The organism is Luteolibacter arcticus (assembly GCF_025950235.1).
Lineage (GTDB): Bacteria > Verrucomicrobiota > Verrucomicrobiia > Verrucomicrobiales > Akkermansiaceae > Haloferula > Haloferula arctica.
In genome coordinates, this window is the sequence record NZ_JAPDDT010000018.1 from 57672 (window position 1) to 114848 (window position 57177).

Annotated in this window: 43 protein-coding genes (1 of these 43 cut by a window edge); 17 read left to right on the forward strand and 26 right to left on the reverse strand. The window is 63.0% G+C overall.

Going from position 1 to position 57177, the window contains the following annotated elements; translation table 11 throughout:
• Both OKA05_RS25160 and OKA05_RS25165 read right to left on the reverse strand, forming a co-directional pair.
• On the reverse strand, nt 1-319 hold the 5' portion of the coding sequence (locus OKA05_RS25160; RefSeq protein ID WP_343226998.1) for a peroxiredoxin. Its footprint begins 314 nt before the window's first position; only the first 319 of its 633 coding nucleotides appear in the window; the start codon lies at nt 317-319; the stop codon falls past the left edge of the window.
• A 157-nt stretch (nt 320-476) separates the two neighbouring features.
• Entirely contained in the window at nt 477-812 is a 336-nt protein-coding gene (locus tag OKA05_RS25165) for a hypothetical protein (RefSeq protein ID WP_264489977.1), read from the reverse strand.
• Between the two features lie 78 nt (nt 813-890).
• Here OKA05_RS25165 and OKA05_RS25170 point away from each other — a divergent pair, with 78 nt between their 5' ends.
• The 5 genes from OKA05_RS25170 (at nt 891) to OKA05_RS25190 (ending at nt 7298) form a co-directional block, all read left to right on the forward strand.
• Nucleotides 891-1208, forward strand: a complete 318-nt coding sequence (locus tag OKA05_RS25170) for a hypothetical protein (RefSeq protein WP_264489978.1) — start codon at nt 891-893, stop codon at nt 1206-1208.
• Nucleotides 1209-1259: 51 nt separating this feature from the next.
• Nucleotides 1260-1448 (forward strand): hypothetical protein, encoded by a 189-nt coding sequence (locus OKA05_RS25175; protein ID WP_264489979.1) that lies wholly within the window; start codon nt 1260-1262, stop codon nt 1446-1448.
• Nucleotides 1449-1559: 111 nt separating this feature from the next.
• Nucleotides 1560-3449 carry an ABC-F family ATP-binding cassette domain-containing protein gene (locus tag OKA05_RS25180; protein WP_264489980.1) on the forward strand — a complete coding sequence of 630 codons (1890 nt, stop codon included), beginning with the start codon at nt 1560-1562 and terminating at the stop codon, nt 3447-3449.
• Nucleotides 3450-3653: 204 nt separating this feature from the next.
• Entirely contained in the window at nt 3654-6674 is a 3021-nt protein-coding gene (locus OKA05_RS25185) for a serine/threonine-protein kinase (protein WP_264489981.1), read from the forward strand.
• Between the two features lie 66 nt (nt 6675-6740).
• Nucleotides 6741-7298: a sigma-70 family RNA polymerase sigma factor gene (locus OKA05_RS25190; protein ID WP_264489982.1), complete on the forward strand. Its 558-nt coding sequence runs from the start codon at nt 6741-6743 to the stop codon at nt 7296-7298.
• 113 nt (nt 7299-7411) lie between these two features.
• On the opposite strand, the gene OKA05_RS25195 is transcribed toward OKA05_RS25190, so the two are convergent.
• From OKA05_RS25195 to OKA05_RS25275, 17 genes are all read right to left on the reverse strand, one after another.
• Nucleotides 7412-8011 carry a pyridoxamine 5'-phosphate oxidase family protein gene (locus OKA05_RS25195; RefSeq protein ID WP_264489983.1) on the reverse strand — a complete coding sequence of 200 codons (600 nt, stop codon included), beginning with the start codon at nt 8009-8011 and terminating at the stop codon, nt 7412-7414.
• Between the two features lie 19 nt (nt 8012-8030).
• Nucleotides 8031-8984, reverse strand: coding sequence for an alpha/beta fold hydrolase (locus OKA05_RS25200; RefSeq protein WP_264489984.1), 954 nt, complete (start codon nt 8982-8984; stop codon nt 8031-8033).
• Between the two features lie 35 nt (nt 8985-9019).
• Complete coding sequence (locus OKA05_RS25205; protein ID WP_264489985.1) at nt 9020-9691, reverse strand: type 1 glutamine amidotransferase domain-containing protein; 672 nt, start codon at nt 9689-9691, stop codon at nt 9020-9022.
• A 38-nt stretch (nt 9692-9729) separates the two neighbouring features.
• A complete protein-coding gene (locus OKA05_RS25210) occupies nt 9730-10020 on the reverse strand; it encodes a putative quinol monooxygenase (RefSeq protein ID WP_264489986.1) in 291 nt (96 codons plus the stop codon).
• Between the two features lie 252 nt (nt 10021-10272).
• A complete protein-coding gene (locus OKA05_RS25215; RefSeq protein WP_264489987.1) occupies nt 10273-11739 on the reverse strand; it encodes an antibiotic biosynthesis monooxygenase in 1467 nt (488 codons plus the stop codon).
• Between the two features lie 48 nt (nt 11740-11787).
• Complete coding sequence (locus tag OKA05_RS25220; protein WP_264489988.1) at nt 11788-12591, reverse strand: DJ-1/PfpI/YhbO family deglycase/protease; 804 nt, start codon at nt 12589-12591, stop codon at nt 11788-11790.
• Between the two features lie 224 nt (nt 12592-12815).
• The gene (locus OKA05_RS25225; RefSeq protein ID WP_264489989.1) at nt 12816-14465 is read right to left on the reverse strand and encodes a glycoside hydrolase family 5 protein; all 1650 of its coding nucleotides are present in this window, start codon (nt 14463-14465) and stop codon (nt 12816-12818) included.
• A 215-nt stretch (nt 14466-14680) separates the two neighbouring features.
• On the reverse strand, nt 14681-15253 hold the full coding sequence (locus OKA05_RS25230; protein ID WP_264489990.1) for an NADPH-dependent FMN reductase: 573 nt from the start codon (nt 15251-15253) through the stop codon (nt 14681-14683).
• A 62-nt stretch (nt 15254-15315) separates the two neighbouring features.
• Complete coding sequence (locus tag OKA05_RS25235; protein WP_264489991.1) at nt 15316-15891, reverse strand: hypothetical protein; 576 nt, start codon at nt 15889-15891, stop codon at nt 15316-15318.
• 14 nt (nt 15892-15905) lie between these two features.
• Nucleotides 15906-17192, reverse strand: a complete 1287-nt coding sequence (locus OKA05_RS25240; protein ID WP_264489992.1) for a putative porin — start codon at nt 17190-17192, stop codon at nt 15906-15908.
• A gap of 71 nt (nt 17193-17263) precedes the next feature.
• A complete protein-coding gene (locus OKA05_RS25245; RefSeq protein WP_264489993.1) occupies nt 17264-18712 on the reverse strand; it encodes a tetratricopeptide repeat protein in 1449 nt (482 codons plus the stop codon).
• A gap of 63 nt (nt 18713-18775) precedes the next feature.
• On the reverse strand, nt 18776-19477 hold the full coding sequence (locus tag OKA05_RS25250) for an energy transducer TonB (protein WP_264489994.1): 702 nt from the start codon (nt 19475-19477) through the stop codon (nt 18776-18778).
• Nucleotides 19478-19882: an ExbD/TolR family protein gene (locus OKA05_RS25255; protein ID WP_264489995.1), complete on the reverse strand. Its 405-nt coding sequence runs from the start codon at nt 19880-19882 to the stop codon at nt 19478-19480.
• A gap of 6 nt (nt 19883-19888) precedes the next feature.
• A complete protein-coding gene (locus OKA05_RS25260; RefSeq protein WP_264489996.1) occupies nt 19889-21439 on the reverse strand; it encodes a MotA/TolQ/ExbB proton channel family protein in 1551 nt (516 codons plus the stop codon).
• Nucleotides 21436-22224, reverse strand: coding sequence for a DUF3450 family protein (locus OKA05_RS25265; protein ID WP_264489997.1), 789 nt, complete (start codon nt 22222-22224; stop codon nt 21436-21438). Before OKA05_RS25265 ends, OKA05_RS25260 begins: the two co-directional genes overlap by 4 nt.
• Before the next feature lie 86 nt (nt 22225-22310).
• Nucleotides 22311-24656 carry a beta-helix domain-containing protein gene (locus tag OKA05_RS25270; protein ID WP_264489998.1) on the reverse strand — a complete coding sequence of 782 codons (2346 nt, stop codon included), beginning with the start codon at nt 24654-24656 and terminating at the stop codon, nt 22311-22313.
• A 98-nt stretch (nt 24657-24754) separates the two neighbouring features.
• Nucleotides 24755-28357: a carboxypeptidase regulatory-like domain-containing protein gene (locus OKA05_RS25275; RefSeq protein WP_264489999.1), complete on the reverse strand. Its 3603-nt coding sequence runs from the start codon at nt 28355-28357 to the stop codon at nt 24755-24757.
• Nucleotides 28358-28507: 150 nt separating this feature from the next.
• Between OKA05_RS25275 and OKA05_RS25280 the strand changes: the two genes are divergently transcribed.
• Nucleotides 28508-29014 carry a fasciclin domain-containing protein gene (locus tag OKA05_RS25280; RefSeq protein ID WP_264490000.1) on the forward strand — a complete coding sequence of 169 codons (507 nt, stop codon included), beginning with the start codon at nt 28508-28510 and terminating at the stop codon, nt 29012-29014.
• Between the two features lie 566 nt (nt 29015-29580).
• Nucleotides 29581-30201 carry a hypothetical protein gene (locus tag OKA05_RS25285; protein WP_264490001.1) on the forward strand — a complete coding sequence of 207 codons (621 nt, stop codon included), beginning with the start codon at nt 29581-29583 and terminating at the stop codon, nt 30199-30201.
• Nucleotides 30202-30331: 130 nt separating this feature from the next.
• Here OKA05_RS25285 and OKA05_RS25290 read toward each other — a convergent pair whose 3' ends face one another.
• The 3 genes from OKA05_RS25290 to OKA05_RS25300 form a co-directional block, all read right to left on the reverse strand.
• Nucleotides 30332-31204, reverse strand: a complete 873-nt coding sequence (locus tag OKA05_RS25290; RefSeq protein ID WP_264490002.1) for a hypothetical protein — start codon at nt 31202-31204, stop codon at nt 30332-30334.
• Between the two features lie 429 nt (nt 31205-31633).
• Nucleotides 31634-32491 (reverse strand): MYG1 family protein, encoded by an 858-nt coding sequence (locus OKA05_RS25295; protein ID WP_264490003.1) that lies wholly within the window; start codon nt 32489-32491, stop codon nt 31634-31636.
• A gap of 51 nt (nt 32492-32542) precedes the next feature.
• Nucleotides 32543-32962 carry a hypothetical protein gene (locus OKA05_RS25300; RefSeq protein ID WP_264490004.1) on the reverse strand — a complete coding sequence of 140 codons (420 nt, stop codon included), beginning with the start codon at nt 32960-32962 and terminating at the stop codon, nt 32543-32545.
• Nucleotides 32963-33564: 602 nt separating this feature from the next.
• Between OKA05_RS25300 and OKA05_RS25305 the strand changes: the two genes are divergently transcribed.
• Nucleotides 33565-39060: an Ig-like domain-containing protein gene (locus OKA05_RS25305; protein WP_264490005.1), complete on the forward strand. Its 5496-nt coding sequence runs from the start codon at nt 33565-33567 to the stop codon at nt 39058-39060.
• A 441-nt stretch (nt 39061-39501) separates the two neighbouring features.
• On the opposite strand, the gene OKA05_RS25310 is transcribed toward OKA05_RS25305, so the two are convergent.
• Nucleotides 39502-40938 (reverse strand): phospholipase D-like domain-containing protein, encoded by a 1437-nt coding sequence (locus tag OKA05_RS25310; RefSeq protein WP_264490006.1) that lies wholly within the window; start codon nt 40936-40938, stop codon nt 39502-39504.
• A gap of 312 nt (nt 40939-41250) precedes the next feature.
• On the opposite strand from OKA05_RS25310, the gene OKA05_RS25315 reads away from it, so the two are divergent.
• The 5 genes from OKA05_RS25315 to OKA05_RS25335 all read left to right on the forward strand — a co-directional run bounded on the left by OKA05_RS25315 (nt 41251) and on the right by OKA05_RS25335 (nt 49962).
• Nucleotides 41251-41571, forward strand: a complete 321-nt coding sequence (locus tag OKA05_RS25315) for a hypothetical protein (RefSeq protein WP_264490007.1) — start codon at nt 41251-41253, stop codon at nt 41569-41571.
• Nucleotides 41572-41974: 403 nt separating this feature from the next.
• Nucleotides 41975-42463: a hypothetical protein gene (locus tag OKA05_RS25320; RefSeq protein WP_264490008.1), complete on the forward strand. Its 489-nt coding sequence runs from the start codon at nt 41975-41977 to the stop codon at nt 42461-42463.
• A 478-nt stretch (nt 42464-42941) separates the two neighbouring features.
• Complete coding sequence (locus OKA05_RS25325; protein WP_264490009.1) at nt 42942-48698, forward strand: InlB B-repeat-containing protein; 5757 nt, start codon at nt 42942-42944, stop codon at nt 48696-48698.
• Nucleotides 48699-48801: 103 nt separating this feature from the next.
• Nucleotides 48802-49245, forward strand: a complete 444-nt coding sequence (locus tag OKA05_RS25330) for a hypothetical protein (protein WP_264490010.1) — start codon at nt 48802-48804, stop codon at nt 49243-49245.
• 117 nt (nt 49246-49362) lie between these two features.
• A complete protein-coding gene (locus OKA05_RS25335; protein ID WP_264490011.1) occupies nt 49363-49962 on the forward strand; it encodes a hypothetical protein in 600 nt (199 codons plus the stop codon).
• A 121-nt stretch (nt 49963-50083) separates the two neighbouring features.
• Here the strand turns inward: OKA05_RS25335 and OKA05_RS25340 are convergent, their stop codons facing one another.
• The 3 genes from OKA05_RS25340 to OKA05_RS25350 form a co-directional block, all read right to left on the reverse strand.
• Nucleotides 50084-51868, reverse strand: coding sequence for a hypothetical protein (locus OKA05_RS25340; protein ID WP_264490012.1), 1785 nt, complete (start codon nt 51866-51868; stop codon nt 50084-50086).
• A 176-nt stretch (nt 51869-52044) separates the two neighbouring features.
• Nucleotides 52045-52521: a helix-turn-helix domain-containing protein gene (locus OKA05_RS25345; protein WP_264490013.1), complete on the reverse strand. Its 477-nt coding sequence runs from the start codon at nt 52519-52521 to the stop codon at nt 52045-52047.
• 202 nt (nt 52522-52723) lie between these two features.
• Nucleotides 52724-53617: a hypothetical protein gene (locus tag OKA05_RS25350; protein ID WP_264490014.1), complete on the reverse strand. Its 894-nt coding sequence runs from the start codon at nt 53615-53617 to the stop codon at nt 52724-52726.
• A 271-nt stretch (nt 53618-53888) separates the two neighbouring features.
• Between OKA05_RS25350 and ruvB the strand changes: the two genes are divergently transcribed.
• From ruvB to OKA05_RS25370, 4 genes are all read left to right on the forward strand, one after another.
• Nucleotides 53889-54914: a Holliday junction branch migration DNA helicase RuvB gene (ruvB, locus tag OKA05_RS25355; protein WP_264490015.1), complete on the forward strand. Its 1026-nt coding sequence runs from the start codon at nt 53889-53891 to the stop codon at nt 54912-54914.
• 331 nt (nt 54915-55245) lie between these two features.
• Nucleotides 55246-55725, forward strand: a complete 480-nt coding sequence (locus tag OKA05_RS25360) for a Fur family transcriptional regulator (protein ID WP_264490016.1) — start codon at nt 55246-55248, stop codon at nt 55723-55725.
• Nucleotides 55722-55973 carry a hypothetical protein gene (locus OKA05_RS25365; RefSeq protein ID WP_264490017.1) on the forward strand — a complete coding sequence of 84 codons (252 nt, stop codon included), beginning with the start codon at nt 55722-55724 and terminating at the stop codon, nt 55971-55973. Before OKA05_RS25360 ends, OKA05_RS25365 begins: the two co-directional genes overlap by 4 nt.
• Nucleotides 55966-56859 carry a tyrosine recombinase XerC gene (locus tag OKA05_RS25370; RefSeq protein ID WP_319800668.1) on the forward strand — a complete coding sequence of 298 codons (894 nt, stop codon included), beginning with the start codon at nt 55966-55968 and terminating at the stop codon, nt 56857-56859. The genes OKA05_RS25365 and OKA05_RS25370 overlap by 8 nt, the downstream gene beginning before the upstream one ends.
• Nucleotides 56860-57177 lie beyond the last annotated feature (318 nt).

Sequence of the window (57177 nt, forward strand, 5' to 3'; positions counted from 1 at the left end):
TCACATCGGCGACGAGCGGGTAGGTCACGCCCTCGATGCCACCCTTGGCCTTCGGCGTCTGGAGCCATGCCCAGTGGGAAAATTCGGAGTCGGTCGAGCAACCGACGACCGCGACGTTGCGGGACTCGAACTCGGCGAGTTCTTCCTGGAAGCGATGGAGCTCGGTCGGGCAGACGAAGGTGAAGTCCTTCGGGTAGAAGAAGAAGACCACGTACTTTTTGCCGAGGAATTGATCGAGGGAGAAGTCCTCGATGATGGCGTTTCCGGCGACGGCCTTGGCGGTGAATGACGGGGCTTTCTTACCTACGAGAACGGGCATGGTGGTGGGCGATTGGTTGGAGAGATTGAAATCCGGCGGGCCGGTAGCTGCCACCCGCACGGCGGGCAACCCTTTTTCAGGGAGCATCCGACGGACCAACCTTGATGCTAGAAGGAAATCCGCTGTCGGGCAATGCGTTGCAAACGCTCAGGGAACATCACTCTGCCTCGTCGTGGCCCCATCCACGAAACTCACCAAAAATCACGTCGCCCGTGGCCCTTGCTTCATCACTCAATTTGATGCCCGTCGGGTCATCCGGGTTCTCCCACTCAACTGACTCCTCATCGACAAAGAAGTCGATTTTCACCAACTCCATGAACTCCTCGGCTAGACCTTCATTCATCCGAATCATCGCCTCCTCAAGGGAAAGCGCGTGGATGTAACACCTGACTGCCGCACCTGCATATTCCTGCGGGGCGAGCTGGCATCCATCCAACGGCCTCACCTCGATGCATCCAACGAATGACCTGTTGTCTTTTGAGGCAGGCGACATGATATTTTCTATCATCTGATGAAGCGGAATGCCACCAAATCAATTCCGACCGCATCCTGGATGCGACTCGTCGGGAAAATGCCCCTTGAAGAACTTTGGACGATCGCGGGCCGGACCGGGCATGTCCGCCTCCGCCACCTGACGGGCAGTGAGGTGGAGTCCTTGTTGAAGACCTTTCCCGACCTGCGACTCGTGGAAGCCCAGCTCGCGGCGGAATTGAGATGGTATCCGCGGGGCGACTACGGGTTCTGGCGTCAGCACGCTCGCATTCATGCCGCGGAACCGGGCAACCAGCGTCCGCTGCATGATTTCCCGGACTCGATGTGCTATATCGTTTCCGAATGGGTCGAGACCGCGACGCAGGACCAGGTCTTACTGTTTGAACAATACCATTAGAGCCCTCCGACTCAGCCTTGCCCGGATTTTCGGAGATACTATGGTGCGGACGTGAGTAGCGTTCACGAAATCGAGGCCGCGGTGGAAAAGCTCTCCCGTTCCGAGCTTGCCGCTTTTCGCGACTGGTTCGACGGGTTCGACGCGGAGGCCTGGGACAAACAAATCGAGGCCGATGTGGCCGCAGGGCGGCTTGACGACTTGGCAGACGAAGCCATCCGCGACCTTCGGGAGGGCCGCTGATGGTGTCCCGTCCGCGTTTCAGGCCCAATTTCCGCCGCCGTGGTTTCGCGTGGCAAGCCCGCCGCTTCCCCCTTGCCTTTCTGGCGGGGATGGACCGTCATCCCCGCGGTCATGTCCGCACTGCTTTCCGCCAATGAACTCCGCCTTTCCTACGGCTACCAGACGCTGCTGGATGGCGTGACGCTTGCCGTTTCCGCCGGGGAGAAAGTCGGGCTGGTGGGGCGGAATGGCTGTGGCAAGACTTCCCTTCTGAAGATCCTGACCCGCTCGCAGCAGGCGGACTCCGGGGAGATCTCGCTGCGGCGGTCGTTGCGGATCGGCTATTTGCCGCAGGAGTTCGAGCTCGATCTGGAGTTGAGCGTGCAGGAAAACATCGCTGCCGGGGCCGCGGATGTGGTCGAGGCGATCCGCCGCTACGAGGAGGGCGATGGCTCGGAGGCGGAGCTGTCCGACTTGCTCCACCTGATCGATCACGCGGATGGCTGGAATCTCGATGCGCGGATCAAGGCGATGGCGACCGCACTGGGCACGCCGCCGCTGGAGGCGACCGTGGGTCCGCTGTCCGGGGGTGAGAAGCGCCGCGTGGCATTGTGCCGGTCGCTGGCATCGCAGCCTGACTTGCTTTTGTTAGACGAGCCGACGAACCACCTGGATGCCGACTCGATCCGCTGGCTGGAAGACTTCCTCAGGACCTATGCGGGCGCGGTGATCTTCGTGACGCACGATCGCTATTTCCTCGATGTGATCGCGACGCGCATCATCGAGATCGACAACGGCAAGGCGTATTCGCATCCGGGCAACTACACGGCGTATCTGGAATCGAAGGCGGTGCGCCAGCAGATCGCGGAGCAGACGGAGCGCCGCCGCCAGCGCTTCCTGCGCGAGGAGCTGGACTGGGTGCGCTCGGGAGTGAAGGCGCGCGGCACGAAGTCGCGGCATCGGATGGATCAATTCTACGAGATCGAGGGCATGGAGGCTCCGCCGGAGGAGCGCGAGATGGATCTTCTCATCCCACCGCCGCCGGAGCTGGGCAATACCGTGGTAGATCTGGAAAGCGCGGGCGTGAACGTGGGCACGGAGGCCTCCCCGCGCTGGCTCTTCCGCCATCTGAATCTCAAGCTGGAGGCTGGCCAGTGCACCGGCATCGTGGGTCGCAACGGCGTGGGCAAGACGACCCTGCTCAAGGTCTGCCTCGGCCAGATGGACCCGAGCGAGGGCACGGCGACCATCGGCAAGAAGGTGCGGATCAACTACATCGACCAGACCCGGATGGCGCTCGATGCCAAGGGTTCCCTGTTAGACGAGATTTCGGATGGGAATGAGAAGCTGCAATTCGGCGACCAGATGCTGGGCGCACGGGCTTACCTGCGGCGCTTCTTGTTCGATGACCGGCGGATCAATGAGCGTGTCGATTTGCTGTCCGGTGGCGAGCGCGCGCGACTGATGTTGGCGAAGGTGCTCAAGACCGGCGGCAATCTGCTGGTGCTGGACGAACCGACGAACGACCTCGATCTCCCATCGCTTCGGATGCTTGAGGAAGCGCTGGCGGACTTCGATGGCTCGGTGCTGGTGGTTTCGCACGATCGCTATTTCCTCGACCGCATCTGCGACCAGGTCATCGCGTTTGAGGATGGCGGCGTGAGGGTGCAGCCGGGGAACTACTCTTACTATCTGGAGAAGCGCCAGGCTCGCGAGCAGGTCGAGCGGATGCACGCACAGGCGGCGGCCCGCGATGCGGCGGCGCGGCAAAAGGCGGCGACGGCCCCTGCGACGACCAAGGCGCGCAAGCTGACCTTGGCAGAGCGAAACGAATTGGAAGGGATGGAAGAGACGCTTCTCAATGCGGAGGAGAAGGTCGCGCAATTGGAAGCGAAGCTGAGCGACCCGGAGTTCCAGAAGAACTACGAGGAGATCCCGGGGACCGTGGCGAAGCTGGATGAGGCAAAGGCGAAGGTGGCGCGGCTTTACAAGCGGTGGGAGGAGTTGGAGGCGTTGGGATAAAGTGGTCCGTCCACTCCGTGTGCGGCATCCGAAGCAAGGGGTGCCTCAAGAACACCCCATTTGGCTGGGCCAACGATCACAGCGCAGCGCTCTACGCCGCATCTCCCTGCCCCGCCCGGGCATGCCTGAGGCCTACAAAGGGGAGTCCGCTGCCGTTTTGGATTTGTGATCGAACGCGAAATGGGGGAAGACTTCCCCATTGCGATGAACTTTTCTCCAGATGAAGTCATCGAGCTCTTCAATCAAGCGCTGGAGCGCACCCCCGCCGAGCGCGCGGCGTGCCTGGACCAGGCATGTTCGGGCGACTCCGGCATGCGGCACCGGATGGAAGAGCTTTTGCGGGCACACGACAGCGCTGGCGCTTTCCTGCAGACCCCGGTGAGCCTGCTGCATGCCGCCGAGCCCATCGGCGAAGGCCCAGGCAAACGAGTCGGCCGGTACAAATTGATCCAGCAAATCGGGGAAGGCGGATGCGGCGTGGTCTTCCTCGCCGAGCAGGAGCAGCCGGTGCGCCGGGAGGTCGCCCTCAAGATCGTGAAGCCCGGCATGGATACCCGCAGCGTGATCGCGCGGTTCGAGTCCGAGCGCCAGGCGCTTGCCATGATGGAGCACCCGCACATCGCCCAGGTGTTCGACGCCGGCGCGACGGAAGCGGGCCGTCCCTACTTCGTCATGGAGTTGGTTCGTGGCGAAAGAATTACCGACTACTGCAATCATCGGAAAATGACGCTGAAGGAGCGGCTGAAGCTCTTCGTGCAGGTCTGCCATGCGGTCCAGCATGCGCACCAGAAGGGCATCATCCATCGCGACCTGAAACCGTCGAATATTCTGGTCAGCACGACCCAGGAGGGGGAGCCGTTGCCAAAGGTGATCGACTTCGGGATTGCGAAAGCGACGGCCGGCCAGCAGTTGACGGACAGGACCTTTTTCACGGCATTCGAGATGTTGGTGGGCACGCCGGCATACATGAGCCCCGAGCAGGCGGACCTGAAGAATTTGGACGTGGACACCCGCACCGACATCTACAGCCTGGGCGTGTTGCTCTACGAGCTGCTGACCGGCACGATGCCCTTCGAGGTTCGCGAGATCCAGAAGGCGGGGCTCGATGAAGTCCGCCGCGACATCCTCGACAAGCTGCCCGTGCGGCCCTCGATCCGTCTGAAAAGCCTGACCGCCGGGGGCCTCGGGACGTCGTCGCAGCAGCGGCATGTGGAAGCTCCGCGGCTGCCCCGGCTGATCCGGGGGGATCTCGATTGGATCGTGATGAAAACGCTCGAGAAGGACCGCTCGCGGCGCTATCCCACGGCCAACGCGCTGGCACTGGACGTGCAGCGCCACCTCGCGAACGAACCGGTCACCGCACGACCGCCCAGCAGGCTCTATCAGGTCGGCAAGCTGGTGGCCCGCAACCGGCTGCTGGTCGGGAGTCTCGCGGTGATCGCGCTCCTGCTGGTGACGAGCCTCGCCACCGTGTCGCTCTCGCTGGCGAGGGAACGGACGGCTCGCGAGCAGGCGGAAAGCGAGAGAACCAAGGCCAAGGAGGAAGAAAAGAAGACGAGCCGGGCGAACGAGGTGCTTGGCGAGATGCTGAGCAGCGTGGCCCCTTCGATGGCGCTGGGGAGGGACACCACGATACTGCGCGAGCTTCTCGACCGGACCGACGGGGAGATCTCGAAGAATCTGAAGGACCAGCCCGAGGTGGAGGCCAAGCTGAGGATGCTGCTGGGGAATTCCTATTTCGAGATCCGGGACATCGGGTCTGCCGAACGAATGCTGCGGCGGGCGCTGGAAATCTATGAAGCCTCGGACCGCCCGAAGCGCCTTGAGACCGCAAGCGCGAAAAGTGCCTTGGGTTACATCTCCCTGAGCAACGGCGACCTCGAGGAAGCCGAAGCATATTTCAAGTCGGCGGATGAACTCTGGCGGGAATTCGGTCCGAAGGGTAAAGAGGGAGAGATCCGCACGATGGAGTACCTCGCCATCATGCGGTCGCGCCAAGGTCGGAACGAGGAGGCTGAGTCCCTCATGCGGCGTGTTTACGAATCGCGTCGAACCCGCAATTCCCCGGAGGATCTCGAACTCATCAATACATTGACCAGCTTGGGCCTCGTCCTGCATGGCGCTGGAAAATATGCCGAAGCGGAGAGCAGCTATCGCGAGGCTCTCCAGATGATGCACCGCAAGCATGGCGCCGAACACCCAATCCAATTGGGAACGATGATGAACCTCGCCAAGGTGACCTCCGCACAGGGCAAGGCCGATGAGGAAAAGGGTTTCCTGCGAGAAGCCGTGGCCCTCTACCGGAAGCGCTTCCACCCGGATCATCCCGGCCGCTTGGAGGCGACGCTCAAGCTGGCGGAAGTGCACCGGAAGGCAGGCGACCTCGCCAGCGCGGAGCCCTTGTATCGCGAAGTCATCGAGAACGGCAGCGGCAAGGACGATGCCAGGCCGACATCCGCCAATGCATCGCTTTCCCTGGTCCAAGCGCTGTTAGCGAAGAAAATGACCGGTGAGGCGAAGACCGTGCTCGATCAGGCACTCACCGCGGAGTTCATGGCGACTCCGGCATGCATCCCGCTGCTGGAAACACGGGCGAGCCTGCTGGCTCGAGCCGGGCGCTGGAAGGAAGCCGTGGCGGATGCCGCCAAGCTGGTCGAGATGCAGCCGGATAACCACGAGCGCTATCACAAGCTGGCGCCGCTGCTGGTCGCCGCGGGAGATCACGAAGCCTACCGGCATCTGTGCCCGGAGATCGTTGTTCGATTTGCCGCGACCACGAATGCCCGCATCGCCGACCGCATGGCGAAGGACTGCCTGATCCTGCCAGGCGCGGTGGAGGACCTGGCACCCGTCGGCCGCATGGCGGATCTCGCGCTGAAAGGCGGCGGAAACGATGTCGCGCTGCCCTTCTTCCAAGTGTGCAAGGCCCTGGCGGATCTCCGCCAAGGGAACTTCGCCGCCGCAGCCGATCTCGCCGGGAAGGCAGTGCCATCCTCTTTCAAGGAAGCGGAAGTGGAGGCATTGGCGGTGGGGGCAATGGCCTTGCAGCGGATGAACCAGCCGGAAGAAGCGAAGAGGCTGCTAGCGCAGGGCACCACCACCTTTGAGACGAAGCTGTCGAAGCTGGAATCAGGCGAGTTGCGGGGAAACTGGGAGGACTGGGTGATCGCGCGTGCGCTGCTGGAGGAAGCACGGGCCCTGATCGACGGCGGATCTCCAAAGTAGCGGCCCGGCTCAGCGAGGGATTGCGTTCAACCGCTGGCATGGCTAAAGCAATGACGAGCCGCATCCATGAGCGATTTCACCGTGATGTTAAGCGCCGTCCAGGAAGGACGTCCCCAGGCGGCAGAGGAATTGCTGCGGGCGGTGTATGACGAGCTCCGCAAGCTCGCCGCGTACCGCATGGCACAGCAGCCCCCGGGGCAGACGTTGCAACCGACCGCCCTCGTCCACGAGGCATGGCTGAAACTGGTGGGATCCAATCAGCCCAGCTTCGAAGACCGCGGACACTTCTTCGCGGCCGCGGCCGAGGCGATGCGCCACATCCTGATCGACCGTGCCCGCCGCAAGCTGACCCGGCGGCACGGGGGGAATCTGGAGCGGGTGGATGCGGATGAGTTCGAGCTCGTTGCCCCGATGACAGACCAGCAGTTGCTGGATCTGCACGAGGCCCTGGATCGCTTTACCGGGATGCACCCGGTCCAGGCGCAGGTGGTGAAGCTGCGCTTCTTCGTGGGGATGAATCACGAGGAGATCGCTCAGCTCCTCGGGATCTCGGTTTCCACGGTGAAAAACTACTGGAACTACTCCCGCGCCTGGCTTTACCGGGACCTCGGGGAAGAAATCTGAGCGCCACGCCCGCGGGCGGCGGTTCGTTCGTTCGCTCGCGCATGTCGCGGCTTGAAGTCCTTCCACGGGAAGCAAGCGCGCCGCCGATTCTCCGTGAAGCAATGCGAGGAGGTTCATCGGTCCTGGATTTCGAGCCGGGCCTCCAGCTCCGCGATGCGCGCCTTGAGCACGCTCACGGCCTCCCCGACTTCAGCCGCCGTGAATCTCGGGGTGATGTACTTGGGGCAGTTCCAGTCGAAGCTGACGACCCTGACGCGGACGATGCGCTCGGTGATCTTGTGGACATCCGCATCGGCAATTTCCCCCACGAGAGCCGCATGATCGCGCGCGTCGAGGACTTCGGCATGGCCGTAGATCTTCAGTCGCGTGCGCCGCGGGTAGTCCATGAAGAACAAGCACACGCGATCATTGGCGGCGACGTTCCCCGTCGTGAGCATCTGGCGGTTACCCTTGTAGTCGGCGAAAGCGAGGCTGGCCGGATCCGTAACCTTTACAAAGCCCGCCGCACCGCCGCGGTGCTGCATGTAAGGCCATCCGGTTTCGCTGACGCTTGCCATGTAAAAACTGTCACGCGATTCGATGAACGCCTGCTCCTCCGGCCCGAGCGGATCGTCGGCCGCAGCAGGCGGAAGGATCTGCGAGCGCCCGAAGTAATGCTGCTGGGCGGCCAGCACCGAGGGAGTGAAGGCGAGATCGAGGAAACGGTGAGCCATCGCGATCCTGTGGAGACTTCTACTTCCCGGTGTGTTTGTCGAGAAATCCCCGGATCAATCGGGCAATCTCCGCCCCGTCCTCCTCCAAGGCAAAGTGACCGGTGTCGAAAAGGTGGAAGTCCACGTTCTTCAAGTCGCGCTTGTAGGGATGAGCCCCCGCCGCAGGGAAGATCTGGTCGTTCTTGCCCCACACGATCAGCGTCGGCGGCTGGTGCTTGCGGAAGTACTCCTGCCACTTCGGGTAGAGCGGCGGGTTGCTCCCGTAGCTGTGGAAAAGGGCAAGCTGGATCTCCTGGTTGCCGGGCCGGTCGAGCAGCGGCTGAACGTGGCCCCAGGTATCGGGACTGATTGCTTCGGGATTGCGAACGCCGGTGGTGTATTGCCACTTCGTTCCATCGATCGTCAGCAGCGGTCGCAGCTTGTCACCGTTCTCCTCGCTACGCTCTTTCCAGTAGGCTCTGACGGGCTTCCAGAAATCGTTGTCGATGCCTTCCTCATACGCATTGCCATTCTGGATGATGAGCGTCCGGACGCGCCCCGGATGTTTCGCGGCCAGGCGGAATCCAACCGGCGCGCCATAGTCCATCAGGTAGATGGAGTATTCCTTCAGACCGATCTGCTCCGTGAGCTTCTCGACGACGTTCGCGAGATTGTCGAAGGTGTAGTCGAATTCAGCCACGGATGGAGCCGAGCTGTAGCCGTAGCCCGGATAGTCCGGAGCGACGACGTGGTACTTGTCGGCCAGGGCGGGAATCAGATTCCGGAACATGTGGGAGGATGTCGGAAAGCCGTGCAACAGGAGCACGGCGGGCGCCTCCCTCGGACCGGCCTCGCGGTAGAAGATGTCGAGGCCGTCGATCTTCACCGTGCGATGCAGGACCTGGGACGGATTCGGCTCGGATCCGGAAGATACGGGCGTGGCGATAGCGGCCAGGGCGGCAAAGGCCAGCCTGCACAGAAGTTTGGTTTTCATGGGAATGATTCGTTTCGTACGTTGGATCGCGGTTACTAGGATTGCAGTAGTAAAATCATCTTCTCGGCGACACCCTTGGCGGATGCAGGGTTCTGGCCGGTGACCAGCCTCCCATCGGCGATGCTGAAGTCACCCCACGGTACGGTTTTGTGGAAGATGGCACCCTGGATCCTCAGCGCGGTTTCCAGCTCGAATGGCACGTCGGCTTTCGCGTAGTTCTCCTCCTCCTCGTTGGTGAAGGAAGAGACGTTCTTCCCTTCGAGGAGGAAGGTGCCGTCGCTCAGCTTCACGTTCAGCAACGATACGGGTCCGTGGCAGACGGCGCCCACGACTGCGCCGCGCTCCCAGGTTTCCTTGATCACCTTCTTGAGGAGCGGATCCTCCGGCATATCGACCATCGGCGCGAGGCCGCCGGGCATGAAGATGGCCTCGTAGCCGCTGGCATCCACGTCGGACAGCTTCTTCGCCTTCTGCATGTCGGCCCAGCCCTTCCCGATGAGAAAGGCGAGATTGTCAGGATCGTCGGCCAGATTGAGCGCGTCCAGATACGGGGTGTCGCCGCTCAAGCTGGCGAAGTCGATCTGGTAACCGGCCCCCGCGAGTTCGGCATACGGATGCGCCACTTCGGGCAGGAAATTGCCGGTCCTCCGGTTGTTAGGCCCGATGGAATTGGCGTTGGACACGATGAATAGTATTTTCTTGGACATGGCAGACTGGGTCGTTGGGGGTTGAAAAAAAATGCGGCTTACAGCAGGACCTTGACCGCGATCACCTCGCGGCTCTCGAGGTGGGGGATGATGCCGGCCGCTACGATCCTCTGGTAGTGGTCGGACTTGCGGTGGGCTTCGACGGCGTCAGCGTCGGCGTAGCGCTCGTGAAGGACGAGCTGACCGGGATCACTCTCATTCTGGTAGATCACGTAAGACAGGTTGCCTTCCTCGTTCCGGGTCTTCTCGGCGAGCTCGGGAAGCATGGCGAGGACGCGCGGAATCTCCTGCTCCTTGATCTTCCATTTCACGATGAGTTGCTTGGCCATGGATCGGTCAGATTTGGTGGTTCGGCGGCTCCGGGCGAATGGCCGCTACCAGGTTAAGCGAGATTTCGCGGAAGAATGGCCAAGCGGGACGCGAATAATCTCCGGCGATCCCATGGCACCCGGTGCGGCGGGCTACTTCACACCGCTCTTCGTGGCATCCAGGATGACTTCCACCGAGAGCTTGAGGTCGCTGTTGCCTAGCTTCCTGTATTCCATGGCTCCGGTTTCTTCTTGGTTTGAATCCGCCTCTGATCACTTCCCTCCATCGCGGATGAGCGGGGCGAACTCGATCAGCGTGTGAAGCCCGTCCTGGAAAGGCTGCGTCTTGCTTTTCGCCTGCAGGTATTCGACCACCGGTTTCGTGGCGGGGAATTCCAGATGCGCGGCGAAAGCTTCGTCGCTCCGGAACTTTTCAAAGGTCACGAACTTCGTGTCGTCGTTCCCGATCTGCGATAGCTGGTAGGTGACCACACCCGGTTGCCCCCGGAACGCTGGCATCGCGGCGTGATACGTTGTCTTGAACTCGTCCTGCGTCCCCTCCCTCGAATCGACAAACAGCATGATGGTGATCGGCCTGTCACCGCTCCCCGGCGCGCGTCGCCAGTGCTCCTTCGAGAGAGGCTCCAGGTCTGTCACATGATGCGTCTCGGCCGGTTTTGCCAGGGCCCCGGCTTTCAGAGCTTCGATCGCGATTGCTTGCGGGCTCTGCTGGAAGCGATCCAGTTCGCTCCGGTTCTTCCACCGCTCGATCAGCCACAGCACGTCCCGCTCTTCCCGTTCGTGATAGGCTTCCGCCTGAATGTTGCCTCCATCCTCCAGGGCTTCGGACACATACCCGGACAGCGCTTTTTGAAACGCTTCCCGGGCATCCGGCTTCACGTCATAGCGGACGAGTCTTCCGGCCACATCACGGTGACCAAGCTGCTCTAGCAGCGCTTTCCCGACGCTTCCCGCGGATTGAGGATTCTGCCCGGTCACCACCCGCTGATCGCTGGCCACATGGGGCTGCCAGGGATCGGCTTTCTCGAAGATCGCTCCCCGCTCGATCAGCTTGGACTCTAGCAGGAATGGAACCACCCGGTCCAGCTTGACCGCGGCTTCCTCTTCATTGGTGAAGGCGCTGACCTTCTTGCCATCGACGAGATACTCGCCGCTGCTGAGCTTGACGTTCACCAATCCCGCCGGGCCGTGGCACACCGCGCTGACGACTCCACCGCTCTCGTAGATCTTCGCCGCGATCGCCGCCAGACCAGCGTTGTCGGCGAAATCCCACATCGATCCGTGACCACCGGCATAGTGGATCGCAGCGTAGTCCTCGGGATGCACGTCCGATGGCTTCAGGGTGCTTTCGATCTCGCGCCGGCAAGTGGCATCGCTCCAGAACCGATGGTTCACCGGGTCATCTAGATCAAGACCCTCCACCGGTGCCTTGCCGCCTTTGGGGCTTACGAAGTCGATGTCATATCCGGCATCTTTCAAGATCGCCCACGGGTGGGATACTTCGGACAAATAGAAACCGGTTCTCTCGCCGGTGTTTCCTTTTTGATCGTGGCTCGTGACCACGAATAAAACCTTCCTCTTCACGGTGTCCGCATCCTGGGCTCTCACCGGCAGGCCACCCGACAGAAGCAGGGCCATCACGATCCCGGCGGCCTTCCGCAGCAAGGCCGCAAGGCTGTGGCGCAAGCCGAATCTCCTGAAAAGGAATAGGAGTAGCATCACGGTCATCGGTTTGGGTCCGGTTGGGGTTGAATGTTCCGTGCGCAATCAGCGGGCGATCAGCCAGTCCTTCACCGCGATTGAGAAATCGGCGACGTCGATCGGATGTCGGCTGGTGATCAGGTTGCCATCGGTCACCACCGGCTGCTCCAGCACCTCGCCACCCGCATTCTTGAGATCCACCTGGATGTTCCAGTACCCGGTCAGCTTCTTGCCCTTGAGGATGTCAGCCGAAGCGAGCACCACCGGCGCGTGGCAGATGGCGGCGATGAGCTTGCCGGTCTTGTTGAACTCCCGGATGAAACGAATGACGTCCTTGTCGTAGCGGAGGTTGTCCGGGTTCCACGCCCCGCCGGGGATAAAGATCGCATCGTATTCATCCACTCGGATCTGGTCGGCAGTGCGGTCCACTTTCAGCCAGCCCACCGGATTGAGATACTGGATGGCCATGATGTGGTCCTTCGCCATCTCCGGCGTGCTGAGGCCGTAGCGCGCGGGGGCCGGGGTGAATTTCGGGGCCACGATGTCCACTTGGGCTCCGAGAGCCCGGAAATACCAGGCGGGGCCGGTGAGCTCGATTTCCTCGAAGCCGTCGGAGGCCAGCACGGCGATTCGCTTTCCTTTCAGCAGCGTCGCTTCCTCTTTCTTCACCGGAGTGAGGAAGAAAGCCTTCAACGCCTCGTTGCCCGGAGCACTGAGGAATTGGGCTACCGGCAGCGACGCGACCGCCGGCTTCGTCGTGAGCTGGTTGATGACCTCTAGCTCGTGGGCGCTGTGGGTCTGGGCGTGCGCATGGAACGCGGAGATGATGCTGAGAGTAGCGCTAGCCAGGATTGGGGTAGGAAGTTTCATGGTGTTGCAGGGTTCGCCGCCTCGTTCATGGAAAACGGCAGTTCAGCCCAGCAAACGAGATTCCCGGGAGAAAAGGACAGCCCCCCGAAAAAAAATCGCATGAATGAATTCGGGGCCTTCCTTAGAAAGCCCGCTCGCTCGCGGCATCCGGATCCTGCCGCTCATCGATCATCCTCCGACTTCCATCGGCAGATGGATGAGCCGGCCCCTTGATCGGCTCGACATCACTTCCCGAACAATGCCTCGCGCAGCAGCGGCTTCCCCTGCTCCGCATCCCAGTAGCCGAAGCCGGCTTTCCAGTCCCACATGGCCCATGGGATGCCGCGCTTCTCGGCGGCGAGGCGGAAGTCGCGGATGTAGCGGGTGCGGCTGGCGGCGTCGGCCTCCTTGAAGCAGCCGAACTCGCCGATGTGGATGGCCCGGCCGAAGTGCTTCGACCACGCGGTGGCATCGTCTAACAAAAGTTCAAAGGTGGCGGCGGTGCAGGGATTGTCGGTGCCCTTGCGGGTATTGTAGGCATCGAGCCACGAGACGAGGCCGGCGTTTTCCTTCAGAGAATCCGGCACCGCGACGGGTGTGGCCGGTGGCCCCGGGTACGAGATTCCTCGTAGATCCTGGAAGCCGACCCAGCCGGCACGCTGGTGGGTAAACTGGAAGGGCTCGTAACTGTGGATGCTGGTGATGATGCGGTCATCGCCATCCGGCAGAAAATAGCGATCGAGTCCCGGGACGGACGCCCACTGCGGCGGATTCACCAGGATGATGCGCTGCGGATTGACCGAGCGGATCGCGGCAATGGCTTGGGCGTGGACTCTTGTTAGAGTGTCGTGATCGAGCGCGCCGTTCGGTTCATTGAGCAGTTCCAGGTAGAGTTCCGGGGGCCAGCTTTTGAAGTGGGTGGTGATGGTCTTCCAGCCGGCGGCGAAGGCGGCGCGATTCGCCTCGGGCTCCTTCACCAGTGCCTCGTAGTGGTGCCAGTTAAGGAGGACGATGAGCTTGCGTTCGATGGCGCGCGTCAGCACCGGTTCGAGCTCGGCGAGCAGGGCGGGCTTGATCGCGCCATTCTCCAGATGGAAATGCCACGCGACCGGCACGCGGATGTGATCGAAGCCCTGGTCCGCGACGAGATCGACGTCCTTGCTGTCGTACTTGATGCCCCAGGTGCCGGGCTCGGCTTCCCAGCCATTACCGAAGTTCACGCCGCGCTTGAGCTTGGCAGCCGCGCGATGGGCGGGTGTGTCCGCGGACAAAATCCTCGGAGCCTTGAAGTCCGGCGTGGTCGCGGCACGTGTGTGAATGGTCAGGGTCACCGGCACCCCGGCCTTCACCTCCAGCTTCGTCACCAGCGGACGCCCATGCCATGACGCGGCGACGCGCTTGCCCTTCACGGCTTCGCGGCCGGCAAGCGGCCATGCGGAGGCAGCGGGATAGGGGCGCCATGGTGAATCCCAGCCGGCGGGCTTGCCTTCAGCTTCTTCCTCGAAGCTGCCGTTAGAGAGTGCCGCGCCCTTTGCGGATAGATCGTCCCAGAGGACTTCCATCTGGCGCAGCACGCCGGGCCGCGCTTCGCCCCACGGGCCATTCAGATCGAGCTCCAGCGTGCCATCGTGCGACGGCGTGAACTTCACCACGACTTCCTTCCACTTCCACCACGTGATCGGAAACGTGATGTCAGTGAGCCGCGCCCGCTTCTCCGGTGTCTCCTCATAGTTGCCCGGAAGGCATTCGCCGATGGAAACGGAGGCCTCCTTCAAGGGTGCGGCCTCAGCCGGGACGCGGAGAAAGAGGCGCGCTTGTGCGGGTTGGAACGGGACGAATTCCTCCGCGGCGAGGGGCGCGATGAGGGCCAGGGAAAGAATGAGGCGGGAGAGCATTGGGGGCGATACGGGGAAGATGGCGGAGGGCTGTCTGGGAATGTTCGTGGCCGCCATCTTATCGCGCCCTTTTGGGGCGCCCGTTGTGGGTGACGGTGAACCCGGGGCAGCGCCGCGCTTGGCCCGGGCTGAGGGATTTCGCCCCGTTGGGGCTTAAGGAGCGTGGAAATTCTGTCACGCCGTGTCGACGGGATGTCGACACTCCTTATGGGCGGTCACGCCAGCTTCGTGGCGAGCGAGATGACGTCCCGGATGACGCCGCGGACGGACTTCAGGGCGGAGTCGTCGGTGAGCTTGCCGCTCTCGTCAAACTTATCCGGGGCACCGCTGAGGGCGAATTGCTTCGGCACAACGAGCACGCCGATGTTTCCGAGGATCGAGCGGAGGTGAACCAGGGCACGCAGTCCACCGAGCGCGCCGGGCGAGGCGGAGAGCAGGCCGGCGACCTTGCCGCGATAGGCGGAGAGCGATGGCTCGTCGTCCGTTTCGGTGCGGCTCACCCAGTCGATGAAGTTCTTCATCAGCGGGGTGATCGAGGAGTTGTATTCGGGTGAGACGAAGACGATGGCATCGGCGGCGGTGAACTTCGCCTTCAGTTCCTTTGCAGCAGGCGGCAAGCCTTCGGCGTCTTCGAGGTCCTGATTGAAGAGCGGCAGCTCATAGTCATTCGAGTCGATGAGTTCGACCTCTGCGCCGGCTTCGGTGGCGAGTTGCGCGGCCACTGCGGCGAGCTTGCAATTGACGGACCCGCGGCGGGCACTGCCCGGGAGAATGAGGAGCTTCGGCATGCCGCAAGCTAGCCCAGACCCGGACGAGGGAAAGCGCGGCGTTTCCCGGAAATGATCGACCCCTACTTGCCGACCACCGGCAGGCGCAGGAGCAGGTCCAGATTGTAGCGGAGGCCTGCGGAAAGCGCGGCGACATCGATCGGCTCGGGGCCGTAGATCCTCGCCAGCAGGTCACGCTTCCGCGTGTCCTTCTCGGCCGCTGCCTGGGCGACCTGCGATTCGAAGGCCTCGAAAAGCTGCTGCTTCATCTCCGCCACCGGTTCGAAGGACGGAGCCGGCTGGCTCTCGACGGCGGCAGGAGCATCAGGCCGCGAGACAAGTCCGGTATCGACCTTCTTCCCGCGCGGCTTGCCCGTGATGCGGAATGACTGCGCTCGGCCGTCGGGAGCGAAGGCGACTTCGAGATCGAGTGGCACCTCGGCCCACGAATTCGCCTGGTGGAGGACGGTGATGCGCACCGTTTCACCGCCGTCTTGGGACTGGGTCACTACCGGCTTGGTCGTGCGGTAGCGCTGGCCATCGAGCGAATAGCGGGCGGACCCATCGCGCGTCCAGCCATTGAGCCGGGCACCAAATGCCTGCTCATCAAAGGCAGCGGCGGAGGCGGAGAGGATGAGGGAAAGGAGAAGGACTTTCACAGCAGGAAGTTGGGTCAGAAGGAAAGCCGGGCACCCGAGTGCCAGATCCACGCATCGGTATCGAAGCCCGCGCCTTGCTGATCCTTCAGCAGCACGTGTTCGATACCATTCATGATGACGAGCTCGTCCTTATAGAGGTGAAGGTTCGCTCCCAGATAGAAGGAATGATACTCGTCCCCCACGAATACGGGGCTCGAGTCGAAGTAGGGATCGGAGCTCACCCCCATGCCACCCACGAGACCGGCCGGATCGTCGGTATCCGCGTAATGGTAGCGGCCCACGATGCGCAAGGTGCCGGGCAGCGCCCAGTAGCTCGGCGTGAGCGAGACGCCCCAGGCATTGGTGTTGCCATTGGCGAGGATGAAGTCACCGCTGAAGCCGAGGTTCCCTTGCTCGACCTCGATGCCCGTCGAAATCAGGTGGCGGAAGGCGGGATTCCTCGCGATGAGCTGGTTGCCATTGGACGAACGGCGGCCGGCCACGTTGTAGCGCGGGATGGCCGGGCTGCTCTCATTGTCGAAATTGTAGATGTAGTCTAGATGCCAGCGGCTTCGGACGGGTCCACCGCTTTCCCCCCGGGTCACCGTTTCGTAGGCGAGGTTGGCAAGCAGGAAGCCGTCGCCCTCGATCCCACCGATATTGGAGTCGTTGTCGGAGGAGAACCAACCGAGCCCCCAGTCCCAGCGGTCGGTGTCCTGGCCGACCATCAGGCCGAGAGTGCTGGCCGGCGCGACCATGTTCGTCAGGAAGGAGCGCTCCGGCGTCAGCAGATGCTGCGGCTCGGTGCGGTACTCCGCGGTGAAGCCGGGACGCATCTTCCCGTAGCTGACAAAGGCATTGTCGAGAAAGCGCGTGGTGCCCTTGAAGCGCTCGATCCCGTTGTAGTTCGAGTCGCCGGCGAATTCGGCCACCGCTTCGATCTCGGTATTCCGGAAGGCGCGCAGCCGGGCTCCCAGCCGTGCGCGGCGGGTGCGGGTGCCATCGAGATCGACCTCCCTTCCGCCTTCCGGCGTGGCCTGGCCCCAGGCACCGCTCCAGTGAAACAGTCCGCTGATGGCAAGCTGCTGCACCCAGGGATTCGACGGATCTTCAAACAGGACGGCACGCGACCATACGGGATCGAGCGGACTCGGTGCCCACTCGTCGGAGAGCATGGTGACCTCCTCGGCCACCGCATCCTCCGCGGCGGGGGGCAGCGGCACGTCGGCGGCTTCCTTCCTGCCTTCGAGCACGTCGAGCGCGTCATTGGCATGGGCAGACGCCATCAGGAGAAGGGTTGCTCCAAGATGCAAGGCGTGCATGGGATTCATCGGGGAAAGGTTGCGCGACATGGCTTCCAGTCTTGTGTCTTGAGTCTTCAAGTCTTGCGTCTTCACTTGGCTTCCGCGCGCTCCTTGGCCTCGCGCTCCTTGCGGAGGGTTTCGCGGTCGGCGGCGCGTTTCACGCGGCTGATGTATTGCTCCAGGCTGGCTTTGTCGCCGGGCTTTAGGGAAAGGGCGCGCTCCAGATAGGGGAGGCCCTCGACATACTGTTTCTCCCGTATCAGCAACTGCCCGAGTCCTAGGTTCGCCTGATAGGCCACGTCCGGTTTCTCCAGCGCGAGCTTGAAGTGGGACTTGGCCTCGCCGAGCTGGGTCGTGCGTTTGGCTTCGTCCTCCTCGTTCTTTGCAATCGCGTCGTAGTTCTTCGCAAGCTCCAGCAGCACCTCGGCGTTGCCGGGATCGCGGGCGAACAGGTCGCGGAGGAGATCGCCTACCTTGCCTCGCTCACCGGCGCTCTGGGCAATGCGAACGCGCACCAGATCGAGGTCGAAGTGATCCTTCGAACTCAGCGTGGAAACCGTCGCCACCTTGTTGACGAAAGCCTCGGCCTTCTCAGGATAGCCGTAGTCGTTCAGGATGCGGGCGGACTTCAGGGCGCGAGGGACGTCGAGCTTGGGCGACTTCTCGATCGCATCCAGATAGGCGAAGAGGGCGAGCTGCGCCTCGCCTTGCTCCATGTAGAGATTGCCGAGCAGGTTGAGCTCGCTCTCGGTGGCGAGGCCCTTTAACCGCAGCACTTCCAAGTTTACCGCGGCATCGATCTTCTTGTCCTGGCCGATCAGCGCGTTCGCCTGCTGGAGCCAGAGCTGGCGGTCCTCGGGATTCTCCGCGATCAGGGTGTCGAGCATGCTAGTCGCTTCGGCGAGCCGGTCCTGCTGCATCAGCGCCTGGGTGAGACCGACCTTCCAGTCACGGTTCTTCGGGTCGAGCAGGTAGGCCTGGCGGTAGGCGTTCTCGGCCGCGAGGGCGTTCTTCTGCTGGAGATAGCAGTAGCCGAGCATGCCGTAGGTGCGCGGGCTGCTCTCGCCGAGTTCGACGGCCTTCTGGAGCACCGGCAGCGCTTCCTCCAGCTTGTTCTGGGAAATGTAGAGATACCCGAGATTCGTGTGCGCGCGACGGAAGCGCGGGAAGCGGCGGATCGCCTCGAGGAAGGCCCGGCGCGCTTCATCCGGGCGGTCGGAGGAGAAGTAGAGATTGCCCAGCACGAAGACCATCGTCGCACTGATGTCGCCCGGCTTCTTCTCCGGATCGGTCGGGGCCTCCACCTCCTTGATGAAGCGCACGATCTCCTGCTCGGCCGCCTTGAACTGGCTCTGGCCGAACAGTTCCTGGACCTTGGAAAGCAGCGCCTGCTCATCGGCCGAAACTTTGGGCTCAATGTCGGAAAGGATGCCGTAGCTGCCGACGAACTCCTTCACGAACTTCGGATCGCGGAACAGGATCGGCGGCGCGGTGATCGATTCGGCCTGCGCTGCGGCCCCCATGAGTGCGGCGAACACGGTGATCGCCATGTGCCGCCACCCCGGTCTTGTGTCTAGAGTCTTCAAGTCTTGCGTCTCCTGTTAGCTTTTCTTCACTTCGAAGTTGAATGGCACCACGCAGCTCGCGCGGACATTGCGCCCGCCCTTTTGGGCCGGCTTGAATTTCCATTTCGACACTGCCGCCACAGCGGCCTTGTCGAGTTCCGGATGGGCCGATTGCTTGATCGAGGAAGAGACCACCTTGCCGGTTTCATCCACCACGCAGGCTACCAGCACCTTGCCGCCGATTCCCTTGCTGAGCAGCGTGCTCGGGTAGTTCGGCTGGATCTTGCTGACCGGCGTCGGCGGGGCATCGACATCATCCATCATGCCCCCTCCCCCGCCATTTCCACCGCCGCCACGGCGGCCGCCGATGCGAGGTACGCTCACGACAAAGCTCCCGGTGCCCGGGCCCGAGGCTAGGTCCGCCGCATCGAGTCCCAGGTCGATGTCATCGGAAGGCTCATCCGACATCTCCTCGGGCGCATCCGCCTCGGCAATATCCTCGGACTCATCCATTTCTTCCGGCTCGGAAAGGTTCTCCGGTTCCACTGGTGGCGGCGGAGGAGGAGGTGGAGGAGGCGGGCTGAGATCGACGATCACGATCTCTTCCTTGGATTCCTCCTTCTTCCCGCCCCGCAGCACGAACGATGCGATCCCCCCGACCACGACGATGCCGAGCAAGATGGCAATCAGCTTGCGATGCTGGCTCTTCGGCTTCGGGGGCTGGCGGCGGGCGGTCATTTACTGCGGCTTCTGCGTGGCCAGACCGATCTTGTCGATGCCCAGGCGGCCGAGGACATTGAGCACATCGGTCACCTCGCGATAACGTGCGGCGGTGTCGCCGCGCACCACCACCGGAATGTCGGTCACGGTTGCCTTCATCGCGGTGAGCTTGGTCTCGAGCTCATCCAGCGTGACCGGCGTCGTGTTGAGCTGGATCTTGCCCTCCGCATCCACGGTGATGGCCTGGATCTTCGGGACGCTGAGATTCTTGGAGGCGCTCTTGGAAGCCTTCGGCAGCTCCACCTTCATCCCCTGCACGCCAGCGGCGGTCATCACGATGAAAATGAGGAGCAGCACCAGGTAGAGGTCCACCATCGGCGTGACGTTGATGTCGTCAGGTGTCTTGTCGTCTGCGGAAGCCATGGCGTTTTATTCGATGGAGCGCGAAACCGCGCCGGAGTTTTCGGACCCTTGATAGAACTCGGCCATCTTCGCGACGAACTCGTCGATGAAGACGTGCATCTCGGCGACCATGTCCTTGATCCGCGTATTGAGATAGGAATAGACGAACAGCGCAGGAATCGCGACGACCAGACCGGCCACGGTCGCGAGAAGCGCGGAGGCAATCCCGGGCGCGATCGAGTTCACATCCACTTCCCCGGACTTCGCGATGATCGCGAAGGTGATCATCACCCCGACGACGGTGCCCAGCAGGCCGACATAGGGGCCACCGGCGATGCTGATCGTGAGGTAAACGAGGCCGTTGGTGAGCTTGTGCTGCACCCGCACCAGGCCGGCATCGAGCGCCGCGCGGATCGCCTGGATCGAGCGGCCGGTGAGGCCCTTCCGGTGGGTGCGGTCCTGCGCAAGCCGGTGGCGGATTTCCTCCGACCCGATGTGATAGATATCGAAGAAAGGCGATTTCTCGAGGAGCGCCTGCATGGACGCGTCGGCATTCCCGCCGAAGCTCTTCACACTGGCTTCGTTGGCGTGATCCAGCGCGGTGAGGTCCGAGGAAAGGAGATGCCACTGGCGCAGGAACTCCGCGTTCCCCTTCTGGACGGAGTTCAGGTAGAAGAATTTCCGCGCGGCGACGGTCCAGCCGACCGCGATCATCAGCACGCAGATGCCGATGGCGATCCAGCCGTCGAACATCATGTTCTTCGCGATGTCGCCGAAGAGCATCACGTGTTCCATCGCGCCGCCATGGGTCTTGCCGCCGCTCTTCAGCGCCTGTTCGATGGCACGGCCCCCGGTGGCGTCGAGCGGGACATTGCCTTCGCCGGTTTCGATGGCCTTGGCGATGGTGCCGTTGGTGTCGGCCAGAGGAACGATGGAGGCCAGGTTCGCGCCGGTGTCGGCAAGCGAGGCGACACCTTCGAAGGCCTTGTCCGCGGAGGCGAAAAGAACCGCGGGGCCGGCGAGAAACAGCTTGCCCTCGATCGCCTGGCCGGCCCTGCCGAGCGCCTTGCCGTCGAACTTGCTACCGCCAGCGAGAGCGGACAGGCGCTTGAGGCCGATGTCCAGGATCTTGAAGCGCTCGGTCACCTCGGCCCGCGGATCCTGAGCGGACGCGGTGGCCTTTTGGTCGAGGCCTTCGATCTCGGTGCGGTAGAGTTGGTGCTCCGCAGGATGCAGGCGGGAGACGATGGCCTTTCCATACTGGTTGAGCACTCCGGATGCGTAGATCACATCGGCCTTCCGGGTCTCCACCTCGCGCTCGAGCGTGCGGATCCTGGAGGTGCGCAATTCCTCGTCGCGCTCCAGTGTGCGGAGTTCCTTCGACAGCGAGACGACCTGGTCGTCCAGCTTGTTGACCTCGCGATAGAGGGCGAGGCGGAGGTCGGAGTATTCCTTCTTGGTCGAGAGCAATTCATCGCCTGCCTTCTTGATCGAGTCGCGGATGTTCTCCGCGGGACCAAGCGCAAGGGCGGACGAGGCGAGTCCGATCAAGGACACGATGACAAAACGGTGGATCATGGTTGGACGAGCGGAAGCTGGGTAAAGGTGGCGTCCTTTTCGCTGCCGGCGGACGTCACGAGTTGTTGGATCTGCGGCGCGAGGTCGGGGCGATCGGTGAATTTCCAGCCGTCCTTCTCCGGCCGGCCGACCACGGCGAAGCTGCCGTCCTCATTCACCCCATACGCCATGGCCAATCCGAAATAGACGACCTGCATCTTGAACTCGCGGCCCTGCGGGTCCGTGCGAAGCTCGGAATGCAGGTGCACCTGCTGCTGGAATTTCTCGACCTCGGCGAGCAGTTCGATGGCGTTGAAGAGCCGTTTGGAGACATCCTCGCCCTGTTTGTCTGGCGGGAGCTGGAGACTTTTCTGCAATGACTCCACGGCCACCGCGACTTTCGCCTCCTGGCGGAGCGGCGCGGGAAACAGCGGCAGCTTCACGGCCAGCTCCTGCTCCAGGACCCGGACCTGCTTCGCAAGTTCCTCCTGGGCGGCGGCGAAGCGGTCACGCTCGGTGAGCTTGTCGAGCGATTGCTTGTCGCCCCCCTCCTTGCGGGTCTTGGCACGCTCGATCTGCTCCTTGAGATCCTCGATTTCCTTCTCCAGGCCCTCCTTGTAGCTCCGGAGCACCTCGCTGTCCTTCTCCCAGGCGTCCTCCTCGGCCTGGATCTTTTGCATCGTCTCGATCCATTCGCGGACGGAGCCGCGGAGTTCGTCGGCACCGCGGGCAGGAGCTTTCGTCTCCTGCGCCATCAAGGGGAAGGTGGCGAAAATGACACCGGGAATCAGTCGGGAAAGGCGCATGGCGTGTAGCGGTGGAAAGAAAAACGGGGCCACCGGCATTTGCCGATGACCCCGATGTGACGGTTTCGTCAGAGAGCCCGCTTCGCTTATTCGGCGGTCGGGATCTCGATGCGGTAGAACTCCTTGTCCGGGGCACCCGTGAAGGTCGCATCAAGGGCAGGCGCCGGGGTGAAGGTTTCCAGCGTGGTGGAGCGGAAGACCGGGATGCTCAGCGTCACCTGGTCGCCGACCTTCTGAACGATCATCTGGTTACCGGTGACGAGATCTTCGATCGCGTCGGTGGTGTAGATGGAGGCGAACAGGGCGGTATCGTCGGTGCCGACTTCGAAGCCGAGTGCCACGAGTGCGGGGGTGACTTCGAGCGCGTCATCGACGCCGTCTTCGTCGATATCGGCGAACGGAGGCTCGCCGCCGCCGGTGTTCTCGCCTGCGCCCTGGAGGACGCCGGTGGCGGAGAACTTGGTCCAACCGGCTGCCCAGTTGTAGTCACCGAAGGCACCTCGGTAGTCCACCGGCACCGGGGCACCGGACTTCAGCGTCGCGCCATTGGTTTTGAGCAATGGCGAACCTGAAGCCGGACGAGGGTCCACGGCGGTCAGGAAGTTGCCCCCATCCCGGGTGTAGGCGGTGTAGCCAGGGTCGGTGTTGGACGGCGAGTTGTTGTCGAGCACCGCGCTGCTGATGGCGTTATAAATCAGGTTCGGTGTGTTGGAGCCCGTGACGTAGCTGGAATTGGTTCCCACGGTCACGCTCGCCGATCCGCCGCCGGCGACGGTATTGGCGCTCGTCGGTGCCGCGGTCACGCCGGTGGTGCTGCCGTTGGCCAAGGCAATGTTGAGGGTGCCGTCGTTGGCGGCATTAACCTTGGTCGAGATGGCGATGGCAGCGCCCGATCCGGTGACGTTGTAGTCGTTGTTGATCGCAGGAAGCGCGGCCAAGGCGGCGCGCACCTTGCCGCCCCAAACCGCAGCCGTGTCTCCGGTGATTGCGGGGACGTTCACGGTCAGCGGGGAGCCGGCGACCAAGGCACCGGTCACGGTCACGGCGATGTCGCCGCCCGCCGTGATGGTTCCTGCGGCGGTCGCAGTGTCGGCCTGCGGGTTCACCGCAGAGCCGAAGCGACCGATCGTATTGTGGGCGATCGCAGCGGTCGCGCCGGTGCTCTTGTTTGCCGAGTCGCGCAGGAACAGCGCATCCTGGGAGAAGTCGTCGATAACCGAGTTGTAAAGCTCGCCATTGAAGTAGTCGTCGAAGATCAGGCCGTAGTTGCCCTTCTCGGTAAGCACCTGGCCGAAGTTCTGGGCGATGGCGGAGAAGGTGTTGGCACGTCCCGGGCCGATGAGAGTCGCATTGTAAACGATCGGCTTGCTGAGGGTGATGCCTGCCTTCAAGACCTTGTTTGTGACGTCGCTGAACGCGGCATCATAGGCCGGCTGAGTGGCGGTGGTGCCTTCGATCCCGTCCGCTTCCCAGCCGCCGTCGGCGAAGCCTGGATTCTGGATCGAGAAGAGGAATTGGTGACGGCCGGTGTGACCGCTGTCGAAGTCGAAGCTGTCGTCCTGGTTGAAGGCCAGCACGATGTGGCTGGTGCTGACCGTGCCGCCGAAGAATTCGATGCCGTCGTCCTGGTTGGCATAGACCTCGATGTGGTCGATGACGGTCCCGGCACCGACGCCACCAAGGGTCAGACCATTGATCTCTTTGCCCGCGTCGAACTCGTACCCGCCGTGACGGATGGAGAGATAGCGCAGAACTCCGCTGTCGTCGTCGTCGTCCCGCGGCCTGGAGGAGTCGAAGCCGTACTCAATGGCGTCCGGCAGTGCTGGTGCATCCGAGTCGTCGGACGGCGAGGAGCTGGGGACGAACCCTTCGATCACGGCATTTCCGAGGTTATTGCCGGTGGTTCCGTCGAGGTGGCAGATGTAGGCGTTGCCGAGAAGGACCACGCCACCCCAGAGACCTGCGTCGGTCGCCGTAGGAGCCGGGCCGACCGCAGCATCGGCATCGAAGGGAGAATCGACACCATTGGCCACTTCCCACTCACGGACGGAAGTGAAGACAATCGGTTCCGCGGCGGTGCCGTCGGCTACCAGGCGACCACCACGGGCGGCCACCAGGCTGCCCACCTTGTCGTCAGCCCTGTTGGTCGGGGTTCCGTTCGGGTCGCTTGTGGAGGCGTAGATCTTGGTGCCCGGTTCGATCGTGAGCGTCACGCCGTTCGGGATGAAGACTTTGTCGGTAAGGAAATAATCGTTGTTCTTGGTCCAGGTCTGGCTGGTGGTCAGGGCGTTCACGCCGTTGACACCGCTACCGACGGTGCTGTTGAGCGGCGCGAGCGTGGTGATGACGTCGATCTGGGCGGCGAAGGCAGTGCTGGTGACTGCGGCGGCAAGTCCGGTGAGGACGCCGAGCGAATGGCATTTGGGAGTCATGAGGAGTCGTTTGGGGTTGTAGCTGTAAGCCGCCGCAACCATCCAACACCTGACTGGACCTGGCGTCCCGATTGTGGTGACGCTATCGTAACCCGGCCTTAGAACGATACCTCGGTCTCCAGGAAGAACGTCCGGCCGATCGTGTCGTTGCTATAGGTCTTCCCGTCGTAAACGAACCGGTCTTCGGCTTCGAGCAGGTTCTTCACGCCGCACTTGACCGTCCAATCCGCCGTCGAGGTCTCCAGCTTTTTCGAAACGATGAAGTCCCAGGTCGCCAGCGATTCGCGGGTCACTTCGGACTGGTCCTCATTTGCCTTGAGGATGGTGGGGTACTGTCCGTTGAAGTTGAAAACAAGGTTCGCGGTCAGGCCCCACGGCTCATGTTCGTAGCTCAAGAGCGCGTTGGCGATGTAGGCGGGCTGGTAGGGCAACTGGCTGGCCACAGGCGAGACCACGCCGCCGCTCTCGAAGAAATAGTTCAGCGTCGCATCGATGTAGGTGAAGTTTCCCTTCAGCGAAAATGGACCCAGGTTGTTCACCTCCGCTTCGAGCTCGATGCCCGAGAGCGTCGCCGTGAAATCCCTGTCCTGACCCGGCACGGAGGAAGCGGTCGAGTCGCGGTAAACGATCCCGTCGCCGGAGAAGATCTGCACCAGCGGGTTTTCGAGATCCTTGTGGAAAAGGCTGGTGCGGAAGGTGAGATTCTCGCTCGGCCGGAAGGTGGCAGAGATGTCGAAGTTCGTGATCTCGGTGCGGTCAAGGGCAACATTGCCGCGGCGGACGATGCCCGTGGACTGGTCCACCGAGGTGGTCGGCAGGAACTCCCAGAAAGTCGGACGGGCGACCGTGCGCGACCAGGCGACCATCAGGTCGAGCTTGTTGTCGAAGAAAGAGTGTCCCGTGATGAACGACGGTAGCAGCGCCTCCTGATCCTCGCGATACTCCCAGCCCAGGGCCTCGATCGTCTCGTCGGGGAATGGCACCAACGGCTGCGAGGCGATGTCAATTTCGTAGGCCTCCGTTTCCCCGCGTACGCCGGCGTAAACGAAGAAGTCATCCCACTGCAGGCGGCCCGAAAGAAACAGCGAGTTCTGATCCAGCTTGGTGCTCAGGTTTTCCACGCCGGCGTCTCCGACCCCGTAAGCATAGTAGGGACCGGTCGTGATGTCCCCGGTGATCAGGTCCCCGAGTCCGCCGGGATCCTCGGCGAGATCCTCGCCAGGCCCATCGACGGTGCCCGGCTCCGAGAAGTTTCCATTCGTTTCCGCGGTGACCAGGCTGTAAACCCGCGCGGAAATGTCGCGGGTCTTGCGAAGTTTCGAAGCACCGAGACCGATCTCGAAGACTCGCTTGTCCGAATCCGCGTCGAGACGGAATGGCAGGGTCAGCGCCATCTGGTGGTGCGAGGATTTTTCTTCGGTGCTGTCCTTGCGGCGGAAAGCAGTGATGGTCCGCTCGTTCTGCCCGACCAAAGGACCAATCGGATAGATGGTTTTGATCACACCGACGCTGCCATCGACGATCGGCAGGCCTTGGTTCGCCTCGATGTCCACCACGGTCGCTTCACCCAGCAGCCCCACCAGATAGTCGCGCGAGTTGCCCCAGGTCGCCGTCGCCGGGTCCAGCCCCAGCGCCTCGGCGTTGTCCTTGACCAACTGGTCGAGTTGTTGCGTTGCCCTCTCAACGAAGGGAGCCAGCGCTTTCTCGGAGAAATCCAGCAGTCCGTATTCGAAGTGCGTGGAGTACGGACGCTTCTCCGTGGCATCGCTCTCGCTGATCGACCAGTCCAGCCGGATGCCTCCCTCGGTCACGGCATGCTCGCCCTGGATCTGGAAGATCTCCAGGTCGCGCTCCACGGTCTCGATGTCCCAAAACTCCCGGAAATAGACTGCGTCCGCGCCGTAGGTGTCGCGCACGATCGGTGACACCGCGACTCTTCCATATTCCTTGCTGGTGCCCGTGATCCGTCGGCCCTGCGTGACCACATCCTTGGCGTCGTGCTTGTTGAAGTAGGTCGCGTTGATCCGGTTGAGCTCGTTCATCTCCAGCGCCGCGGAGACGAAGGCGGAAAGCTCGACGCCGCGCTCGTAGTCGTCCTTGAAGTAGCTGCGGTCCTGGTTGTTGATGTCGGAGCTGTTCGTGCTATCTCCGGACGATTGATTGAAGGCGGCGATCACGCCGAGCTTCATCCCGTTCCCGAGCATGAAGGTCTCGCCGTAGGTCATGCTGTAGGATTTGTCTTCCTCGGGGTCATCCAGCACCGGCAGGAGACTTTGCGACCGGTGGAGCTTTTGCATCCGCTCCTTGGACTCCTCCGTCGGCATGTCGGACGTTGGATAGAAGACCACATTGCCGGTTGCCGGATCGCGGCCTTCCAGGGAATTCGGCATCTCGCTGCCGGTGTCGCCCCAGAAGCCGAGCGAGCGGCTGGGATGCACATACATCTTGTCGCCCAGCGCCGAGTTCCACTCGACCTTCGCTTTGAAATTCAGGATTCGCTCCTCGGGAAAGGCCCGGGTCACGATGTCGATCACCGCGCCGCCGAAGTCGCCCGGCAAGTCGGCAGAGTAGGTCTTCTCGGCATTGATCTGCTCGATCACGCCGGTGGGGAAAAGGTCGAGCTGCACCGCCTTTCGCGAGGGATCCGCAGAGGCGATCTGGGCGCCATTGAAGGTGGTGGTCACGTAGCGGTCGGCCAGGCCGCGGACCACGGCGTATTTGCCATCCACGATGTTCGCCCCCGAGATCTTGGCCACGGCTTCACCCGCATCGCTCACGGCGGTCTTCGAGAACTCCTCGCGCCCCATCCCCGCGGTGAGCGAAGGAGCGGCCGCCTCGAGCGTGAGATTGAAGTCTCCCTGCGAACGCTCGCTGTACTCACCGACAATGCTTTCCTCCTCCAGCACGTACTCCTCGCTGCTGCTGGCGGCAGGCTTCGTGCGCAAGCTGAAGCGAAGCTCGGTCGGCGCGGCAGGATTCGGGCTCACGCCCAGGGTTATCCCCTCGTAATTCAGCGCCGACGCCTCCCCCATGAAATCCCCGGCGGGGAGTCCATCGATGCGGAATTTCCCTTGAGCATCCGTCTGAGCGGTGCGGCCGGTGCCAATGATATCGACAATGGCTCCGGCGATGGGATCGAGCGTCGTTGCATTGGAAACCTCGCCGAAGACGACACAGGTCCCGGTTTGTCGTTCGATCGGCAATACCCCCATCACCCCGGACTGCGGGGCGGGATCGGCCCCGGCGGGCAATGTCGCCGGCTGCCACGGACCCTCACGCGCGGGAGTCAGGATCACTATCGGCGGCGCGGTGGCCTGGCCCTGCACGCCGCCCTCCCAAGTGGAGAGCAACGATTCCGAAGGCCGCACTTCCGAAGGCCGCACTTCCGGCGACTTCCAGTAGGACTGCGGCTCCGGTGCTTCCCAGCCGAATGGCGAGGGGCTGCTGCTTTCCACGGCAGCGCGGGGAGTACCTCCACCCTCCAGGACATTTCCACCCTCCAGAACATTCTGCGACAATTCGGGCAGCAAGGTCGCCAGCAGCATGTCATCCTCGCTGATGGATACAGGGAGCGTGACGGATTCGCCACTCGCGGACCACGGCGCGCTCAGGATCGAGAAATTGGTCACGCACGCGACCACGAGACGGAACCAGTCGCGAGAGCGGAATCGGGAGGATGAGGGATCGGAAGAAGGAGGCATCGCGGCCGGAAGCTGGCAGTCGATACCGGTCGCCCGAGTGACCACGAAGCGGGGGCGCGTGACGCTTCCGTCACTCTCGCCCCGGGCCGTGTGACGGAATTGCAACCAAGTGGACTTTGCCCGGGCCGGCAGGGCCCACAGCTTGTCTCCATGCGTCTTCTCCATCTGCTCGGGATTCTCCTCGCGGGTCTGCTTCCTTTGCGGGCAAACGAATCCTCGCCGGCTCCGGCAACCGCGAAGCCACTGCCCGCCGCACTGGAAGAAGCGGGCTGCGGCATCATGGCCAAGGTGATCGAGACCGCCGGCCTGCGCGAGAAGCTGGAGAAGGCAGGTCCATTCACCTGCTTCGCCCCGACCGATGAAGCCTTCAAGGCGCTGCCCGCGGAAGAGCTGAAGAAGTATCTCGACCCTGCCCGGCGTGATGAACTTGCCCGCTGGGCCGGCTACTTGATCGTCGAGTCGGACATGACGGAGCAAGACCTCCTCCGCTCGCGCCGCCTCCCCACCCTCTCCGGCGACTTTCTCACGGTCTGGGTGAGCAAGGGCACCATCAAGCTCGACCGCAGTGCCACGCTCGTTCGCAAGGAACTGCCAGCGGCCAACGGCCTGATCCACACCCTCGACCGGGTCATCCAGCCCCCGCTCAAGGAGGACTGAATCCGCCGCCACCGTGGTCCGCACACGGAGAGTGCGGACCACATTGGTTCACCGCGGCGGAGCGGCAGGAAGTGACCCAGCGGCATTGCCCGATGACCGCGGCGCAGCCGCTTTCGGACTGCTGCGGTCATCCGCAGCTTTCGAATGAACGGACCGGCCGTCACCTCTGGCGCATCGCAGCGATCCTAAGAGATCGGTTCAATCCCACAGAAGCAGCCGTCCTCACCCTGCACTCGAAAGCTGCGGATGACCGCACCAATCCAAGGGCCTTCGGCGACCATGGGGCGGGACGCACGGTTGGAGAGAAGCAACCCGTCCTTCGATCCAACGTCGGCGTCACACCCGTGCCGTTTCCAGCAGCTCCTTCAACCTCACCAGATCCGCCGCTGACGTCTTCGCGACGAAGCCGGAGCAGGGGCGGTGGAGGAGGGCTGACCGCAGGGAACGCAAAGAGCGCAGAGAGCGAAATCTAAGAAAGGATGACCCCCATCCTTTGAGGGACAAATCTTTGCGTTCCTTGTGTTCTTTGCGGTTCAACTCCGCTATCCGCTTCTCCTGAATTTATCATGAACCACCACTTCAAGATCCTCCCCATCATTGCTGTCGTGGCCTTCCAGGCTTCTCCCTCCCGTGCGGCAGAGCCCCTGGAGGCGGCGGACCGGGAGGCGATCACGAAGCTCTTCGACACTTTCCAAGCAGACCTCCGCACCGGCAAGCCAGCCAACTATGCCGACTACTTTGACAAGACTTCGCTGATCAAGTTCGTGGTCCAGCACCGGACCTTCGTGAACCTGATGCGGAAGCAACTGACGGACGAGCAACTCGCCAAGTTTTTCATCTTCACGCCGGACATGGACACCGTGCTCCAAGAGCCCGATCCGGAGAAGTATCTCAAGGGAATGACGCCCGGACCGGCGCTGGTCGCAATGAGCCAAACCGCGAACATCGTCACCAAGGTCGCGGCCATCGGTGGAGACCGGGAAAAGGCATTCGTCGTCGCGGAGGGTCAGTTCAACGGCGAACTGGGGACCACCGAACCCTATTACTCGGTCTGGCCGGCCGTCTTGCAGGACGGCAAGTGGAAGTTTGATGTGACAACGAACATGGTCCGAGATCTCAGGATCCGTAACAAGGGACTACAGCAAGGCGGCACGACCCCACCGCCATCGGAGGACACTGGGAAATAGCCGGGTCCCGAGGTGCTTCAACCGCACTCGGAGAGTGCGCACCACTTTGGATTGCCGGTGCGGACCGCACCCCGCCGGAACGACGAAGTCGTTCCGCTACGAAGAAGAAGACGAAGAAAAGGAGAGCAGCCTAGATATGATCCATCCGGGCGATGGCTTCCAAGGGCTGCTCCAGATCGTCCTCATCCATGTACAATTCGATCTTCGTCCGTTTCGAGGGATGGACGAAAGGAATCAGGAACTCCCCTTTGAATTCCACGATTTTCGAAACGCCATCCAGGACCAGCACGAGTTGATCGGAGCGCGAAGCCGTGGATGCCTTGAGCTTGCCCCGCTTGCTGATCACCTGGGCACTATCGACACATCGACAAGGTTTTGCAGGCCCGCATTCGACGAGCGTGATCTCGTGACGCTGTTCGTCTTCGGCCATCCCTTGAACCAAGACGCCGCCAATGTCGTCCCCCTCCGGCTCCCATACGAAGACATATCGCGACACTCCTTCGGAAGACGGGCCCTTGAAGACCTGGTATCCCGAGTGCGGGATATCGGCGACCTTGCCGGTGCCAGCCATGATCTCCGAATGGAGCATGAAAACGTCGCGGGCGAAGTAGTTGGGATTGCGGGTTTCGTGGAGAAACACGCCGGGTTGGGCTGCCTGGGCCTTCAAGTATTGGAGCGCTTTCTTGTGGTCTCCCGCGGCCGTCCAAGCCTCCGCAATCTTCCAATCCATCAGCATGAATCGCATGCTCTCCGGCACGGTCATCGCAGGCGGCCCTTCCGCTTCCTTGATCTTGATCAACGGTCGCAGGACACGGGCTGCCGCATCCAGCCGGGCCGGGTCGCTTTTCCCGTCCCTGTTTGCCAGTTCGGCGGCCGTCCATTCTTCGTCTGCTTTCCGGTAAGCCTCGGCAACTTTCTTCCATGCTTCGCTTTCCGCGAAGGCCGACGGGGAGCACTGCAGGAGCAGGAGCAGCCACGTGAGGTGCCGGGAGAGCGGTTTCATCTGCTATCAAACGATTGCGGTCCGGATACTATTTCGAAGGCACGCGAGAATCGAGTCTGCGGTGGTAGCGGAATGGCTGGGCCATTCCGGCGGGGCGAGGGTTGAAGATCAATCGCCGCTGGGATTGCCGGGGTTCCTGCACCCGGAGTGTGCGGTCCACTTTGCTTCGCCGCGGCGGAGCGTCATGAAGTGACCCGGCAAAGATCGCCCGATGACCGCGGCGCAGCCGCTCTCGGACTGCTGCGGTCATCCGCAGCTTTCGAGTGCAGGGTGAGGACGGCTGCTCCTTTGGGATTGAACCGTTCCCCGGGGTCGCTGCGATCCTTCACCAGGTGACGGCCGGTTCGTTCATTCGAAAGCTGCGGATGACCGCAGCAGTCCAAGGGCCTTCGGCGTCCATGAGGCGGACCGCTGTTAGAGACTTCCCTGTTAAACTCGCGCGACTTCCAGCAGTTGCTTCAACCTCCCCAGATCCGCCGCTGACGTCTTCGCGACAAACCCACGTGCATGGGCGAAGTGGACATCCGGCTCGGCCTCGATGCGGGTGAAGTCGAAGGCGGGGTGGTCATTGTTCCGCGACAGGCCGTAGCCGGTGCCGCGGCGGTCGGGATAGACGAGCGCGGCGACTTGCTTGTCCTTGCCGATCGTTTCCAGATAGCGGCCGATGCCCGAGGACGGTTCGTCCGGCATGGGCTCGGTGCGGGGCAGGAAGAGAATCTCGCTTTCACCGACGGTCCACAGCTCGGCGTGGTCCTTGATGAAGTCGAGCCGCTGGCGCAGCGAGCGCACGTAGTCGATGAGGTCCTGGCCGGTCATCCGCATCATCTCATAGATGACATCGCCGGGGGCGAGGCGGGTGGCCTTGGCGAAGCGGCGCAGCAAGGTGACATCGATCGGCGAGTTCAGCTTCGAGAGCGTGTCGCGATCGATGCCGAGCCACTTGGCGGTGACATTCGGCCCGCGGGTGTCGAACCACTCGGCGGGCTCCAGCCAATCGCAGAAAGTACGAGCATCATCGTAGATGCCGAGGTGCTGGAGCACCAGGCTGAGCGCGCAGACCGGCGGGTGATCCGCGGGGAATTGGTGGTGGTCGAAGTTGCTCCGCTCCGGCACGTGCTCGCCGCCGACATCGACCACGGCGGTGGCGGGATCGGCGAGGTCGGCCTCGGTCGGCTCGCGGCGGACGATTTCCACGCCATGGACGGCGGCGAGCAGGCTGCACGCGAGGAGTTCGTCCTTATGCGCGCCGCCGGGATGGGTGAGAATGCGTTCGAGTGCGATGGCCATGGATGAGTGGTGGAAATTGGAAAGGGCGGCGACCATAGGGCTGCCCCGCGGTCACGCAATCCCGGGGTCGCGGTCGGGGGACTTTCCCTTTTCCTTTCCACCCACCGTCCAACGGCAAGCCAGCCACCCCGCCACGATCACTGCACAGGCGGCCACGCCGGTCAGAAGAGGCCACGGCTCAGTGGGGAAGATCACGAAGAAGCCCTTGCCCTTGATCAGCGCCGAGTAGCTCGACACGCAGAAGGGAAAGAGGAACAGCCGGAAGACGGTCCAGCGGTCTGTCCCCTGCCCCGGCACCTGGGTCGCGAAAACGAGCGCAATGCCGATGAGCACGGACATGCCGGCCGCCGTCAGCCAGATGACCGGCGAGGGATCGAAGTAGCAGGCGGAGACGGCGAGGTACCACACGAGGTAGCACCACAGCACCAGCTTCGGCATCCGCAGCCCGGCGAAGTAACGGATCACGAGCATGGGGGAAGAGCAGCAACGCCGCCAGACCCGCGGGAAAAGACGGAGGTTTCATGCGGGGAAGTACGGGCGGGTATGAGCGGCGCGATGGAGATAAGGAGCGGCGACCTTACTGTCGCCTTGGACAGGTCGGGCCGTGACTTGGCTGACGGTGACTCGCCTAGGCAGCGTGACTCGCCTTAGCAGAGCGATTCGCCTTTGCTGTGTGGGGGACAGTAAGGTCCCCGCTCCTTAATGGGCTGAGGGTCTCCGACGGCTGGGAGAACTGCTTCCGACCGCGCGCGGAGCGTGCGGTCCACTTTGTTTGCCGGTGCGGGCCGCGTCGTCGCCCGCCACGCGTCCTAACGGTGCGCGGCAATTCCCGCGTTTTCTGCCAAGCTCTTTTGCCCCGGAAAGGAGGACTTGGCGGAGCCAAGAGCGGCAACTTTAAGTGTTTTCACGCAACTTTTTGAACAAATAAAGATCTTGAAGCCGACGACGGCTTGCTTTTTAGTCATTTTATTGCTTTAAATATGACTCTTTTGCCAATGCCATGCATGGTGCCTAGGGTTGTTTTTAGTCCTTCCCCGCTTGCCTCCTCGAAACCCAGTCCCAACTCCCGTCCCGTGAAAACCGTTTCCTTCTCCCGGTCAGATCGCGCCTATCGTCCCGCATGGCGGGGACGGGCGGCGCTGGCGTCGATGTTGTTGCCCGCTGCCGGGATGGCTGCGGTCAGCGATGGCCTGACGCATCAGTGGAATTTCGATGAGAGCCGGGATTGGCATGACTCCCCTTTCGCGACGCCTGCGTTGCCCGCGGTGTTTCAGGACATGGTCGGCGGACAGGCCGCCACGCCGGTGGGCTTGGACAATACCGCGGTGGTATCCGGCCGTGAATTCATGGCGCTGTCGTTTTCCGGCAATGGCACGCGCTTGCAAGTAGGGCAAAACCTCGCGCCCGAGCTCGGCGTCACTTCTTCGCTGGCCTTCTGGATGCGCACCACGGCGACCGGCGGCAGCGATCAAACGAACTCTCCCGGTGTGACCGGCAGCGCGGCCGGCAGCGGCGGCATCCAGTGGGGATGGCTCGACGCGAACGGACGCCTTTGCCTCTCGGCCGATGGTTCGCTGCTCGCCCAATCGCCCCAAGCGGTGAACGACGGCAACTGGCACTTCGTGGTGATGACCCGCAATTCCTCGACCGGCGCGGGGCAACTCTATCTCGATGGATCGCTGGTGGATTCACGGACCGGGCCGACCGGTGCGAGGACGCTGGCGTTCCAGAGCCTGGGGCGGATCGAGAATACATCCGGCAATGCCGGTTGCTTCGTCGGGCGGCTCGACAAGCTGACGGTCTTCAACCGGGTGATCACCGGAGCGGAGGTGACTTCGTTCATGAACAACCACGCGCCGAAGACCTGGAACCTGACGACTGATGGCGTCAATGACCGGGTCTTCAGCACCGACAGCGTTTTCAAGCGCGCCTACGATGTCGAACGCAACGCTCTAACAGTCCAAGGCTGGACCACGCCGGCGCATGGCACGGTGAGCCACAATGGCGACGGCTCCTTCAACTACACCGCGACGGGTGGCTATGCCGGCACGGACTCCTTCGATGTGACCGTGTCGGACGGCGTGGGCGGCTATCATCGCTCGTCGCTGACGGTGAAAGTCGTGGCCGAGCCGCCGGGCGGCGGTGGCATTCCGGTCACGCAGTTCACGAACTTCGCGGCGATCCAGGCGGGCGGCGTGGACATCTCGCACGCCAACATGCGGGTGCCTCGCGCGATCGATTGGAATGTGGATGGCAAGATGGACATCCTCGTCGGCGCAGGCGGCTATGTCTGGCGGTATCTTAATACCGGGACCGCCGCTGTTCCCGCATTCGCCGCCGCGGTGAAGGTGCAGGCTGCGGGAGTCGATATCTACGCAAACACCACGGGCAACAGCCCGATCACCCTGGCCGACATGACGGGAGATGGCGTGCCCGATCTGGTGATGGCGGATTCCGCGTCCAAGCTCCGCGTGTATCGCAATACCGCAGCCGCAGGGGCCACTCCGGTTTATGCAGCCTCCATCTTCGTCAAGCGGGCCAATGGCACCATCGACTTCGTCTTGCCCGACAAGCGCTTCGACATCGGCGACTACAATGGCGACGGCACGCCCGATCTGGTGACCGGCACCTTCAGTGGGAACGTCCAGCTCTACCTGAACGTGAACACTGCGGCGCTTCCACGCTTTGAAACCGGGACCACTCTCAACAGCGATTCCTACAATCTCTATCCCCGCCTTTACGACCTGAGCGGCAACGGCCAACTCGACCTCATCCGCAGCATCAACTGGGGCAGCATCCGTTACTGGCTGGACGTGGCGGATGGCCTTGTCGGCGAGCAGTATCTCAACATCACCACCAGCGGCGGCACGGCTCCGGACATCAAGGCGGTGACCGATGGCGCCGTGGTCGATTTCGCGGACTTCACCGGCGATGGAAAGCCCGACCTTCTGGTGGGCGGCCACGCGGGCGACAAGATCTTCCTGGCCAGCGGCGTTTTGAAATCGCCGGCCGAGAGCATCGCCGACATCGAGGCGATCTACGACGCGCATCCTACCGATCTGGGGACCGCGCTCTCTGCGAACAGCAACCTGCTGCTGGGTCAGGTGAACTCCGCCAACCTCAACATCATCGCCCATCTCCAGAAGGGCACGCTGTCCACCCGCGAGGCGACCTTCACCGCGCTCGCCGCCCACATCGCCAAGTACCCCTTCCTCAAGTACCAGCAGCTCGACACCGCGGTCTATCACCACGTTCCCAGCATCGTCCTGCAGAACTGGGTCATCCTCGAATACCTGCTTCCCAATACCTCGGCGCGGCGCACGCAGATCGCCGACATCATGGGCCTGACCGGGACCGCGCGCGTGATCTATCTGGAAACCGGCATGGCCCTCGGTGACAACGGCAAGTCGCTGGCCGCCACTTATAATACCATCCGCGACTTCCAGCGCCGATACCCGCGCGAGGCATTCCCGGATGCCATCATGACCTACGACCAGCTCTATGATGACCAGCGCGGCGGCTTCATCTGGACGCCTAACAGCACCAAGAACACCTTCGGCCAATGGGCGCTCGGCAATGCCAACGAATGGGCCGGAGACCTGACCACCGCCATCGAGGGCGTGCTGGGCGCCGGCAAGGCGAGCGGCGACTACTTCACCTTCGTGATGGGCCACGAGGTCTGCCACTCGCTCGACAACTACGTCAGAACCCGCGCCAATGCCGACCTCGAGCGCCGCTGGGGCGCGCGCATGGTCTATGCCGCGGGGCCGGATGTCATCGCCGGTTCGAATGGCTGGTACAGCCAGTCCGCGACCCAGGCGAACTTCCAGGCGAAAGGCTTCTACACGCCGGCCACGCAGACGTGGGCGCAGGCATGGGATGCGTATTGGGAGACCGGTCCCGGTGCGGCCTTCAACTCCCTCGCGAGCATGCGGATCGACATCAAGTTCTTCCTCGGCGCGTCGCAGGAATCCCTGGCCACCCAGGCGAACCACCATTGGGCGAATGGTCATGGCCGCCTGATCGGCGCGCTCGACCGCTTCCGCCGCGCCGAAGCCCAGGGCATCGAGCCGATGAAGGCGAACATGACCGAGGTCGTGGATTTCATCGACTACATCTCGGCCGGCATGAACCGGGTGAACCTGGTCGAAACGAAGAACCCCACCGGCTCGAACGTCGTCTGGACCGATCACTACGCCGACCTCGAACGCGACGAGAACGGCCGCATCACCCGCATCGCCGTGGATGGCGAGGTTTACAACTTCACGCTTAACGCCGACGGCTTGGTGACCGATGCCACCAGCACGATCGTCATCGTCAAGCCGGACATCGCGGTCGCGGTTACCGGCCAGGGACAAGCGATCAACGTGCTGGCCAATGACACTTCTCTCCACGGGCCCGCGGTTCCTTTCAGCTCCTTCACCCAGCCGGCCCACGGCACGGTGACCGATGGTGGCAATGGCGTCCTGATCTACCGCTCGACCGCCGGCTACACCGGCGCGGACAGCTTCACTTACACCGCGGGCGGCGACACAGCCAATGTCTCGGTCACCGTGGTGGCGAATGCGAACGGCCTGTCCCTGGAAACATGGCTGAATATCGGTGGAGATGCCGTGACCAATCTCACGGGAAACAACCGCTATCCCAGCAGCCCCGACCAAGTCGCCACCATCTCGACCTTCGAGACCACGACCAATCGCGGCGACAATTACGGAGCCCGCGTGCGCGGCTACGTGACCCCGCCGACCACCGGCAACTACACCTTCTGGATCGCTTCGGATGACGGTGGCGAACTCTGGCTGAGCACCGATGCCAATCCCTCTAACAAGACGAAGATCGCCTTTACCCTGGACTGGACCGGGGTGCGGGTGTGGACGACCTATGCCTCACAGCAATCCGCCGTCATCCCGCTGACGGCCGGCCAGCGCTACTACGTCGAGGTGCTGCACAAGGAAGGCGGCGGAGGTGACAACCTCGCGGTCGCCTGGCAGGGACCGGGGATCACGCAGCAGGTGATCGGCACCAACCGTCTCACCGCCTTCGGACTGAACAACAATCCGGTGGCCAATGCCGACAACGCGGCCACCAATCAGAATGCCGCGGTCTCCGTGCCGGTCCTGGCGAACGATTCCGACTCGAATGGCGACACGCTCGTGATCCAGTCGGTCACCCAGCCGGCGCATGGCACGGCGGCCATCGACGGGAGCAGCATCCTTTACACGCCGGCGCTTAATTACAGCGGCAGCGATTCCCTCAGCTACACGGCCAGCGATGGCAACGGTGGCACCGCCACAGCCAATCTCGCCATCACCATCGCGCCGACGACCTACACGCTGGCTTACATCGCAGGGCCGAACGGCGTGATCAGCGGCACCACGCCACAGACGGTCAACTACGGCACCAGCGGCAGCGCGGTCGCCGCCGTGGCCAATGTCGGCTATCACTTCGTCGACTGGAGCGACGGCATCACCACCGCCTCGCGCACGGACAGCAATGTGACCGCCAACCTCAGCGTGACGGCGAACTTCGCGATCAATACCTACACGCTGACCTACACCGCCGGAGCGAACGGCACCCTCAGCGGCACCACGCCGCAGACGGTGAACTACGGTGCCAGTAGTAGTTCGGTCACCGCGGTGGCGAATGCCGGCTATGGCTTCACGAATTGGTCCGACGGCTCGACCGCCAATCCGCGCACCGACACGAACGTGACCGCGAACCTCACGGTGACCGCAAACTTCACCGCCACCGGTCCCGGCCCGATCCCCGCGCCATGGACTGACGCCAAGATCGGCACCGTTGCCGCGGCGACCAGCGCCACGTATTTGAATGGCACCTTCAATGTCACCGGCGGCGGATCGCGAATCTCCAACACCAGCGACAACTTCTACTTCGTGAGCCAGCCATGGTCCGGCACGGGCACGATCACCGCGCGCGTGGTGAGCCTGCAAAACACCGGCTCGGCGGCCAGGGCCGGCGTGATGATGCGCGAGTCCTCTGCCAGCGGTTCGCGCTCCGTATTCATCGGCCTGACTCCGGCGAACAGCGCGCAGTGGGTGCGCCGCTCGAACACCGGCGGCAACAGCTCGACCACGACCTCGTCCGGCAAGGCCGCTCCATATTGGGTGCGCCTGACCCGCGAGGGCAACACCATCACGAGCTACCTCTCGGCGAACGGCACCACCTGGACCCAGCTCGCCAGCGCGAACATCAGCATGTCCGCCAGCTACAGCCTGGGCTTGGCAGCCTGCTCCGGCGCGAGCGGCACCACGGTGGCGAGCGTGTTCGACAACGTGAGCGTGAGTAGCACCCTGCCGCCACCGCCGGAAGTGAGCCCGACCACCCCGGAAGACCCGCTGCCGAAGATCGAGGAGTTTACCCTGGAAGACGGCACCGTTGATTTCAACATCACCGGCGAAGCGACCGGCCTCTGGACCCTGGAGGAATCCACCGACTTCCTGACGTGGAGCCCCTTGCAGACGATGACGCTGGAGGCCGGCGGCCTCCAGCACAGCGAGGCCGACGAGCGCGGAGAGAAGCGCTTCCTGAGACTGAGGTCCGAGCCGTAGCAAAACTGCGCCAGTCGACTAGTGATTCTCACCAGGTGGATTCCACCAAGGCTTTGCCGTTGCTACGAATGGGAGCATTTCGCAAGATCGATGGGTCGTGTCGGCTCCCCTCCTTTCCGCGACTCCAGTCGATATCCCGCTCGCCCGCCTCCCGCCCCGCTTTCATCTGCCGGAGGGGGAAAGGTGCATTTCGAACACTGCAACGTGACGGTTGAGGCGTGGTCACCATGGGTCAGGCCCGCTCCCGGCGAGTTCCCCTCATGCACCTGCTTCCTGACACTCGAAGGGGTCCAACTGCTGGAGGAAGGGAACTCCGGGATCATTCCTGGCAGCTTTTAACCATACCGTGTCCGTTCTCCTCAAGAACGGCGCGAACTACTGCCAGGTCTTCGATGAACGGACGGTCGTCCAAGGCGACAAGGATCTCGCCCCACGAAAGACCTACAACTGATCCGCCACCGCCTCCATCACCGCACCACCGGGCTCCTTCGCCGGCACGTGGGGCTTCGAGCGCGCGAAGTCCGGCTCGAAGACCTTTGTGATCAGCTCCCGCAGCGGAGCCTTCGCGCGGAAGCTGATATTGAGCTCGCGGTTGATCCGCATGCTGAGGGTGTCCAGATTCGCCGAACCCACGCAGGCCCAGTCGTCGCAGATCATTGCCTTCAGGTGCGTCATCCCCGGATAGGCGTAGGCTTTGCCGCCCGCTTCCACCAGCTTGTTGGCAAATGCCCGGTTGGCCACGTCCATCAGTTTCGAGTCGTTGCGCCCGGGAAAGATGACGCGCACATCCACCCCCCGTTTCACGGCATCTTCGAGTGCCTCGGTGATGTCGTCATTGGCGATGTAGGGGTCCTCGATCCAGATCCGCTTCCGCGCGGCGCGGATGCCTAGCAGCATCGCCTTCTGGATTTCATACCGCCACACCGCGGGGTCGGTGCGCAGGATGCGGATCGGCACCTCGCCCGCAACCGGCACCGGGTAGGGCTTCTTGGCATCGCCTCCCAAGCCCGGCAGGCCGAAGGGCGCGGCGCGCTTCCACGTGCGATCATAGTCGCGCTGCAGCTCGCCCACCGCGCTCCCTTCCACGCGGAACATCAGGTCGTGCCACTCGCTCCGATACTCCCGGCCGATGTTCATGCACCCCATCAGCGCCACGCGACCGTCGAAGACATGGAGCTTCGTGTGGTCGCACACCAGCCACGGGTTCAACATCGAGCGCACCTTCACCGCGGAGCCATCCCGGAGATAGCGGCTCATGTTCGATGGCGGCTCAAACCCGGGCGGAAAGGGCGTTTCCGGTTTCGTCACCGCCGCGCTGCTGCTTCCCAGATCGTCGAAGATCACCCGCACCTGCGCCTCCGCGGAGCGCCGCTTGAGCTGGTCGGCGACGCGCACGGCCGCGTCATCGTTGTCGAAGATATAGGCCTGCACATCGATGGTCTGTCGCGCCTTCGCGATCTCACGCTCCAGCTCCGGATAAAAGCGGTGGCCATCGACCAGCCACGTGATCTTTCCGCCGATGGGCTGCGGCAGGTCTTTCTTGTCGAGTAGCGCCTCGAAGCGATCCGTTCCGGGCGCTTCCTCGGGAGCAAAGTGATATTTGCGGATTCCGGGAACATTGGCCGTCACCAGCTCGCGTGGCCGCTGCCACAGCACCGCGGCTCCCACCACCGCCGTCGTCACCGGATGGCGCGCGATTCCGAGGAGAGTCCCTCTTGCCGCGCTGGAGGAGATTTTCACGGCGGAGCTGCCTTTCATTGGCTCGCCCTTCTCCGGCGGGTCGTAGCGATAGCCTGTGGCCATGTGTCGGCAGGACGGTGTCAGGGCTAACAACAAGCCCGTGGTGAGAAGGGCAAAGGGGGTTCGAGGGGGTTCCATGCATACTGACTTCGTCCCAAGTCACCGTTCGTCAAACGACCATTTGCACAATGCGACGACTGTCGCGGAGACCCTCACAGGACCGGTGGCCGAATCGCATCCACGGGTCGCCGTGGGCACGGCAGGGTCGCCCGCGGAATCACCGCGGGCCGGAGGCCGGGAAATGCGTGACCCCGCCAACCCGAAGGCTGGCAGGGTCAATGCACTTCTCTCCCCAGAGAAGGCGGATTTTCTGACACGTTCCGCCGACTGGAGCAAGGCGATTAGCGGTTCCTTGCTATTTCCAAATTTTGGAAAATAGTGGAAGATTCCATGAGATCCCGCCCCTCTTTAGCAGCGATCCGCCACGCCATTCTCAAGCGCCAACGAGCGAGTTTCACCCACGAGAAAAGCACCCACGTCGTCGCCGATCTCTTCCTGCTGGGCCAGGCGCGGAGGACCGCAGCCTACATCGTCCTCGCCTGGTGCTTGGAACCCGAGTGGGGGTGGCGCCTGCTGAGATTCTCCGAGATCTGGGACTTCGAAATGATCGGGCCGGTCGATGTCTTGCGCCATGACTTCAACCCCTACGATTCAAGGATCGCCCTCATCGACACCCAAGTCGTCCCGGGACGGCCCACCCCATCGTGGTAAGGACGGTCCCTGACACCGCGGCGCGCTTGGCCTGTGGCTTGGCCTATTGCAGCAGCCGTAGCAACAGCAGCGCAGTCTCAATCAGGCGCGCACGACTAGCTGTTAGAAAGCGTTGTTTGATTGCTCGGAAGACCTTCCTGCGGCACTCGCGCAAATCACGTGGCAGTCCGTACGCCAATCGTGGACGTCGCAAATCTTGAGCCATCGCAATTCGCATCCACTAGCGGCAAATTGCGTACTGTAGAAGGTGGAAAATGACGTCGGCACTCCGATTTCCAAGGACTTACGACGGCGGTAGCGATGGCCCCGCGGTTGCTATTGAGAAAGGCCCCCCGAAGCGGCGGCGGGCCTGCGTGTTGTGACTGGCACGCAAGCCCGCCGCTTCAAATCACACTCTACCGCTATGAAAACTACAACAACATCCGCAATCGCATTGGCCGCCCTCGGAATGATCGTTCCGCTGTCGGCCCAAGTCACCGAGAAGAAGGAGAAGACGGAAGTGCGTGAGAACGCCGACGGCTCCACCACGGAGAAGCACACCACGACCACCACCACGTTCAACCCGGAGGCCAGGACGAAAGTGGTGAAGTATTTCGATACCTACAAGACTGAGCGCTACGGTCTCCCGCCCGCCTACGTCACCAAGGTGAGGGTCAAGGAAATTCCCGCCGCCTGGAGGACCAGCGTCATCGCGCCCGGCATCGTCATCACCGAAAAGGAACGCCCGTACCTGATCGATGCTCCGCCTGAACTGATCAAGGTGCTTCCCGCTCCTGCTAGCTCCGATGTCCGTTACTATATGGCCGGGGGGAATGTGGTCGCCGTTGACAAGACCTACAAGGTTGTCGACTCGATCCAGGTACCCTCCGTCAAGATCACTGTGGACGACTGACCCAGGTCCACCGGTGACGATCACGGTGGAAAACTGACCCACTTCCATCGTGATCGTTCCTTTATAGCGAAATCTGATTTTCCGCGATTTGAGGCGCGGTCCGCTTGTCATTCTCCATCTCTCGTGGAGACCCAAGCGGGCCGCGCCTCATTGCGCGCAGCCCGAAGTAAGACACGACCCGTGGTTCCCCACGACGCCCGTCGACCGCCTGAACGACCCAGTCGCATCACCGCGGATGCAGCAGGAGTTCGACCGCACTGGAATCCAGCGTGGAGATGCTCACTCGACTCATTCTCCTCCATGATCGATATACCCGGCCACCCTTCGAACTAGTGCCGTCAAATTATGGCCTTGGAGAGGGACGAACTTCGTCTATCGTGGTCACTTAATCGGATTTAAGGTGACAATAACGCCCTTGATCCGTGGGTGGGGTCGACACCTTCTTCGTCCCTTTCACCTCTCCTGTCCCTTCAATCCCATGTGTTCGAAAGCCCGCAATCCCCGCTTCGCCCGGTGCTTACCGTTGGTCTTTATCGTCGTGTTGCTGGCGGGCCTTTTGGCGACCCCGGTTCGCGCCCAGGCACCGCCGGCCACGTTTACCCGCGTGATCAGCACGGCGTCCCAGTCGCTGACGGTGGACTTCGCGCTGCATCCGATCCGTAACGCGAACTTCGCGGTGCTGGTCCAGCAGTCCGACGGGAGCTTGTCAGCGTTCACTCCGGATGTGCCGCGAACCTACCTCGGCACCGTGCAGGGACGGCCCGGCGCCATCGCGTGTGGCCTGCTGAGGGCCGACGGCACCTTGCTGGCACGCATTGGTTTCGAAGATGGCACCACTTGGACCACCACCGGAGGCACCGCCTCCGCGAGCGGTTCCGGATTCACCCCCGCGTGGCCCACCTCGGTGGTGGCCTCTGGCGGTGCGGGTTCGGCCGTCTTTGCGGCTGAATACGGATTCGACTCCACCTTCAACCACTTCACCGCCTGTGGTGGAACCGCGGCCGGCGTGCTCGAGCAAATCGAGTTCTCCTCGATGTCAGCGAACATGGTTTACCTTCGTGACGCGGCCATCCTCCACCGGATCGGCAAGGTCGTCGTCCGTGCGGATCAAACGCAGGATCCTTACGCCACCGATGACGACACGAACAAGCTGCTGACCCGTGTCGGGACGGTCTGGCAGGCGGCAGGCACGCCGATGGGTAGCACCCACGATCTGGCCGCGGTCCTGCATTCGGAGGTGAATGGCGGCCTCGCCTGGGTCGGAGCGGTGGGAACCTCAAACCGTTACTCCGCGAATGATTCGGATGGAGACGGGGACTTCTCCGTGGTTTGGCGTCACGAGGCAGGACACAACTGGGGATCGAATCACTACGAGGGTGGCGGCAATCCCGAGGGCTCCACCATCATGTCCAACAACGCGCTCTCGCGTTTCTCCAGTTCGGAACTGCTCAGGATCATCAACCACCGCAATTCGAGGAGCCCCGGGATGCTCGACAACCTCGGTGCCTATACCTTCCCGCTTCCGCCGCGGGCGAACCAGGACGCGACTTCCTACCTGGTCACCGGCGCTACCAAAATCGACGTCCTGGCCAATGACTCGGACTCCAATGGCCAGGCGCTCTCGCTTCATTCATTCGCCGGCACTTCGGCATTCGGCGGCACGCTCAGCCGCTCGACCGGCACCGGCCCCGGCGGGCGTGACGAGATCCTCTACAATCCGCCACCGGTTCTAACCGCCGGCACGGACTGGTTCACCTATCGCATCCAGGATTCCGCCGGCATGCAGGCGGTGGGATACGTCGTGCTGCGGCCCACTTCCGAGATCGTCACTCCCGTGGATCACTGGACGCTGGATGATTCCGCGGGAACCACCGCCGTGAACCTCATCCGCACCACGAAGAACGGGACCCACCAGAATGGAACCGTGGTCAATCAGACTGGTGCCAACGTGGTGACCCGCAGGGGCGCGAGCTTCGATGGAACGAACGACCAAACCTCGATCTCCTCGCCGGGCTACAGCACCAACACCCTCACCTTCACCACGTGGGTGAAGCGGAATGGATCCCAGGCAGCGTGGGCACCATTGGTTTTCACTCGAGCCGGCTCCTCCGTGGCGGGCCTGCATTTCGGCACCGCCAACGAACTCCGCTACACTTGGGATGACGGCAACTACAATTGGGATTCAGGCATCACCGTTCCCGACAACACCTGGTGCCTCGCCGTCATGAGCGTCTCGCCCACCGGCACCACGCTCCACCTTCGCACGCCCACCGGCCTGCAGAGCGCCACCAATACCGCCACCCATGCCTCCGAGGCATTCAACGGCACGATGTATCTCGGCTACGATTCGACCAACGTCTTGCGCCACTTCAAGGGCTGGCTGGACGACGTCCGGGTTTACAAGTCGACATTCACCGCGACGCAGGTCGAGTCCCTCTATCAGCAGGCGCTCAACGCCCCGTCCGTCCAACTCACGGCACCCACCGCCGGATCGTCGATCTCTCCGCTGAACATCAACCTTGCGGCGAGCGTGACCACGCTGGCCGCCATCACCTCGCAGGTGGATTTCATCGAAAACGAATCCTCGCTCGCCTCCGCTCCGGTGGCTCCATGGACCGCGCAGTTGGCCGCGCTGGCACCGGGGGCGCATACCCTCACGGCTCGTGCCAGCTACGGCGATTGGGGTTATCAAATCGATTCCGCTCCGGTCTCGTTCACCGCGCTGCCGCCACCCCTGCCGGTGGTTACCGTCAGCTCCTCGCTGTCTGCGTCGAAACGCGGACCCATTCCGGGTTCGTTCACCTTCACGCGAAGCCACCCGATCGGATCCATCACCGTTCCGTTCACCCGCTCGGGAACGGCGATCCCGGGCACCGACTACATCGCCATCCCGAATGACGTGACGATTCCCGATGGCTCGCTTTCGCAGACCATCACCGTGGATCCGATTGCCGCGAGTCCCGATGGCATCAGTGAGACCATCACGCTCACCCTTTCTTCCGGGGCTAGCTATTCGCTGGGCTCGCCTTCGGCCGCCACCCTCACCATCGACGATCACATCACCTCGATCGCCGCCGGCGAGTGGGACGTGGGAACCACCTGGAACAGCGGAGTTCCGGCACCCATCAGCGGCACCCAGAACACCGGCGAAGGATATGCCGTGGCTCACACGGTCACCTCGAACGACAGCGCATCCAACAGCCAGGCGCTGGTGGCGAAGTCGCTCCGCATCCAGCCCGGCGGCATTCTGGATCTGTACCGCGTCCATAACTCGGGCGGCGAGACCATCACCTACAATCTTCCCTCCACCACGGTGGAGGATGACGGGACGCTGCAGTTCCGTTGTTCGAATGGCTCCTCGTTCCACAACGTGGCCGCCGGGGTTTCGTTTGGCGGGGCCACCACGCTCAAGATCACCGGTGGCAACTACGACAATGATGCGAACCTGACCGGAGCCCTTACCGGAAACGGAACGATTTCCGTGGTATCCGACACCGGCGCCGGTGGCAGCTATGTCCGCCAGCTCTCCGTCAATTCCTCTAACAACAACTCCTTCGCCGGCAACTGGACCGTCAATCATAGCGGTGGCGGCACTCAATCCGCCGCCTTGCGGGCCGGTGCCGCCAACGCGCTTGGCACGGGAACCGTCACGGTCGGCACCCGCGCCCTGCTCATCAACGACAACGCCACGGGCCTGAATTCCCTGGCGGGTATCGTCCTCAATGGAACCAGCGCCACCTTGCAGCTCAACCAGCCGTGGTCGAATGCTTCCGCAAGCCTCTCGCTCGCCGGAGGATCGCCGCTGGTGCAGCTCGGAAACGCCGCCTCCTCGATCGGCAATCTGTCCGGGCAGTTCGGGACCATCCAAGGCAGCGGTGGCTCCTCTTCGCTGACGGTCAATCAATCCACGGACCGGGAGTTCACCGCCGGCGTTGGAACCAACCTGCGTTTCACCAAGTCCGGACCTGCGGCGCTGACCTTGGCAGGCTCCCTGCATTCATCGCTCGTGATGACCCTCGCCAATGGGACCCTGGTATTTGCGGACCCATCGGTGATCACGTCGTTCACCCAGTCGGGCGGATTCCTGAGGATGGACCTTCCGGCCAGCCCGGCGACGGTACCACTCACGGTTTCCGGAAACTACACGAGGACCGCCGGAACGATCGCCGTCGATGTCACGAGCATCCCGCAAGCCAACGTTGCCTACACGCTGCTCCGCTATCAGGGCACGCGGACTGGCACTCCGACCGTCACGGTCAACGACAGCTCCGGCAGCGGCCTGGTGGCAACGGTGTCAAATGGGACCGCCTCCAACTCCGCCATCACGGTGGTCTTTTCCACGCCGCCTCCGCAATACACCCTCACCTATGGTGCCGGTGCCAACGGCACGCTCAGCGGCACCACGCCGCAAACCGTGATCCAGGGTGCCAGCGGCAGCGCGGTCACTGCCACGGCAAACGCCGGCTACCACTTCGTCAACTGGAGCGACGGCAGCACTGCCAACCCGCGCACGGACAGCAATGTCACCGGTAACCTCAGCGTGACGGCGAACTTCGCGGTCAACACCTACACGCTGACCTACACAGCAGGCGCCGATGGCACGCTCAGCGGCACCAGCCCGCAGACGGTCAACCACGGTGCCGGTGGCAGTGCGGTCACCGCCGTGGCGAATGCCGGCCATCACTTCGTCAACTGGAGCGACGGCAGCACCGCCAACCCGCGCACCGACACCAACATCACCGGCAACCTCAACGTCACGGCGAACTTCGCCATCAATACCTACACGCTCGCCTACACCGCCGGCTCCAATGGCACGCTCGGCGGCACCACGCCGCAGACCGTCAACTACGGTGCCAGTGGTAGTGCCATCACCGCGACGCCAAATACCGGCTACCACTTCGTCAACTGGAGCGACGGCAGCACCGCGAATCCCCGCACCGACACCAGCGTCACCGGCAACCTCAGCGTGACGGCGAACTTCGCCATCAATACTTACACGCTCGCCTACACCGCCGGTGCCAATGGCACGCTCGGCGGCACCACCCCGCAGACAGTCACTCACGGCACGAGTGGCAATCCCATCATCGCCACGCCAAATACCGGCTATCACTTCGTCAGTTGGAGCGACGGCAGCATCGCGAATCCCCGCACGGACACCAACGTCACCGGCAACCTGAGCGTCACGGCGAACTTCGCCATCGACACCTTCACGCTAACCTACACCGCCGGTGCCAACGGCACACTCACCGGCATCACACCGCAGACGGTCAACTACGGCGACAGTAGTAGTGCGGTGACCGCGGTGCCGGATTCCGGCTATGCCTTCACCGAATGGTCGGACGGTTCGACTGCCAATCCGCGCACCGACACGAACGTGACAGCCAACCTCACGGTCACGGCGAACTTCACCGCCACCGGCCCCGGCCCGATCCCCGCGCCATGGACCGAAGCCGAGATCGGCACCGTCGCCGCCACGACCAGCGCCACGTATTTGAATGGCACCTTCAATGTCACCGGCGGCGGCGCGAACATCTCCGGCAAGAACGACAGCTTCTACTTCGTGAGCCAGCCGTGGTCCGGCACCGGCACGATCACCGCGCGCGTGGTGAGCCTGCAGAATACCGGCACGGCAGCCAGGGCAGGCGTGATGATGCGGGAGTCCTCGGCCAGCGGTTCACGCTCGGTGTTCATCGGCCTGACTCCGGCCAACAGCGCCCAATGGGTCCGTCGCTCCAACACGGGCGGAAACAGCTCGGCGACGACATCGTCCGGCAAGCCCGCTCCGTATTGGGTGCGCCTGACCCGCGAGGGCAACACCTTCACGAGCTACATGTCTTCCAACGGCACCACCTGGACCCAGCTCGCGAGCGCGAACATCAGCATGTCCGCCAGCTACAGCCTGGGCATGGCGGCCTGCTCTGGCGCGAGCGACACCACGGTGGCAAGCGTGTTTGACAACGTGAGCGTGAGCAGCACCCTGCCACCGCCGCCAGAGGTGAACCCTACCACTCCGGAGGACCCGCTGCCGAAGATCGAGGCGTTCACCCTGGAAGACGGCACCGTGGACTTCAACGTCACCGGCGAAGCGACCGGCCTCTGGACGCTGGAGGAATCCACCGACTTCGTGACGTGGAGCCCCTTGCAGACCATGACGCTGGAGGCCGGCGGTCTCCAGCACAGCGAAGCCGACGAGCGCGGGGAGAAGCGCTTCCTGCGGCTGAAGTCCGAGCCGTGAGAGCCGGTGGCCTAGGCAGAAAAGATGACCGTCCGCGAGGTGGGCATCTCAAGCTGGCCCACCCGCGGGAAAAGGAGCAGCCTCGTGCATGGCGATGAATCCGATGAGACCTTGCTTCAAGATCGCCGCCATCGCAGCGGGCGGCCTTCTCGCCGGATGCGGGAATCTCCTTCACTCGGCGGCCCAGGTTCCCGGACTCAAGCAGGTGAGTGACTCGATGAACGAGCGGGCCTTCGTCGAGTGGATGGAAAGCGATCCGGCACCGCAAGTCCGTGCACGGATCGCGAAGGGAGAGTATCGGCTGCTCGGGCTGGCGATCTACGCGAAGAAGGACTACTGGATCCCCGGTGTGGCGGGTCACAAGAAGGAGCATGGTCGCTACGATGTCACCTGGCAGGGAGTGGGCGGCGACTACGAGAAGCACATCCCGCTGGCGGAGTCCTACATGGCACGCTTCAATGGAATGATGCTGAAGGAGCGCAAGGGCGTGCCGCTGGACGTGTATGCCCGCGGCCCGCAGCATGAGGACTACTCGGGGGCGGAATGAATCCGAAGCCCTCCCCATGACGTCAATCCTCGCGATCTTTGTCGCCGATTTCTTGACCTGCCGCTGGCCATCATCCAGATCCACGGGCGGCAATCACAACCGGGATAATTCATCACCATGGGAGCTGACCTCATCTGGCAACGCGTGCATTGGGCGAAGACGCAAAAGGCCGCGGAGAAGGGAAACCTGCACGCCAAGTTTTTCGACGAGGATGCCGACGAAACCGGTGAGGCCTTCGAGGCCGAGGAGGTGGAGCTGGACGATGCCGTCTCCTGGCTCGGCGCCTGGTATCCGTGGATGGAGCTGACGGAGTCGATCGCCAAGTCCGGCTTGCCACGGTCCGCGGATTTCGAGCGACAGGCAGCACTATTGCGGGAACTCGGGATCCTCTGGGGCACATCTTGGGAAGAAGAAGACATTCTCAAAGGGGCCACCGGGGCGCGGAAGGACGTGGCGCTGCCCGTGGGCGAAGATGTGGAACCGCCGTTCATCGCGGCCTACGCGCCGGAAACACTGTCCGAACTTGCCGAGCGTGTGCGGGCGGAGGATTGGGGACACTTCACCCGACAGCTCGATGCCGTCCGGGCCGCCATGGATGACGCGTCAGATTTGCGGCCTTCTTCGGAGGAGATCACCGAGCTGTTAGACGCTCTTCCGGAGTTCCTTGAGTCCCTTGGGGAAGAAGGCCGCGGGGTGCTGACATGGCTGTCGTTTTGAGGGGTGCCCCGCGCCGTCTTGGAAAGTGGGCGGAGATCGAAGTCCCGCTTCCCGCATAAGCCAGGCCGTCCTTCCAAGGCGGCTACGCAGCATCCGGCAGCGCGGTGGGCGGACACGTCAATCAATGCGCCAGGATCTCCTCTTTTTCGATCACGAAGCGCACGAACCCTACCTCGTTGGAAGCGGGCATCGTGACCTGATAGACATTCCGCGTGGGCGTGGCATCGATGACCACCGGGGTGGGTCCGCTGTCCCACACGACGAAGCCGGTGCTGGTGGTGGAGCTTCTGACCGTGATGCCGGTGACCGATTTCGGCGCGCTGATGCTGACCGTGAGGAGGCCATCGGCAACGACGGCGGCGATGGGTTTCGGCTTTGTGGAACCGGTGGCGGGCACGCCGCGGAAATAGGCTTCGAGGTTCTCGATGCCATCGCCGTTCGGGTCGGCTTCCGCATCATCATCGGGCGCGGTGAGTTCCTGTTCCTCCACCCATTGCGCGAAGCTCTTTGGGGTGATGACGGCCTGATAGTCGCTGAGCACCACCTTCGCCGGCGCGGCTGAGCCGGGGCCGTAGCTGACCTTGAAGGAGCCGTGGGGGGTGGCGAGGCGGGCACCCGGTAGCACATTGGCGAAGCTGCCCGCGATGGGCATGTCGCTGGTGAGGATCTCGTAGGTGGAGGTGTAGAGCACCTCGTCATCAAAGTCATCGATGGTGGAAAGCGAGAGCTCGCCGCCAAGGGTGACGCCGGAGGTGCCAGCGCTTTGCACGATCTTGTCGTGCGAGGTGCCGCCGATCTCGATTTCGAGGGTCGAGCCGGAAGCGAGCGTGAGGTCATCGGTCACGACGATCTGTCCGGCGGAGTTTCCCGGGGCGATGGTTCCGTCGGTGACGGTCAGCACGCTGTCGATGGTGCCATTTCCGGAGACGGTGCCGTCGCCGGTGACCTCCAGCGTGGTGGCCTTGAGGATGAAGCTATCGATGCCGCTGCCGCCGAGATTGAGATTCCCGCCGGCGAGGTTGTAGGTGCCGAGGACATTGAGATTGCAGGGCAGACCCGTGACCTCGATCTCGCCGCTGCCATGGAGTCCACCGGCCACCAGGAAGGTCGAGTTCCCACCCAGGCGCACCCTGCCGTTGTTGGTGAAATTGCCGGCGATGTTGAAGACCGTGGTCCGGGTGGATGGATTGATCGCCAGCGTGAGCAGGCCGTTTTCTCCATTGAGGAAATTCCCGGTGGTCTGGATCTGGTGCCCGTCGTCGAGCGTGATAAAGCCATGGTTCTCCGCGAGATTGCGGAAGGCATCGAGACCGGTGTTCTGGTCGCGGACGACGGCATTGGGACCGAAGAGATTGAAGCCCGAGCGATTGACGACGATGTCCGCCCCTTCGAATTGGAGGATGGCCTCCGTGATGGATTGACGGTCGAACACGGAGAAGCCACGGCCGCCGGTGATCGTCCTGGTGGCGAGCGAGAAGTTGGTGAGATTGCCGAGCGAGTATTGCCCGCCGCCATTGACCAGGCCGCCCTCGATGGTGGTGGTGCCTTCGACGAACAGATTCTTGCCGGGACCGATGGTATTGTTAGAGAGCGCGGCATTGTCCGCGATGAAGAGCGAGTTCACGGTGGCGTGCACATCCAGGAACGGGGTCCACCACCAGTAGGGGTTCTCGAATTCATCAAGCCGGTTCGGGATGACCGCATCATCCTCCGGGGCGGGAGTGCCGCTGGACCAGTTGCTGGAATCGCTCCAGACGTATCCTCCGAATTCCTCGATCTCTTCCGGCCCGAGGAACTCGGTGGTGATCTGGGAAAAGGAAACGGCAGGTGTGGCTGCGGCAAGCGAGATGAGAAGACGAAGAGGCAAGGCACGGGTCATCCGGCCCATGGGGAGAGTGGATTTCATGGCGACAATCTGAGGGGGAAAGGAGGGACTCTGAAGCAACAGTGCCGTAGCAGCACAGGGTACAGAGCTTTCGAATACAAACGGCGAGGACTCACCAAGACAAGAGAAAAGCCCATCGGGGCGCGCGCGTATGCCGCCGCCGCGCGTTTCATTTTGCCCGCTTCACTTCCTTGATCTCACGCCCCGGCGAACTTCTCCTTTCGCCGCAGGGTCGGCGAGGTGCCAGTGATGCTTGCGAAGCAGCGGTTGAATTGGGAGAGCGATTGGTAGCCGACTTCGAAAGCGATCTCGGAGACACGCTTGCCGGGCTTGAGGATCTCGCACTTGGCGGCTTCGACACGGCAGCGGTTGACGTAGCCGGTGAGGGTGAGGCCGGTGGCTTCATTGAAGAGCCGGCAGAAGTGCGACTCGCTGAGGCCGGCCTCGCGGGCGACGGTGCCGAGCGTTAGCGAGTCATCGAGGTGCGCGTGGATAAATCGGCGGGCCTTGGCGATGGCGGCGGGCTCGCTGCCTTCCTCGATGATGGCGAGCGATTCTGCGTGGCGGCTGAGGACGTGGTCTTGCGTGAAAGCGGTTACCGATGGTCGCGGCGCAGCCGCCCTCGGACTGCTGCGGTCATCCGCAGCTTTTGAATGGAGGGAACGGCGAGCCACTGGTGAAGGGTCGCAGCGATCCTGGTGGGCCGATTTGGTCCAACTGAATAAGCCGGCTCCACCTTGCACTCGAAAGCTGCGAATCATCGCAGCAGTCCGAGGGCGGCTGCGCCGCGGTTATGGGGCCGACCTCACTCCGTGGCCCCGCGCGATGGAAGCCGAAGGCCCTTGGACTGCTGCGCCGCGGTTATCGGGCCGGCCGCTAGGGGAGCACGCGATTCAATATCTCGATCAGCCGCTCGCGGAGGGGGCGGGCCTTGTCGGCGAGGCGGGTCTGCTCCTTTTCGTATTCGCGGCGGCCTTCGGGGGTCTCGATCTTTACGGGTTCGAGGCCGTAGGCGGTGAGGTCATACGGGCTGGCGCGCATGTCGAGGTCGCGGAGTTCCATCGCCAGCTCGAAGCAGTCCATGAGCAGGTCCGAGCCGACCCATGGCATGGCTTTGAAGGCCCACTTGTAGAGGTCCATATTCGCATGGACGCAGGCGGGCTGCTCGAAGTCCTGACGCTCTAACAGCGTGGGCTGGAGGCGATTCAGCGGCAGGGCTTCGGCGTGGAAGAAGCGGAAGGCATCGAAGTGCGAGCAGCGGATCGGACGCGACTCGACGAGCGCATCGATTTCCTGCTGCGGCAGGCGCAACGTGGTGGTGGTCGCGTGGCGGACGTCGGTGCCGCGATAGACCATGGCCCACTCGTGGAGGCCGTGGCAGGCGAAGTTCGGCGCGCGGTCGCGGGTCGCGGCGAGCATCTCGCGGATCCAGCGGAGGCGGGCGAGTTCCTTGGCCTCTAACAAGTGCGGATCGGTGAAGACGGTGCCGGCGCTCTCGTCATGGCGGTAGGGTGACTTCGTCCAGCAGGCGGGCATGCCGTAGGAAGGCGGACGCTCGAGCGCGCAGCCTGCTTCGGGATGCCACTCCTCCAGCTTCGCGAAGGAGAAGGGATAGTAGGAGAAGAGGAAATCCTCCACCGGATGCGGCTGGTGGTGAGCACGACGCCGGCGCGCGGGCGCGGTCCATTCCTCGGCCCGGGCACGATGCCGCGCGACCCGCTGCTGCCACTCGCGGGCGGGGATCAGGATCGCGGTGGTCGCTCCGGACATCGGCGGGGAGGAGACAGGAGAAATCACCAATCATCAATCCTCCAATCACCAATCGAAGTGTTTGGAAGAGTGATGGCTCTCGCTCCGGCAGACCCGGATCGGGAGCAGGCAAGGTTTCCCGCCGGGCTCCGCATCTGGCGTCAGCGGTCCAGCCTCTTCAGGCAGTTCGATTGGTGATTGGAAGATTGGTGATTGATGATTCGCCAGCGAAAAAGGGTGTTCATCCGACCGCCGTCGTGGTCTGCTGCGCGCGCACCGCAGCGCCCGCCGGATGAGCGAGAATTTTTACCAGCAGACCACCACCGCGCCGACCTCGACCTTCGATGTCTCGCTGCGGCCTCCCGTGTTTTCCGAGTTCATCGGCCAGGAGAAGGTGAAGGACCGCCTGCTGCTGATGGTGGAAGCCGCCCGCCAACGCGGCGACGTCCTCGATCACGTGCTGCTGTCCGGCCCGCCGGGATTGGGCAAGACGACGCTGGCAAACATCATCGCGCGCGCCACCGGCTCGCAGCTCCACGTGACCTCGGGGCCGCAGATCGAGAAGGCGGGCGACCTCGCCGGCGTGCTGACGAATTTGCAGAAGGGCGACGTGCTCTTCATCGATGAAATCCACCGGCTGCACCCGGCGATCGAGGAATACCTGTATCCCGCGATGGAGGATTTCCGGCTGGATATCATCATCGACTCGGGGCCATCGGCGCGATCGATCCAGCTCAATCTGCCGCGCTTCACCTTGGTGGGTGCGACGACCCGCTCGGGCATGTTGACCGCGCCGCTGCGCTCGCGCTTCGGGCTGGTGAACCGGCTGGACTACTACACGCAGGAGGAGCTGGCGCAGATCATCGAGCGCTCGGCCGGCTTGCTGGAGATCCCGGTGAAGCATGAGGGCGCGATGGGGATCGCGGCGCGTTCCCGTGGCACGCCGCGCGTGGCGAATGCGCTGCTCCGCTGGGTGCGCGACTATGCGCAGGTGAAGGGCGATGGGACCATCGATGGCCCGCTGGCCGATGCCGCGCTCGCGATGATCGAGATCGACGAGCAGGGTCTGGACGAGATGGACAAGCGCATCCTGGAAGCGCTGATCTACAAGTTCAATGGTGGCCCGGTCGGTGTTGGTTCGCTGGCCGTGGCGGTGGGTGAGGATGGGGCGACGATCGAGGAGGTGCATGAGCCTTTCCTGATCCTGCAGGGGTTCTTGCAGCGGACGCCGCGAGGCCGGGTGGCCTTGCCGGCGGCATATGTGAAGATCGGCGCGAAGATGCCGCCGCCGGGGGATGGACAGGGGATGCTGCTGTAGGGTGGGGCAAGTGGTCCGTGCACGCCGGAAGACGGGAGCGATGGCAGTGGAGTAAGGAGTGGCGACCTTACTGTCGCCTTGGATAGTTCGGGCCGAGATTTGCGGGCTGTGGGTGCCGGTGATCCGGCTTTGCAGGCTGATTCGCCTTTGCAGCGTGGGGGACAGTACGGTCCCCGCTCCCTAATGGGCTGATGGTCTCCGACGTCCGGGCAGGCAGCTTCGTTCCGCACGCGGAGCGTGCAGACCACGATGGATGCCGGTCTGAAAGCCAGCTATCACACCCGCAATCTCCCCTTCCCCTCCCCGCGCTCCCGCTCTAGTTTCCGGCCGGATGTCCAAGACCGAGACCGAGACCGAGACCGAGACCGAGACCGAGACCGAGACCGAGATCGAGATCGTTTCCCAGACCGTGGACCGGTGCCGTGCTGCCGGGCTGCGGCGGACGAAGGCATTGGAGGAATTGATCGCCACGCTGATCGAATCGCCGCGGCCGATGACGCTGGGCGAACTGGCGGCCTCGCCGCGGATGCGCGACCAGTGCGACAAGGCGACGGTCTTCCGCCTGCTGCAGCGGCTGGCGGAAAAGGGCATCGCCCGCCGGCTGGGCCTGCACGAGCGCGCGGCGTATTTCACGCTGCTGATTCCCGGCCGCCACTCGGACTACCTGATCTGCACGGAATGCGGCAGCATCGAGTCGGTGAAGGCCCCCTGCCCGGTCCACGAGCTGGAGGATGAGATCCGGCTCAAGACCGGCTACAAGAACCTCTACCACGAGCTCGAATTCTTTGGCACCTGCCCCGCTTGCGCATGAACCGCCTGATTCGCACCGCCCTGACCTTGTTCGCTTCGGCGAGCGTCCTGATCTTCCTCGTCCTCAAGCGGCTCGAGGATGCCCGCAAGATGATGGGGCAAGCCCAGGCATCGGAGGTCCAGATAGCCAACTTCGGACTCATCATCGCCGCGGTGATGATGGCCATCGGTCTCGGGCTCGTGATCACTGCTCTGGTCCGTTCGCGGAAGGAAAAGGCGAAGGAGAAGCAGCCGGCCGATCATGGATGAGACGCTGGAGAGCGACTTCCTGAAATTCATGGAGGTCGAGCGCACGGCCTCGCCACGCACGCTGGTGAACTACCAGCTCGCGATGGCTTCCTGCCGCGAGTGGCGCGGCGAGGGCTTCACGGGTTGGCGCGATCTCGGACCGGATGATTTCCGCCGCTGGCTGTTCGAGATGATGAAGGCGGGCCTCTCGAAGGCGACGATCCGGCTGCGCTTCGCGGCGATCCGCTCGTTCTACAAGTTCCTCGTCCATCGCCGCGGCTTCGCGAAGAGCCCGGTGGCGGAGGTCCAGCTCCCGAAGCCGGAGAAGAAGCTGCCGGTGGTGCTCACCATCGCGCAGATCGATGAGCTGCTCGCGCTGCCACTGCAGGTGCCGCTGATGAAGCAGACGAAACCGTGGATGCCGCTGCGCGATGCCGCGATCCTGGAGCTCTTTTACTCGTGCGGGCTGCGTATCTCGGAGCTGCGCGGGCTGGATGTGAGGGACATCGATTTCCTCGGCGAAAACGTCCGGGTGATGGGCAAGGGCGCGAAGGAACGCATCGTGCCGATCGGTGGGCCGGCGCTGGCAGCCTTGCAGCGCTATCAGCGCGAGGCGGCGGTGACGAATGGGCCGCTGTTCCTCGGCAAGCTCAAGACGCGGATCACGCAGCAGGCGATCGATCTGCTGCTGAAGAAGTACCTGAAGCTGAGCTCGATCCCGTTCAAGATCTCGCCGCACAAGCTGCGGCACAGCTTCGCGACGCATTTGTTAGATGCGGGGGCGGACTTGCGGTCGGTGCAAAGCTTGCTGGGTCATGCGTCGCTCTCCACGACGCAGATCTACACGCACGTGACGAAGGAGCGGCTGCGGAGCGCGTATGATCAAGCGCATCCGCGGGCGAAGTAGGTGGTGTGAGGGTCGCCCGATGACCGCGGCGCAGCCGCCCTTGGACTGCTGCGATTGTTCGCAGCTCTTGAGTGCAGAGTGGAGAAGGCCTCCCAGTTGGACTAAACCGGGCTTTCGGGATCGCTGCGATCTTCACAAGTGGACAGCCGCTGCGTGCATTCAAAAGCTGCGGATGACCGCAGCAGTCCAAGGGCCTTCGGCTTCCATTGCGCTCGACCACAGGGAGAGGGCCGCCTCATGGCCGCGGCGCAGCCGCCCTTGGACTGCTGCGATTGTTCGCAGCTCTTGAGTGCAGAGTGGAGAAGGCCTCCCAGTTGG

Coding starts and splice junctions, on each gene's coding strand:
- OKA05_RS25165 (WP_264489977.1), bottom strand. CDS start 812: ATGTCGCCTGCCTCAAAAGACAACAGGTCATTCGTTGGATGCATCGAG.
- OKA05_RS25170 (WP_264489978.1), top strand. CDS start 891: ATGCCCCTTGAAGAACTTTGGACGATCGCGGGCCGGACCGGGCATGTC.
- OKA05_RS25180 (WP_264489980.1), top strand. CDS start 1,560: ATGTCCGCACTGCTTTCCGCCAATGAACTCCGCCTTTCCTACGGCTAC.
- OKA05_RS25185 (WP_264489981.1), top strand. CDS start 3,654: ATGAACTTTTCTCCAGATGAAGTCATCGAGCTCTTCAATCAAGCGCTG.
- OKA05_RS25190 (WP_264489982.1), top strand. CDS start 6,741: ATGAGCGATTTCACCGTGATGTTAAGCGCCGTCCAGGAAGGACGTCCC.
- OKA05_RS25195 (WP_264489983.1), bottom strand. CDS start 8,011: ATGGCTCACCGTTTCCTCGATCTCGCCTTCACTCCCTCGGTGCTGGCC.
- OKA05_RS25200 (WP_264489984.1), bottom strand. CDS start 8,984: ATGAAAACCAAACTTCTGTGCAGGCTGGCCTTTGCCGCCCTGGCCGCT.
- OKA05_RS25205 (WP_264489985.1), bottom strand. CDS start 9,691: ATGTCCAAGAAAATACTATTCATCGTGTCCAACGCCAATTCCATCGGG.
- OKA05_RS25210 (WP_264489986.1), bottom strand. CDS start 10,020: ATGGCCAAGCAACTCATCGTGAAATGGAAGATCAAGGAGCAGGAGATT.
- OKA05_RS25215 (WP_264489987.1), bottom strand. CDS start 11,739: ATGCTACTCCTATTCCTTTTCAGGAGATTCGGCTTGCGCCACAGCCTT.
- OKA05_RS25220 (WP_264489988.1), bottom strand. CDS start 12,591: ATGAAACTTCCTACCCCAATCCTGGCTAGCGCTACTCTCAGCATCATC.
- OKA05_RS25225 (WP_264489989.1), bottom strand. CDS start 14,465: ATGCTCTCCCGCCTCATTCTTTCCCTGGCCCTCATCGCGCCCCTCGCC.
- OKA05_RS25230 (WP_264489990.1), bottom strand. CDS start 15,253: ATGCCGAAGCTCCTCATTCTCCCGGGCAGTGCCCGCCGCGGGTCCGTC.
- OKA05_RS25240 (WP_264489992.1), bottom strand. CDS start 17,192: ATGCACGCCTTGCATCTTGGAGCAACCCTTCTCCTGATGGCGTCTGCC.
- OKA05_RS25250 (WP_264489994.1), bottom strand. CDS start 19,477: ATGACCGCCCGCCGCCAGCCCCCGAAGCCGAAGAGCCAGCATCGCAAG.
- OKA05_RS25255 (WP_264489995.1), bottom strand. CDS start 19,882: ATGGCTTCCGCAGACGACAAGACACCTGACGACATCAACGTCACGCCG.
- OKA05_RS25260 (WP_264489996.1), bottom strand. CDS start 21,439: ATGATCCACCGTTTTGTCATCGTGTCCTTGATCGGACTCGCCTCGTCC.
- OKA05_RS25265 (WP_264489997.1), bottom strand. CDS start 22,224: ATGCGCCTTTCCCGACTGATTCCCGGTGTCATTTTCGCCACCTTCCCC.
- OKA05_RS25270 (WP_264489998.1), bottom strand. CDS start 24,656: ATGACTCCCAAATGCCATTCGCTCGGCGTCCTCACCGGACTTGCCGCC.
- OKA05_RS25275 (WP_264489999.1), bottom strand. CDS start 28,357: ATGCCTCCTTCTTCCGATCCCTCATCCTCCCGATTCCGCTCTCGCGAC.
- OKA05_RS25280 (WP_264490000.1), top strand. CDS start 28,508: ATGCGTCTTCTCCATCTGCTCGGGATTCTCCTCGCGGGTCTGCTTCCT.
- OKA05_RS25285 (WP_264490001.1), top strand. CDS start 29,581: ATGAACCACCACTTCAAGATCCTCCCCATCATTGCTGTCGTGGCCTTC.
- OKA05_RS25290 (WP_264490002.1), bottom strand. CDS start 31,204: ATGAAACCGCTCTCCCGGCACCTCACGTGGCTGCTCCTGCTCCTGCAG.
- OKA05_RS25295 (WP_264490003.1), bottom strand. CDS start 32,491: ATGGCCATCGCACTCGAACGCATTCTCACCCATCCCGGCGGCGCGCAT.
- OKA05_RS25300 (WP_264490004.1), bottom strand. CDS start 32,962: ATGCTCGTGATCCGTTACTTCGCCGGGCTGCGGATGCCGAAGCTGGTG.
- OKA05_RS25310 (WP_264490006.1), bottom strand. CDS start 40,938: ATGGAACCCCCTCGAACCCCCTTTGCCCTTCTCACCACGGGCTTGTTG.
- OKA05_RS25315 (WP_264490007.1), top strand. CDS start 41,251: ATGAGATCCCGCCCCTCTTTAGCAGCGATCCGCCACGCCATTCTCAAG.
- OKA05_RS25320 (WP_264490008.1), top strand. CDS start 41,975: ATGAAAACTACAACAACATCCGCAATCGCATTGGCCGCCCTCGGAATG.
- OKA05_RS25325 (WP_264490009.1), top strand. CDS start 42,942: ATGTGTTCGAAAGCCCGCAATCCCCGCTTCGCCCGGTGCTTACCGTTG.
- OKA05_RS25330 (WP_264490010.1), top strand. CDS start 48,802: ATGAGACCTTGCTTCAAGATCGCCGCCATCGCAGCGGGCGGCCTTCTC.
- OKA05_RS25335 (WP_264490011.1), top strand. CDS start 49,363: ATGGGAGCTGACCTCATCTGGCAACGCGTGCATTGGGCGAAGACGCAA.
- OKA05_RS25340 (WP_264490012.1), bottom strand. CDS start 51,868: ATGAAATCCACTCTCCCCATGGGCCGGATGACCCGTGCCTTGCCTCTT.
- OKA05_RS25350 (WP_264490014.1), bottom strand. CDS start 53,617: ATGTCCGGAGCGACCACCGCGATCCTGATCCCCGCCCGCGAGTGGCAG.
- ruvB (WP_264490015.1), top strand. CDS start 53,889: ATGAGCGAGAATTTTTACCAGCAGACCACCACCGCGCCGACCTCGACC.
- OKA05_RS25360 (WP_264490016.1), top strand. CDS start 55,246: ATGTCCAAGACCGAGACCGAGACCGAGACCGAGACCGAGACCGAGACC.
- OKA05_RS25365 (WP_264490017.1), top strand. CDS start 55,722: ATGAACCGCCTGATTCGCACCGCCCTGACCTTGTTCGCTTCGGCGAGC.
- OKA05_RS25370 (WP_319800668.1), top strand. CDS start 55,966: ATGGATGAGACGCTGGAGAGCGACTTCCTGAAATTCATGGAGGTCGAG.